The following is a 52,912-nucleotide window of genomic DNA, read 5'->3' on the forward strand; positions in this document are numbered from 1 at the left end:
TACACGATCCACGACGACGTGCTCCTCATCGTGGTCGTCACCCTCGGGCACCGCCGAGACGTGTACCGCTAGCGCAGAACATCGAGCCGCTCTTCACAAGCTCGCCGATCAGACACCCACTTGACAGATGCCGAATCGGCGACCTGGGCCGTCTCCATGCGTCTCCCGAAGTTACCTTCGACGCCTCCACGACTGGAAGTACGCGTAGCCGGAGGCGAGCACCACTGCGACGACCCAGACTGGCCACGGCGGGAAGGGTCCGACCGCAGCGGTCGAGGGGGCGATCACGAGCACGAAGGCTAGGCCCGAATGTTCCATCGCGCGCTTCCCAGGTCCCGATGGGGAGATTCCGCCTTCGGCGCGTAGTCGGCAGGGAGGCTCGGCCTCCCCCGTCGCCAGGCGCGACCCGGTGGGGACGCATATCGCCCCCCAGCCATCGGTCGGTGACAACGCGCCGTCCTCGAGGTCCTGCGTGTTTTAGGACAGGGTTCGGCATCGTCGACGGGGCGATGAGCAAGGCCGAGTTAGTCCGTCTACACGGTGGAAGGATCCGACAGACAAAGAGGGTTGCACAATGACAGGACCGACGCCTCCAACGCCTTACCTACACTTTCGCGGCAACGCTCGGGAGGTACTGACCTTCTACGGTGACGTGTTCGGCTGCTCCGTACAACTGCACACGTTCGAGGAGTTCAACCGAACCGATGGGCCAGCTGAGGCCATCGCACACGGTGGTCTCACGCAGGGCCCAGTCGCCCTCTTTGCCTCCGACGTGGCCAGCAGCGAAGCCCCGTTCCGGTGCGAGGGAATGATGTTCTCCCTACTAGGCGCCGCTGACGCCCCGACTCTGCGGGACTGGTTCTCCAAGCTCTCCGAAGAAGGCCGGGTTGTGGATGACTTGCAGACGCGACCCTGGGGAGCATCTGACGGCCAGGTAATCGACCGGTACGGTCTCCACTGGCTCATCGGGTTCGAGGATGGCGACACCGACTGAAGGCGTGGCCCTTCATTCAGCCGACCTTCGAGCCAGCGCTGAATACAAAGCGGAGGTCCCCGACCGCGCGTCCCGCTACCGCGGTTTCACGCGTGGGCGAAGTGCAACACCGGGCGTGGCAACTCCTCCAAGCACCAAAGGGCTGGCGTCGTCGTCCGGCGCACATAACCGCCCCCGGAAGCCACCAGAGAGAGAGACTCGCCGCGCCGCGGCCGGCCGAACGTATTCGGCATCGCTCGGCTCGAGCGATCGGGCATGCTGGATCAGTGTCCGGCTCAGAAGGGGCGTTCAGGCGCCCGGCCGCGAATGGAGCGGGTTGAAATCACCCTCAGGATGTTCCTCCACAACCTCCAGGACTACGTTGTCAGGCGGATTCGCCGACCGTGGCCCGGCGATTCTGATACGCGGCTGCCAGCGGTGAAGGTTGAAATCCTTGACAGCGTCGCCCAGGGGTGGTTCGAGCCAGTTCAAGGGGAAAGCCCCGTGCTGTACTTCGACATACCACCCGAGCCGGGACGCTGACGACCGGGGCCGACGCGCCCAGAACTTCAGCACATCTAGTTCGGTTGTCGCGTCAACCATCGCGCCCGACTCGGCGATCTCGTCGGCTCGCCGGAGGGCGCCGTCGGTTCTGACGGCGCCCAGAACGCCACTGTTCTATCGGCTGGCACCTGCGATGAACGTTGAGACGATGTAAGTGGCGTGACGGTCCAGCGAGACTCTGGCTCGGTCGTAGCGCATTGTCGTCCTGGGATCCGCATGAGATGCGGCCTCTTGGACATCCCGAAGCGGCACGCCGGCGTCAAGCGCGGCGGTGATGAACGCATGTCGTAGGGTATGCGGCCCGATCGGCTTCGTGATCCCGGCCCTGCGGGCAACTCGCCGGACGATCCGGGCTGCGCCGTGGCGGTCCAATCGAGCCCCAGTCGCGGCAGTGAAGATCGGCCCTTCGCTGCGCTCACCTATAGCCAGGTCGACCGCCCTGGCAGTCCGCGGTGCGAGCGGAATCGTGACGATCTTGCCTCCCTTGCGCAGGATCGTGAGCGTCCGGTGCCCTCGTTCGAGGCCCAGGGTCTCGATGTTCGCCCCAGTGGCCTCGGAGACGCGCAGACCGTTGAGCGCCAACAGGGAGATCAAGGCGTGCTCCGCGGCGGGACCCAACCCTGCTGCTACTAGCAGGGCGCCGACTTCGTTGCGGTCCAATCCGATCGCATGAGACTCGTAATCCAGCCGGGGTCGACGCACGTGCACCGCCGGGGACAGAGGAATGAGCCCCTCCTCCTCGGCGTAGCGGTAGAAGCCGGTGACGGTACACAACCGCCTCGCGACGGTCGCCCGCGCCCGGCCCTTCTCTTCCAGGTTGCGGGCGTAGCACTCGATGTCGGCCCGGCGGATCGAAAACAACGCCAGGTTGTGCTGGTCACACCACACCACGAACTGGCGCAGATCCAGCGCGTAGGCGTCACGGGTCATACCTCGATATCCGGCCAGGAAACCAGCCAGAGCGAGCTGCTCGGCGTTGCTCAATGCTGGGTCGTAGACAACCACAGCCATGGATGATTCGTCCTGCATGGATTACCTCCCCGAGTCGGTGGGACTCGAGGGGCCCGAGCCCCACAGTTGAGACCCCGACGCTAGGACGACACCACCGTTCCAGGCCGGTCCTAACGAGATGGCGCCCACGTTCTGTGTCAGCTCGCGCTGAGCAAGGTGACCTGGTCGGGCGGGGGTGCGGGGGGGAAGTTCCCCGTGCTAACGAGCTCGGTGTAGTAGATGCCAGGCGGTAGAGGCGGTACCTGTCCGCCCTGTCCGCACGTGGGTACGTCCGATCCTGGTGTTTGCTGTGGGGAGCAGGCCAAGTACGTGGTTTGGACAGTGATCGCAATCTTGGTGTCCCCTGGATGGAACGAGATGGCGCTTCGTCTGCTGTAGGCGCAGACGGCCGGCCACACCACCATCGGGTGGTAGCTCGTGTTGGTCAGGACGACCTGGTAGCTGATAGCGCAGCCCGGAGGCGTGCCGACGTTGTGGTGCGTGGAGTTGGTGACGACGAGCGTGCCCTTGATGGGTGTGCCGGATCGCACCTGCGTCGAATCGAGATACAGCCAGGCTGAGAGCTCTGGTGCGTGTTCCGGGTACGCCTTGTGGGACGCTGCGCAGCCACCTGCGGTCAGGACCAGGGCCGCGGCGACGACCCCGATTCCGAAGCGGCGGTGGCGCTGGGCTCTGGTGAGGTTGCCACGGGTCATTCCACCTGGACGTTTCGCCACCTCTGGGTGGTTCCCTGCCGACGGGGGCCCGAGAGTGAGGAGCCTGCTGGGCAGCGCGTAACGCTGGATATACGGGTGATCCATCGTGCATCTCGTGCAAGAGCACGACGGCGATCTGCGCTCCCCGAAGGTGCACTCTCCCACGGGGCGGACACGCGAGATCGACACTCCATGCCGAATCACGGGCGGCCGGGTGTGGCTCGCCCGTAACCAAATGCGCTGCTGATCTGGCGCGCCTCCCGGTCCCGTTGTCCCGTTGTCCGCTGGACCGTTACGGGAACCTGGTTCCGGTTTCAGATGGACACAATGAGCGCCTAAGACGCCTTGGTCTGGTCTCGAACGACGGACCTGACCGAGATAGCAACCCGAATGACGGTCGTGGCTATGGAGACAAGCAGCATCGCACCAAATAGGGACGCGACTGCGACGATCAGTCTCTTCGCGATGGACCCACCCGCCAGTGAGTAGCCGAGAACGAAGGCGACCGCGAGGAAGACGACGTATCCGACGATCAACCGTCGCAGCAGTCTCCGCTGCGGGCTCTTCGGTGCATCTGCAAGCGCACTCTCAGGTATAGCGCCAACGAAATGCTGCTCCGCTCCCCGTGTTCCTTGCCAGGCGAGGTGCACGCTTCCGGTCTCGTCGAGGGTGTACACCGCGCGGGCCGAACCGAAGAGACGGTCGGAACGTCCACTCGGCGACGGCTTCCAGGTGGTCCCCAGAGCCCGAATCTGAAGTGTGACCGGACCGCCGGAGGCCCTCAACCGTTTGACGATCTGGCCCGGACGGGTCCGCCGCGAACCCCGAAGGCCCCAGTAGATGACCGCGATACTGACGACAACTCCCACCAGCGCTGAGTAGGCGACGAGGGCCACGTAACGAGAATGCCATAGCAGGGCAAAGGGGACGCCTCCACATCAAGCGGCTAGCCCGGCTCGCTTGGTCATGCAGGGGGATCGTGACCGACCGGCCAACTCTGACTGAGCGCCCTGATCGATGCCGAGTACGAGCTCACCATCGGGTACCCGCCCGACATCAGAAGCGCTGCTGTTATGCACCCCTTCGACTCCCTGGACCCCATCCTGCGAGGTCCGAGAGGTAGCTCGCATCGGCCCGGCACAGGGGTGAGAATGGATACGTGAGCCTTCCGCCGATGCCATGGCGCATCCTGGCAGTTTGCGGTCTCGCCGGCGTCGTGAGTGGTGCGATCCTCGGGCTTGTCCGGGGGCTGAGCTATCCCCCGACGGTCGCCTTCGCCATCGTGGAAGGCGCGATCATCATTGGAGCACCCGTCTCGGTCCTCGGCCTCGTGTGTGTCGGCTTCTGGTCGCTGGCCAAACGCACCCGACACCCGGGCAGAAGCTGAGCGTTCTGGCGTCGCCTGAAAGCCAGGGGCAGATACAACGGAGGTTGCCTGATCGCCGAATATCGGCGCATCGCTAGACCGGCGAGAAGCGGGCGGCGAGACGCGGGATGGGTCATTCGGGGTGCTACGTGCCGCCTCAAGCCGGGCGCTAATCGGGCCGAGGAACCCTCTATGGCGGCTCCAACCGCTCCCCTTCGACGGGGAGTCCTTTCGTCTGCCCTCGCCCTGGTGGCCGGTGTCGTGCTTGTCGCGTGTGGCGGCGCTAAGCCCGCGAATGGGGTCGTAGCATGCTCATCGGCCAGTGACTGCCAGAGGGCGATGTCCCGCGTAGTGGGCCGCACTGTCTTGATTCCGCATCTTGCGGGCATGTCGTTCTACGGCGGGTTCACGGCGCCCAAGGCCGAGAAGGACGGGTTCGTAGGCAAAATCTTCTACCGCAACGGTCCTGATCCAACCGTCGGATTCGGAGTCTACGGGCCTGGTCAAATCGTAGGTTCGGACCTGGGCGCATGTAGCGGGAGGGCGAGTGAGGTCATCACTCCCAAGGGGCGCTCAGTGTGTTGGGAGCAGGGACCAGGCGGCGACTTCTCCGCGAGGTATGTCAACGGTGGGTTGCTCTATCAGATATCGGGGTCCGATAGATCGAACCAACCGTCGGTAGCTCAGATCACAGGAGATCGCGTGTGGGCGCTCTCCGCCGTTGACGCGTACGCCTAGGCACTCGGAGACGCCAGAACGTCTCATCTGTTAGCGGTCACGCGACACGCCGATCCGTGGCGTTCCAGCGCCAGATCGACGGTTAGGAAACTTGACGATTGTCAAGTAGGTCGAGCAGGAAGTCTGTCCGTAATCGCGGGCAGTGGTGCCTAGCATCCGAGAATCGAAGTCAGCCCTCCCGATCGACGGCGGGCGAGCGCGCAGAGATGACGTCCGCCGCCGGCTTGCTCACCTCGTCGAACACGAAAGCCGGCAACCTATCGTCCTGGCCGTCACGCCCCGCAAGCCGCTGGCCGTCGCGGTTCTCAGGAACCGGCCGACCGATCTAGTCGCAAACAGCCTCGGCGCCCCACACCCCCATGGCTGCCGACGCTAGACCTGCCTGGTCACACACTCTCACCATGGTGAATCCGGGTCGGCCGCACCGCCCGAAACCCCCTCTGCGCGTCCAACTCGAACTTGAGCGGACACCGGATGTGGGAGCCCGGGGGTCACCCCCCTGACTAGCGCGCCTCCCCCCTCGAGGGGGGAGGCTTGCTACCCGGCCCGGCTGCAAGCGCTGAGTTCGTAGAGATGCAAGAAGGCGGGTGCGATCCAGTAGCTGTCGCGAGCCCACCAGAGATCCAACAGGTAGATCGGCGTCTTGGTTGAGCACCGGTCCGACCCCACCAGGGATCTTCGGCACATGGCCTGGCAGAGGGGCGCCGTCAGTAACGACCTCACCGAGACAGTCCGTCTTGCAGCTTCCGCGTAACCCGCCAAGGCGGGACCGCTCGGATCGGTTCGGTGCATCGTCGCGGGGTCCGCTTCGGCGGCGAGCGGACGCTGACCCGTACCGTTGGGCCGCTCCGCGGAGCCCACTCGAAAGCCTGAGGACCGTGGGCATGTCGCGAAAATTCCAGAGCGCGACCTTGACGGAATCCTTGACTGGGTGGATCGTTCTGCCCCCTGACCTGCGATTTCGCGTCGGAAGGGGCCGCCCAAGAAATTCTTCCGAGTCAAGGTCTCGGTCAAGGTTCCCGTCAAGGTCAGGGGTTGATCGTTGGCCCCATGTCATCCCGTCAACCATCTCCGGTCGCCATCCTGTGCGTCTGGCCCGAGACGCGCGAAGCCCGGCGAGGTAGCCCCCATGCCTGGTCGGCCGATCGGGTCCTGTCCCGGTTCGCCACACCGGCAGCGGCCGTGCTCGCGGTGCGCGAGCACGCGCTGGCCGACACCGTCCTCGCCGCTCTCGCGTCCCGCCCGACCGACCCCGTCGCCACCCTCGCCGCGCTCGCCGGCCTCGCCCCGCGGCTGTCGTCGATCACCACTCGCTGGCGTCGCGCCGGAATGCCCGCCGAGGAGGTCACCGACGCCGAGGCCGACCTGCTGACCGAAACCCTCGACACGCTCCGCCGGCTCCCCACGCTGCGAGCCGACCTCGTGGTGCGTACGGCATGGCACCGCACACACGGGCGGCGCCGAACCGATCGCTCCCGCGCCGCTAGGACCGGAGCACTCCACGAATACGCAACGGCGACAACGCAGCTCGCTACAAACCCCCTCGCGACGATCGTCAGCTGCCTCGCCGTCGCACTCTCGACGGCGACCCTCAGGCGCGACGAGGCCGCCGCCATCTGGGCCGACGTGTGTGGGTGGTCTCCCAACGAGGCGGCTCGGGAGGCCGGCTGCTCGGCTCAGACGTGGAGGGCCCGGCGTCTGCGTGCCTTTGGCGCGGCAAGGCACTCGCCCGCCTTCGATGCGATGAAGGTGATCTGAGATGTTGTCGGTCGGGATCGTCGCCTCCGGTGGGGTGGGCTACTACATGCAGACCGTCGGTTCCGGTGTCGACGACTACTACGCACGTGCCGAACCGGGGCGCTGGATCGGTGCCGGTGCCGCCGATCTGGGCCTCGCCGGCGAAGTCCGACCCGGGCAGGTGGACGCCCTCGCCGGTGGTCGACATCCGATCACCGAAGACCCGCTCGGGGTCACGGTCGGCAAGGTCGCCGCGTTCGATCTGACGTTCTCCGCCCCCAAGAGCGTGTCGCTGATGGCAGAGCTCGCCGAGCCGGGCACCCGCCACGAGTTCGCGCAGGCTCACCTTGCCGCGGTCCAGGCGACTTTGCGTTTCATCGAAGACGAAGGCGTCCTCGCCGGCAGACGCGGCCACGGCGGCACCCGCCAGATCGCCACCCAGGGAGCGGTCGCGGCGGCGTTCGAGCACCGTACGAGCCGAGCCGGGGATCCGCAGCTCCACACGCATCTCCTCGTGTTCAACCGGGCGAAGGGCGCCGACGGGCTATGGCGCGGGATCTACGGCCGGCGCCTGTTCGCCTGGGCGAAGACAGCCGGCTACGTCTACCAGGCAGCACTACGCGCCGAATTGACGGAACGACTTGGTGTCGCATGGCAAACGCCCGTCAACGGCATGGCAGAGATCCGCGGCGTCCCCGAGAGGGCGCTCGAGGCGTTCTCCACACGGCGAGCCGAGATCGAAGCCGCCCTCGCAGAGCGCGGCCAGGCCACGGCACGCTCGGCACAGATCGCGACCCTCGCCACCCGAGGCGCCAAGCCGGAAGGACTGGACCCCAGCGTCCAGCGCGTCGCCTGGTGGGAACGCGCGACCGAAGCAGGCCTGCGACCACAGCACCTCGAATGTGCCATCGACCAGGCACCTCGACAGCTCCACCCCGCTCAACCGGACGACCTTGCCAGGAGGCTCACCGCCCCTGACGGGCTCACGGCCCACCGCTCGCACTTCGACCGCCGAGAGGTGATCCAGGCTGTTGCCCAGGACTCGATCACCGGGCTGAGACCGTCAGACGTCGCCACCGCTACTAACGCGGTCCTTACCACCGAGCAGATCATCAACCTCGGCACGGAGCACCGCTTCGCCGGTCCGATCTACAGCACCGTCGAGGTCGTCGAACTCGAGGCGAGGCTCCTCGACGCGGCGGAACGCGCCCAAGCAAACAGCCGGGCCATCTGCGAGCCCGCGAAGGTCGAGCGCGCCATCACCGCTCGGCCCACGCTCTCCGCTGAACAGCAGCGCATGGTCCGCCACCTTTGCTCCGCCGGCGACGGCGTCCTCGTCGTGGTCGGACGGGCCGGGACGGGCAAGACGTTCGCTCTCGACGCGTGCCGCCAGGCGTGGACCGCCTCCGGTATCACCGTCGTCGGCGCCGCTCTCGCCGCGAGAACCGCGGCCGGACTGCAAGCAGGCACCGGCATCCCATCCACGACTGTGGACCAGCTGCTCTCCGACCTTGGACGCCCCGGTTCCCAAGCGGCGCTGCCGCGCGACGGCGTACTTGTGGTTGATGAGGCCGGCATGGTGGGCACACGCAAGCTCGCTGCGCTCGCCGTCGCCGCGGAGCGCTATCACTGCACGCTGGTTCTCGTCGGCGACCCGAGGCAGCTACCGGAAATAGAAGCCGGCGGCGCGTTCGCCGCTCTGGCAGTACGCAGCGGCGTGGAGCTAACCGAGAACCGCCGGCAGGTGAACACCTGGGAACGCGAGGCCCTCGCCCAGCTTCGCCACGGCGATGTCGGCAAAGCCGTCTCGGTCTACCGCGAGCACGGACGTATCACACTGGCCGCCACCGCCGAAGAAGCACGGACGCGGCTCGTCGACGACTGGTGGGCGACCCGCAACCCCGGTCAGCGCGACCGCACCGCGATGATCGCCCTGCACCAGGTCGACGTCGACGAGCTCAACGCGCGTGCCCGTTCGAAACTCGAAGCTGTCGGGCAGCTCCGCGGCCCAGAGCTCGAGGCGGCGAACACCAAACGCTTCGCGGCAGGCGACGAGATCCTGACCCTCCGCAACGACCGGCGCCTCGGTGTCACCAACGGCACCCGTGCCCAGGTGACCGGTGTCGACGTCGGGAACCGGAGCATCACGGCCAGAACCACGGACGGGCGCGAGGTCACCATCACCGGCGAGTACATCGACGCCGGCCATCTGACCCACGGTTACGCGCTCACCGCCCACAAGGCGCAAGGCGTGACTGTCGGGCGGGCCTTCGTGCTCGGCTCGGACCGCCTCTACCGCGAGGCCGGCTACACCAGCCTCTCGCGCGCCACCGATCAGACCGACCTGTACCACGTCGCGCCACCACAGGTCGGATGGCACCCCAGGGTCGACCCTCACGCCCAACTGACCGCGAGCCTGTCGCGCTCCGCCGCGCAGACGCTCGCCATAGACCAAATCGGCCAGCTCCCCCCAGACCGGGAAACCCTCACCGCGATCCGCGACGCAGCGCTCGCCGACCCAGGGCAGCACCTCGTCGACCGACTCGGCCCGCCGCCGCCCGCAGGAAGAGAACGGGAGATGTGGGCCGCGGCGGCCACCGCCATCGACGCCTACCGCGACCGCTACGGGATCACCGGTCCGGACTGCCTCGGCCCCCGACCCGAAACCAACCGACTCGACGGGGCCACCCAGTTCGGCCGCGAGACCCAACTCGAGCAGACCCGCGCCTACGAGCACGCCGAAGCGCTCGTACGCCAGACCGAGCGGCACCTCGAGCAAACGCTCGAAACAGACCTCGGCCTCAGCCGTTGACCGAAACAAGCAAGGAGGAAACCGTGAACTCAATCACCCGTCTCATCGAAGACGTCAAGGACCGCTGGTCCACCCAACCCGTGTGGCCCCACGGGTTCGCCGGCATCTACCTCGGGTTCGGAGCCCGCGACCCGGTGTTCTCCGGCTACGAGCACGCCGCTCTGGTCATCGGGCCTCCACGATCGGGCAAGACCACGGCCGTCGTCGTCCCGGCCGTCGCGCTGTGGCCCGGGCCTGCCGTGGTCACCTCCACCAAGGCGGACATCCTCCGGGTGACCACACGGCACCGATCCAGGACAGGGAAGGTTTGGCTCTGGGATCCTACCGGGACCACTCCGTTGCCAGACGGCGTCGAGCGGCTGCGCTGGTCGCCGCTGCAGGGGTGCGCCGACTGGGACACGGCGATCGACCGTGCATGGATGCTCACCGCGTCTGCGCGACCGAACGCGACCGGCGACTCCGAGCACTGGACCGAACGGGCATCCGCGCTGCTCGCCCCGCTGCTGCACGCCGCGGCGATCAATGGCCGCAAGCTCGACCAAGTGATGGAGTGGGTCCACAGGCGCGAGGCGTGGGACGCGACCGACCTGCTGTCGGTCAACTCGGCCTCGGCGGTCGCGCACGACCTTCTCGCAGGCATCGCCAACACGGACAGCCGTGAGTTGTCTGGCATCTGGTCCACCGCGGACGGGATCCTCGCCGCCTACCGGTCCACCGCGACCCTCGACGCGGCGTGCCACCCGAACTTCGACCCGGAGGCCTTCGTGCGCTCCGGCGACACAGTCCATCTCGTCGCGCCCGCGACCCGGGCCCACCAGCACGCCCCCGTGGTGTGCGCGCTGCTCGACCAGATACGCCATCACACCCTCGGTCGGCCCAACCGTTGGCCGCCGATGCTGTGGGCGCTCGACGAAGTCGCCACCATCGCCCCGCTGCCGAACCTGCCGGGCATCGTCGCCGACGCCGGGGCCCAGGGTCTGCTCGTACTCGCCTGCCTGCAGGACCTCTCCCAGGCCCGCCACCGCTGGGGCTCCCGGGCAGACGGGTTCCTCACCCTGTTCGCGACCACTCTGATGCTGCCTGGTGTCGCGGACCCGGTCACACTCGACACAGTCACCACCCTCGCCGGGAAGGTCGACCGGCCGCAGTACTCGACCAGCCGCGGCCGGCTCGGCACCCAGCAGACGATGAGCACCCGGCCGCTGCCGCTGCTTCCCGAGAACGTGATCGCCCAAGGGCGCGCCGGGCAGGCCCTGCTGCTGCGCGCCGCCTACCCGTCCTGGCTTCCGCTCACCCCGTGGCACTCGACGCCCTGGGCGCTCCAACTCCTGCAGGCCGAAAGGAGCCCGATATGACAGCCGCACCTATTGAGAAGCTCCTGTACAAACCGGAGGAGGCCGCCAAGGCGCTGGGGATCGGGAGGTCGAAGATCTACGCCCTGATGGCATCCGGACAGCTCGAGTCGGTTCTCCTCGGTGGCAGCCGACGGATACCCCTCGACGCCATGCACGCCTTCATCGAGCAGCTGCGCGGATCGCCGTCGGAGGAGGCCGGTACCATCGTGGCCTCGCCGAACGCGGCCTTCACCACCTAGAGCAAAGGACAGCGTCCATGGCTCACATCACGAAGCGCAGCACGGTCTCCGGCGAGCCCCGCTACGACGTGCGCTGGCGCGTAGCCGGTAAGGACCGTCAGCGGACCTTCCGGCGCTCCGCCGACGCGGTGACCTTCAAGCGGGAGATCGAACGTCAGGAGCTCACCGGCGTCGCGTTCGACCCCAAGCGAGCCGAGATCACCGTCGCTGAGTATGCCCACGGCTGGCTCCCGTCACGACGCCGAATGGACGGAAGCCCGCTCGCACCACGCACCCAGGAGTTGTACAGGTACATGCTTGATCGGTTGATACTCCCAACACTGGGAGATCGCCCCATCGGAGAGCTCCGCGTGACTGAGATCAGAGCTTGGCACGGCGACACCGCCGACAACGTCACGCCATCCCAGGCTGCCAAGGCATACCGGCTGCTCCGAACCATCCTCAACACAGCGGTTGAAGACGAGCGGATCATCTCCAACCCTTGCAAGATCCGTGGTGCCGGCCAGGAACGGTCGGCGGAGCGCCCGTTCGTTGACGCGGAGATCGTGCTCCAGATCGCCTCAGCGATCGACGAGCGGTATCGCGCCCTGATCCTTCTGGCAGGTTTTGGGGGACTGCGCCTTGGCGAGCTGCTCGGCTTGCGCCGCTACGACATAGACCTTGCCAAGTCCACCGTCCGAGTGCAGGAGCAGGTCGTCGAACTCAAGAACGGCGACCGACTCGTGACACCGCCCAAGACAGCCGCTGGGATACGCAGAGTCGCACTCCCCAGAGCTGTCGCCGACGCCTTGGGGGTTCATCTCGACAGATACACGGGGCCCGATCCGCGTTCGCCCGTGTTCACCGGTCCGCTCTCCGAAGGTCTTCGCCGGGCGACCTTCTACACGGAATGGGCTAAGGCGATGAAGGTCACCAAGCAGAAGGGACTGCACCTTCACGACCTCCGACATGCCGCTGGAACCTTGGCCGCCCAGCAGGGAGCAACGATGCGCGAGGTCATGGCACGCCTCGGTCACGCCTCACCCGCGGCGGCACAGCGGTACCAACATGCGGCGGAGCGCAGGGACAGCGTCATCGCCGACGCTCTGCAGACGGTGATCGAGGCGGCGCAACGCATGGACGAGGCTCCTGGACGCATCGACGAGCCAGCGGTCTCTCAGGGTGATGCGGGATGGATGCGGGATGATGGCGCCGAAGCCCACTCTGACAGGGCTCGATCGGACGCCGAAAATCCAGTACCACCAGCCGATCTACCGAGAGCGAGCGACGGGAATCGAACCCGCGTTCTCAGCTTGGGAAGCTGATGTTCTGCCTCTGAACTACGCTCGCAGCGCCGGCCAGACTACCCGACCGCCCTAAGCCGTCGCCCGGCCTGCGACAGGCGGGAATGTGCGAACGTGACGCTGTGACGTACCGAGTCGCAGCCTTCGTGAAGGGCATCAATGTCGGCGGCAACCAGATGGTCGAGATGGCGACCCTACGCGGCCTGCTCGAAGATCTTGGCCTCACGGACGTACGGACACACCTGCAGAGCGGCAACGCCGTCTTCGGGTGCAAGGCCGCGGAACGGGCCTCGCTGGCTTCCCGCATCGAGGGTGCGATCGAGTCGAAGTTCGGGTTCCGGCCGGTGGTCGTTCTCCGGTCTGTCGAGGAGATCGAACGGGCGATGGCGGACGATCCTCTCGCCGCCCTGGCTAGTGATCCCGCCAGGCACCTGGTCGGGTTCCTGCGGGACGCGCCGGCGGCCGCCGCTTCCAAGGCCGCGGAGGTGCTGTCGGTGGGAGACGACCTTGTGCGGGTGGTCGGATCACACCTCTATATGTGGTGCCCTTCAGGGATCAGCCGTTCGCCGCTGTTCAAGGTCAACTTCGACAAGGTGCTCGGCACTCCGGTGACCACGCGCAACTGGAACACCGTCACCAAGGTGGCCGGGCTGCTCCGGTCCTGAGCTACCGGGTTGAGCCCATCCCCAGGAGGTCCCACGCGCCAGACCCCGCCCGGCACCTCGGCTACCGTGCCCGTCGTGATCTTGTCCGACCGGACCATCCGCGAGTTGCTCGAGTCCCGCCGGATCGTGATCGACCCCCTCGATCCTGCCTGCATCCAACCGTCGTCGGTAGATCTTCGGCTCGACCGCTTCTTTCGGGTCTTCCGCAATCACACGATGCGTGTGATCGATGTCAGGGAGGACCAGGAGGAGCTCACCGAGCTGGTCGAGATCGAAGAGGACGACGCCTTCATCCTCCATCCCGGTGAGTTCGTTCTTGGTTCGACGGCAGAGCGTGTCGCGCTGCCAGATGACTTGGTGGCCCGCCTGGAGGGCAAGAGCAGCCTCGGCCGGCTGGGGCTGCTGATCCACTCGACAGCGGGGTTCGTCGACGCCGGCTGGGATGGATACCTCACGCTCGAGCTTTCCAACGTGGCCAACCTGCCGATCACCCTCTACCCCGGGATGAAGATCGGTCAGATCAGCTTCCTGCAGATGACCACCCCAGCGGAGCATCCCTACGGGTCGAGCCAGGTCGGCTCGAAGTACAAGGGCCAGCGCGGCCCGACTCCGAGCCGCTACTTCGAGAACTTCCAGCGCCGGCGCTGACCCCGCCCCGAGTGCCTAACGAGGTTCGCGCGATTGGGGGCGCCAACCTCTTCAGGCCGCCCCGTCCCTCTGGAACATCGACAGCAACTCGACCGGAATCGGGAAGACCAGGGTGGAGTTCTTCTCCGCGGCGACCTCGGCGAGGGTCTGAAGAGTCCGAAGCTGAAGTGCTCCCGGGCTGGCGGTCAGCTTGTCCGCGGCCTCGGCGAGCTCGGTGCTGGCCTGAAGCTCACCGGTCGCGGCGATGACCTTGGCGCGCCGCTCTCGCTCAGCCTCTGCCTGCTTGGCCATGGCCCGCAGGAGTTCCGCCGGCAGGTTGATGTCCCGAACCTCGACCTGGCGCACCTCCACCCCCCACTCGGTGGTGCTGCGCGCGATGGTGGCGCGCAGCTCGCTGTTCACGTCCTCCCGGTGGGCGAGAAGGCTGTCGAGCTCGTAGCGGCCGATGATCGAGCGCAGGCTCGTCATCGCGATCCGCTGGCTGGCGAACCGGAAGTTGTCGACGCCGATCACCGCCCGTACCGGTTCGATCACTTGGAAGTACACCACGGCGTCGACCTGGATCGTCACGTTGTCCTGGGTTATGACCGCTTGGGAGGGAATGTCCACTACCTCCACACGGAGGTTCACCTTGACGACGCGATCCATCAAGGGGATCCGGATGACCAGACCCGGGCCGCGAGGCCTGCCCAGAACCCGCCCAAACCGGAAGAGAACTGCCCGCTGGTACTCGGGTACGACGATGAACACCGAGCGGGCAAGGATCAGGCCCGCGACTATCACCACAGCGATGACGATTCCGGCGATGGTTCCCGCGCCGGGGCCGCTGGCCAATCCGAGAGTGCTGGACATGCAACGAGTATCGCCTACTCCACCCCTGCATGCACAGGACCTTTGGGTCCGCTCCGCCCTCCTCAACGTTGGAACAAATCTGGCCGATCGGTCCCGCACAGTTACCGTGCCTGACGGTGTTCATGTAGAGTTCGCCGGCTAAGTCAAGAGGCTCGATTGGGTGTGAAAGCCATAGACCTGCACGCTCGGGTTTCAGGACCCAGGGATATGGTGAGGCACCTGGAGTGGGAACCCGCCACCTGCTCCAGGAGAGCGGTACCGAGATCCGCCGCTCGGGCCGCTCCGCTGATGGCGCCCGCGAGGGCGCCATCAGTGTTTCTTCGCCCGGTGAACCATCAGCTAGTGGTGCGTCGCGGTGGTAGCTGAAGCATTGAGAGTGGCTCGTGCCCGTCGTGCTTTGGCGAGGATGGCTTCGGCAGTTTTGGTCCAGACGAAGGGTTTGGGGTCGTGGTTCCAGTGCTCGGCCCAGGTCTCGATGGCTTCGATTAGAGAGTCAACGGAGTTGAACACGCCGCGCTCGAGGCGCCGCTTGGTGAGGATTGAGAACCAGCCCTCTACGAGGTTGAGCCAGCTCGAGCTTGTCGGTGTGAAATGAAGATGCCAACGGGCTCGGCGGGGATGGGCGAGCCACTCGGCGACCGGTGGTGCTTTGTGAGCCGACAGGTTGTCCAACACGACGTGGATCTCCAAGTCCTTGGGGACATGCAGGTCGATCAACTTGAAGAAGGCCAGGACGTCCTTGGCTGTATGGCGTTTGCGGGTGTCGTAGAGGACCTCTCCGGTGGCCACGTTCATCGCTGCGAACAAGTCCGTGGTGCCATTGCGCTTGTAGTCGTGGGTCATCGTGCCCGCCCGGCCTCGCTTCATCGGCAGCGACGGTTGGGTTCGATCCAGTGCCTGCACCTGGGTTTTCTCGTCGAAGCTGAACACTGCCGCGCGCGCCGGGGGGTCCAGGTACAACCCGACGACATCGACCAGTTTGGTCTCGAAGTCAGGGTCATTGGAGACCTTGAAGCTGTCGACCCTCCACGGCTTGAGGTCATGCTTTTGCCAGATACGAGCGACCGTGTCCTTGCCGATCCCGTGACGATCAGCCATCAAGCGAGTGGTCCAATGCGTGGACTCGTCATCGGGACGCACGTGCAAGGTGTCATGCACCACCGCGTCTTCCACCTCCGCTGCCACCCACGAACGCCGACCGCGGCCTTCGGCGATCCTGCCAACACCTGCAACGCCCTCGGTCTCGAAACGACGCCTCCAAGACCGCACCGAGTTCGAGGCCACCTTGACCCGCCGGGCCGTCTCATAGACCGATACGCCATCAGCGGCCAACAGCAACGCCTTCGCCTGAGTCACAGTCCTATACGGAAGCGACGACGAGCGGGCCATTCGCTGTAACTCCTCCCGCTGCTCGGAGGAAACCACGAGAGGACGCGCTGCCAGCACCGATACCATGCTGACAGCCTAGACACCTCAGCTATATCAGCGACGGACCACTAGGGACCCGAATTGCTGGAAATGTTGGCGCAGCTATGCGCCTGCGGAGGTCGCTATCGCGACGACGGGCTGGTTCAGCGGGTGATTGCCTTCGTCGCCGTAGAAGGGCGCGTCCCCGAAGTTGAAGACGCTGCCATTCGACGCGGTCAACCAGTAGCCGCCAGTTGCGGGGTCTACCGCCATTCCGACTATGGGAGCGAATGTCTCCCCCGCCGCGGAACCCTGAAAGATCGCTCCGGGTCCGAAGTTGAATATGCCCCCGTCCCGAGCGACCATGTAGTAGCCACCCTCGGGAGTCTCAGCCATACCGACGACAGGCTGGTTGAGTTGCGTTCCTCCTTCGGACCCGTAGAACGTTGCGCCTGGGCCGAAGTTGAAGATGCCGCCGTCGGAAGCAACGAGGTAGTAGCCACCTTGGGGTGTGGCCGCCATCCCCACGATTGGCTTGTTGAGGTGGGTGCCGCCTTCGGAGCCCCAGAACGGAGCCCCGAAGTTGAAAATGCCGCCGTCGGAGGCGACCAGCCAGTAGCCACCGGTCACGGGATCGACGGCCATTCCAACCACCGGGGCGTTGAGTCGCATGCTACCCGTCGACCCGTAGAAGGGGGCGCCGCCGAAGGTGAACACGCCGCCGTCCGAGGCGACCATGTAGTAGCCGCCGTTAGCCGCGTCCGACATGCCGACAATCGGCTTGTTCAGGTGTGCCCCGCCTTCGGAACCTTCATAGGGCGCGCCGCCGTGGGTGAATAGCCCGCCGTCGGAGGCGACCAGCCAGTAGCCGCTCTGCACGACCTCCACGTCGAACACTGTTCCGGGGAGTCCGGTTGCGGACACCGAGATTTGGAACCCGCCGCCGGTCGAGCCCGCAACCAACTCGGATGCGACCGCGTAACCGGACGAGTCGGTGGTGGAGACGCACTGGGTCTGGGTGGAGCCGGCCCCGCTGCATCCCGAGAAGGCTGCCCCACCCATAGTGTCGGGCGCCGCGAAGGTCACGGGGATTCCGGCGACCCCGTTGCCGTACGCATCAGTGACCTGCGCGATGAGCGGGCTCGCGAAGGGGTTGTAGACAAGGGCGCTCTGGCCGTCGCCCAGCACCGCCTGCATAGCCACGGCCGGGCCTGGCGTGATGGCGAAGGTATTGCTCGATACCGGAGCCGTATCCACGCTCGTCGACTCGGCGAATGTGTAGCTGCCGTTCGCCAGTGTGGGATTGGTGACGCCGGTTGTGTTGACCGTGACCGTGTCGACACCCGCGATCGTCGATCCTGCGAGCCCGATCGTCACCGAGTTGCCGGACGGGGAAACGGATACGGTGTTCACGGTTGCTTTGTGCCCGTTCGTGACGCTGATCGCGTAGGCCCCTGTCCCCGTCGGGAAGCCGGTGCCTGAAGGGCCGGCGAGGTTGACCGAGCAGGTCGGCTGGCAGGCCCCGTTCGAACTGGTCGAGAACGAAATCGAATAGCTCGCCGTCGCTCCCGCCAGCGAGGTGGACGGGACGACCGCGCCACCGGTCAGGGAGACCACGTTCTGCAGGTGGAAGCTTGTCGAGACGCCGGAGACCGAGGCGGACACGAGATAGCTCCCGGGTGTCGAGTTGGCGGTGAGAGGCACGGATGCAGCTGTTCCGTCAGTACCGGTCGTCTCGGTATCAGACGTCTGGCCCGATGAGAAGGTGGCCGATGCGCCGCTCGCAGGCGCTGTGAACGTGACCGAGGCGTTGGGGATGGCGTTGCCGCCCTGGTCTGTTAGCCGGATGTCGAGGGTCTGCGGGAAGGTCTGGTTGATCGCCGCTGTCTGGGGAGTGCCCGAGACGACCGTGAGTAGCGCCACTGCGCCCACGACGATTGGGTAGGCGGGGCTCGCCGCCACCCCGTCCTCGCTCGTCGACTCGTAGATCGAATATGAGCTGGAGACGACCGTCGGATTGGTCACTCCCTGGACAGTCACCGTGACGAGAGTCGATGCGGGGACCGCGGACCCGAGTGTCAGCACAGCCTCTGAAGGTGCCGGCAGGTCCACGGCCGAGGGCGAGACCGACGTGGCACCGGACCCGACACTGTAGCTGGACGCCCCGGTCGGAAGGATGGTCCCGGTTGGCATGTCCAAGGTGATGGTCTGGCCCGACACCAGTGCGCCCGTCGACGACGTGGTGAACGGAACTGAGTAGATGACATTCTGCGCGCCCTCGACCGAAGAAGGATCGAGGGTCACGGTGCCCGGTTGGACCGTATTGGACGTATTCAGTAGTGGGAATGTCGCGCTGTACGTGATATTGGACGTCGTCACCGACGCCGTGACGTCGTACCCGCCCGCGGTGGCATTGGCCGTCGGCGGATCACCTGCGGCGATGCCGTCCGACCCAGTCGGGACCGTCTCGGAACTACTGCCGCCGCTGAACGTCGCCGTGGCACACGAGCTTCCGCCGGAGCAGGTCGGGGCCGAGAACACCACATCGATGCCCGCGCCTTCGGCATTGCCGTACCCGTCGCGGAGGATCACCACGAGAGGGTCGTGGAAGGTGGTCCCTACCTGCGCTGTCTGGTTGGCTCCTGATACCACCGAGACACTGGCCACGGCCGCCGGGGTGATCGAGTAGACGTTGGTGGTCGGCACGGCAGAGGTGTCAGCCGAGGTGCTCTCGAGAACGGAATTGCCCGTGGAAGTCGCGGTCGGGTTCTTGACCCCGGCGATCTGCGCCGTGACCGACGCTCCAGCGCCCACGGTTGAGACGCCAAGGGTGACCTTGACGGAGGATCCGCTCGGCGTCGCGCTGGTTACTACCACGGGGCCACTGCTCGCGCTCACTGTGTAGTTGCCGCAGGACACGCTGCAACTCGGAAACACCGTCCCCGCCGGGGCCGAGAATGTGATGGTGGACCCGAGTGAGAGACCGCCCGTAGCCGACGTGTGGAACGTAAGCGTGTAGTCCGTGGTGTTGCCGGCGGTAGTGTCGCCGGGCTTCACGGTTCCCGGCGTCACAGAGGTGGCCGCGCCGGCCGCCGGAGCGGCCATGACCGCACTCGGGAGCCCGATGAGGACAAGGCCGGTTGCAGCCGACCTCGCGATTCGCATGAACCGAGCCACCCTTGGGATACCGCCCCTGATCATGCGAGCGCTATTCGCCGCGGGCACGGACGTCACCTTCTGACCTGATCCGTTGACGCAGCCTCCGATAGCCTACGGATCAGACGAACCCGGGCAATTGCGAAGTGACGGCTGATGGAGACATCCGACCGCGATCAGGTCACGCCGGCGTCGGAGAGCTCGCTGATCTGCTCCCAGGTGTAGCCGACCTCGAGGAGCACTTCCTCGGTGTGCTGGCCGAGCTCGGGCGTCTCGGCAACCGCCCGCGCTGGTGTCTCGCTGAAGCGAACCGGCGACCCTGGAACGATCGACTCGCCCTGGCTGCCTTCCGCTCTCACGAGATAGCCGTTCTCCCACACGCCGGGGTCGGCCACCACCTGCGAGTGATCGCGCACCGGTGCGTGACGCATACCCGCGGCAGCGAGGCGTTGGCACCACTCTGAGGTCGTCCGCTCGCAGAAAGCTTCGTCGAGGAGAGGGAACAGCCTCGCCTTGTCCTGCTCGGAGTAGAGCGGCTGAGGGAACTGCTCGGCCAGGTCCGGCCGGCCGACCAACCGGTAGAACTCCTCTCGGACGGACCCGACGATCCCGACTACCGCGATCCAGCCGTCCGCCGTCTTGAAGATGCCGTAGAGCCCCGGTATCAGGGGATGGCCGCCGTTGGACGGCCCGGCAACAGACCCGGTCATCAGGAAGGCCGTGTACTCGCTCGCCTGCGCCCATATCTGCCCACCGAGGAGCGAGACGTCGACCCGCTGACCCCTGCCGGTACGGGTGCGGGCGAGAAGCGCGGCGAGTATGCCCCCAACCATGTTCTGGCACGCGATGTGGTCGGCGATAGTGGCCCCGATCGGCGAGGGGTCGCCGTCGGCGCGCCCGATCGTGCTGATGATCCCGCCGGCTGCCTGACCGCTGAGATCCGCTCCTTCCCGCGTGGCGTCGGGTCCTACAGGGCCAAAGGACGACCCCGTGGCGTAGACCACGCTGGGATTCCTGGCGGACACGTCCTCGTAGCCGAGCCCCCAGGCCTCCATCGTTCCCGGCTTGAAGTTGGTGATGACCACATCGGCCGTGTCTGCAATCCGGAGGAAGGCGTCCCTACCCGCGGGGGATCGCATGTCGAGCGTTACGCTGCGCTTCCCGCGGTTGCAGGCGGTGAAGTACGCCGAGCGCGTGTCTCCTTGTGCCACTGGCAGCCAGCGACTCTGGTCTCCGAAACCGGGCAGCTCGACCTTGATCACCTCGGCACCCCAGTCGTGCAGCATCGCGGCGGCCTGCGGACCCTGCACCAGGAGTCCCGCTTCCACGACGCGAAGCCCGTCGAGCGCGCCCATCGGACCGCGCAGCTCAGAACAGCAGCCGCTCGTGCGCGGCGCGCTCCTTAAGCAACTCGTCACGGTGGTTCATCCGGTTCCTCCCTTCCGCGTCGATGCCGCGGCCTCGTTGCGGATCATAGGCCGAGCCTGGCGCTGTCCCTCGGGCGGAGGTTAGTGACCGTCGCCCTGCTGCTGGTCCTTGCAGTTGGCGTCTGACCACTGTTGCAGCTGTCGGAAGACGTAACCCATGTCGTCGAGGGACTTCCTGACCGACGACGGGACCCTGTCCGCGTCGAGCTCGTCCTGGGTCGCCCCGGTGCTCGCCCACGTCGCCATGGTCTTGAGGTCGGCGGCCAGGCGCACAACCAACTGACGAACGCCTGGCCCTTGCGGAGCTCCTTCTCGCAGCAGCGCAGCCGCCTTGGCAGCCGACCGGGCGAGATCCGTCCGGACGGCTCCGAGGGTCTTGTCGAGGCCCACCGCCTGCGCGGTGGAGTTGAGGTCGGCCAGGTTGGTGCAGAAGTCGTTCGCGGTGACCGTTGGCAAGTCTTCGGCTGCCACCGAATGCGCGCCGCTGGGCGGCAGCGACGTGGAGCCGCGCCCGCACCCTCCACCTAGCAGGGGTATCACGACCATCGCCAGCGCGGCAGTACGGCGCAACGACACGACGCTTTGGTTCGACGCCCCCCGGCCGAGTCCTGTCGCAGCGCCGGCTCGCCTACGCTGGTTACCCGGTCCTCGGGGACGTAGCTCAGTTGGCTAGAGCACCTGCTTTGCAAGCAGGGGGTCGTCGGTTCGAATCCGATCGTCTCCACTCCGAAAACATTTAGCTCTAGCTGGGGTTTCCCCTGCCTAGGGGGCTGTGGATAAATGTCGGTGCTCTCCTGGCGTGCGCGATTCGTGCGCGAACGAAAACGCTCAGGGCTCGTCGCGGTGGCCCTTATGGTTGGATTCCGTGTGGGCGTTCACCGACGAAAGCGAGCGGTCGGGCGTCATGCTGCTCGCCGTGGTGATCCTCGATCCGGGGGAGGTCGAAGGTGCCCGCAAGGTGTTACGGAGACTCTTGCTCCCAGGCCAGCGTCGGGTTCATACGGCCAAGGAGTCGCCGCGGCGACGCCGGGCGGTCCTGGGCACTGTCGCACGGATCGACGGACTTTCCGCAGCCGTCCTGCGCTACCGGCGGCCCGCGGGAGTCGGCCGCGTATCGGCGCGCCGGCTGCTCTTGCAAGCGGCGTGCGGCCTCGCGGTGGGTTCTGGCGTCACTTCTTGGGTACTCGACGACCAGGACGAATCACAACGGTTACGCGATCGTGCGGCCAGCGCTCAGGCGCTCGCTGGCGTCGACAGACATCTACACCCGGTTTACGACCATCACAGCGCGCCGGCGGAGCCCTTGTTGTGGGCCGCGGACGCGGTGTGCTGGGCGGTCGGCGCCGGCGCGGAATGGCAGGCACGCATCGCCGGGATCCTTACTGTCCGTGATCTTCGGCCCTGACGCGCAACACCCGGCTACTCACCGTCCGGAGAGCACGCCGGGTGCACTTCCCGCCGCTACTGCAGCGAGCACTACCAGGTTACCTGCCAGTGCCGGACCTGCGCTCGTCGATATGGATGACCTCCGCCTGCATGTGGAGCTCCGAGAGCGCTGCGGCGAGAACCCTGTCACGATCCTCCGTGGCGTGCTGGTAGATGAGGGCAGCTCGCGGACTGGCATGACCGGCCCGGCGCATGAGTTCTGCCAGCGTGGCGCCGGTGGCAGCCGTCCAGGTCAGACCGGAGTGCCGGAGGTCGTGGAAATGAAGTGCGATACCCACCGCCTTCGTAGCCGGCTTCCAGACCCGTCTGGTGAAGTTGCTTCGGCGGAGGTACCCCTTTCCATCCGGTGCAGGGAAGACGAGCGCGTCCGAACCCGGACCGACGTACTTGGCGAGGTGCTCCGTCACCTCAGGGAGAACGTGCGGCGGGACTGTCACTGTCCGCTGGCCAGCCTTCGTCTTCGGGGGTCCGAGTTGGCGCAGGCCGTTAGCTGTCTCGGTGAGCGTCTCGTTCACCTCGACAACGCCATGGATCGGGTCGATCCGCCGACGCGTCAGCGCCGCCAGCTCCCCAAATCTCAGCGAGCACCAAGCGGCCAGCAGCACCATCGTCCGGTACTGAGGGGTAACGGCGTCGGCAAGAGCCTCGACCTCGGCGATGGTAGCGACAGGTCGCTCTGCCGCGTGTTCAGCAGCTGCGCCCTTGATCTGACACGGGTTGGCGAGAATCCTGCGGTCTTCGACTGCCGAGCCGAAGATCGTCTTGAGCAGCCGGTAGGCCTTCGGGGCGATGGCGTTGTGCTCGTGATCCAGCTCGTCGTGCCACGCACGGATCCGGGCGACGGTCATGTCAGCCAGGTTCACATCACGAAACGTCGGCACCACATGATGATCCAGTAGGTACGAGTAGAGCTCGCGCGTGCGAGGTCGAAGGTTCGGGCGATGCTCTAGCCACGCTGTTGCGTAAACGCCGACGGTCTCTTTGCCCGCCGATGGCGCGATCCAGCCACCCTTGAGGATGTTGGCTTCCACGGTGCTCAGCCAGGCATACGCCTCCCCCTTGGTAGCGAACGTCTGGTCGGCGAGGTGGCGGTCCGCGAGGTGCCAGTAGCTGGCTTGGTAGCGGCCGGAGGGGAGTCGGCGTACTGAGCCGAAGTGGCGGCGGGCGGGCATGTGAGCACCTCCAGGGCGTGTGGCGACACCGCGTTGGAGGAGGCTCTTTGGGCGTCCGCCGGCCGGGCAGAGCCTCGAGCCGGGCCGGGATCGGCCGCTAGTGCTGATCGTAGCCGGCGCGTGTGTCGGTGGGGGAACGTCGGCGCGTCCCGACCTGGGTGATCCGGCCCGGAAATGACACTCGTCTGGATCTAGGTGAGGGAGGTCTTCTCACTGTGATCGCTCGCCCGATGGACAGCTGTGCTCCAGATGGCCCTTTACGAACACAGGCGGTCGGTATGTGACGTCTCGATGCCCATGGGGGTGGAGGTGTAGATGGCGCTTGAGGATCTGCCGGAGTTTCTGACTGTCGAGGAGGCGGCGGAGGTGTTGCGGATCAGTCGCACCTCGGCGTATTTGCTCACCCAGCGCTGGCGCTACACGCGTGGCCAGAGCGGGCTGCCGGTGCAACGACTTGGCCGGCTGTTGAGGGTGCCGCGTCCCCAGGCGATCGAGCGGATGGCTGTCTCTCCTGGGGACGCGGCGTGAACGGCGAGCCGTTGTACCGGTGGGCGGCTACCGATGTGCTCGAGGCGGTGGTCGACGTCGAGATGGCTGTGTTCTTGGGCCATCCATTCACCAAGGACCAGGCGCTGCTGGCGTTGGCCGCGCGGCGCGAGTTGGAGGACCGGATGCGCCGGCACCGTTGGCTTGCGATGGAGACCGCCCGCAAGGTCGGCGCCTCCTGGGCGGAGATCGGCGTGGCTGCCGGCATGGCTCCTCACGACGCCCGCCGGCTGTACGAGGCGACGTTGGCCGGCCAGAAGGCTTTCGGTTACGCGGAGGCGCACCGGGCCGATCCCGGCGTCCCGGAGCTGTAGCCGATGTCCGACGGCGCACACGAGCGGGTGATGGCCAACACCCGACTCACCCACCGAACGCTTTCAATGTCAGGCACCTGCATCACTTCCTCTATCACTTGCCCATCGACCACACCGCGCTTCTCCTCTTCATCCCATCTGCCTTTCAGCCGACGGCAGACACCTCTGCACCGGGGGTGCCCGGGCTGGGCCTCGCCGGTGATGGTGAGCGCCCGATGATGGGCTTGGCGAAGATCGCCCCCGACGGCTGGGCGTATTACGCCAAGGAGATCGCCGCGGGTGTGGAGGACTATTTCGTCGGCCACGGCGAGGAGACAGGCCGTTGGATCGGCCGGGGCACGATGGCGATGGGCCTGTCAGGCGAGGTCGATGGCGAGGGGCTGTCCCGGTTGTTCGGCCAGGGCTTGCACCCTCTCACGGGGGCCGCGTTGGGCCGCCCTTTCGGTATCGACAAGAACACCGTCGCCGGGTACGCGCTGTCGTTCTCACCGCCGAAATCGGTGTCTGTGCTGTGGGCCCTGGCGGCTTCGGAGGTGTCATCGCAGGTCCGCGAGGCGCACGACGCGGCGGTGGATTCGGCGTTGGAGTTCCTCCAGGATCACGCTGCGTTCTGCCGGCGCGGGCACGGCGGGGCAACCCAAGAGGCCACCGCCGGCTATGTCGGGGCGGTGTTCGTGCACCGCACGTCTCGTGCCGGGGACCCGCAGTTGCACAGTCATGTCCTGGTCGCGAACAAGGTTCAAGCGGTCTCGGATGGGCGGTGGCTTTCGGTCGACGGGCGTGAGCTTTACGAGGTGCAGAAGGCTGCCGGGATGCTGTACAAAGCCGCTCTTCGAGCCGAGCTCACGACGCGTCTTGGGGTCGCCTGGGGCGAGATCGACGACAACGGCGGCGCCGAGATCACCGGTGTCCCCGAGGATCTGATCCGGGAGTTCTCGAAGCGCCGGGCCCAGGTCGAAGCGGCCGCGGGCCGCCTGGCCGGGGAGAAAGAAGCGACCCTGGGAAGGTCACTGACCGGCGACGAACGAGCGGCGGTGTTCCAGTTGGCCGCGTACCAATCCAGGGCCGCCAAGCGCAGAGACGGTGGGGAGACGACGGCTCAGTTGCGGGAGCGTTGGCGGACCGAAGCGACCGCCGCCGGGCACGCCCCGGAGGGTTGGTTGGGACAGGGTTTCGGTCGGCGTACGGTCACCGGACGCGAGGCCGCCCTGTCCCGCCTCGGCCTGCGACCCTCGATGGAACTCGTGTTGGTGGAGGCGATCGACCACCTCGAGCGGTCCCATTCGACGTGGGGGCGAGCCCAGGCCGTCGAGGTTTTGTCCGTCATACTCCCGGTGCACAAGGCCGGCAGTGCGGAGGAGGTCCGCGAGGTGGTCGAGGCGGCCGCGGAGCGGCTGTTGGCCCACCCTGACGTGGTGCGGTTGACTTGCCCGGACCGCCCTGATGCCCGCCACGGCGGGACCCGTTACAGCACCTGGTGGACCCTGCAAACCGAACAGGCCGTCCTCGATGTCGTAGAGGCCGGACGCACCGCCGGTGTCGCGGTCGCACCCACCTACCGGGCGCTGTCCCGAACCAGCCTGGGCGATGACCAAGCGGATGCGGTGCGGCGGGTCTGCGCCGGCGGGGAACGGGTCGCCGTGCTCGTCGGGCCGGCCGGGTCAGGCAAGTCGCGCACCCTCGATGTTGCCCGCCGAGCCTGGGAGCAGACCGGTGTCGCGGTCCGGGGCGTGGCCCCCTCCGCGGTCGCCGCGGGGGTGCTCAAAGAGCAGGCCGGGATCGCCTCCGACACTCTGGCCAAGTTCCTCTCGGACGTCGGCAGCGGGCGCACCAGGTTGCAGGCGGGTGAGGTCGTCGTGTGCGATGAGGCGTCGATGGTCTCCACCCGAGACCTCGCCCGCCTCGTGCTGCTCGCGGATGCCTCCGACGCCAAGATCGTCCTGGTTGGAGACCACTACCAGCTCGGCTCGGTCGAAGCCGGCGGCCTGTTCCGCCTGCTCGCCACCGATGCCAAGACAGCCGAGCTGACAGGGGTGCGCCGCTTCAGTGACCCCTGGGAAGCCCAAGCAACCCGGCGGCTGCGGGCCGGCGATACCGCTGTCATCGGCGAGTACACCCAGCGTGACCGGGTCCGCTCCGGTGACCGTGACCAAGCGGTCGATGCCGCACACCAGGCGTGGCGGGACGCTCGCGACCGGGGCCGGTCGGTCGTAGTGATGGCCGCCGATCATGACAGCGTCGACCAGCTCGCCATGCGAGCCAGAGCCCAACGCGTCGCCGCCGGAGAGGTCGAACCCGAAGGGATCAACGTCGGCAACCACACCGTCGGGGTCGGCGATGAGATCGTCACCACCAGAAACGACCGCCGCCTGGTCACGACAACTGGGGCGTGGGTCCGAAACGGTGACCGCTGGCAAATCACCAACAGAACCCGGGAGGGGTCTTTGCAGCTTTCCTCTCTAGAAGGGCGCGGCAAGGTCACCCTCCCGGGCAACTACGTCCAGGACCACGTCGCCCTCGCCTATGCCGTCACCGTCCACCAAGGGCAAGGAATCACCGTCGACCAAGGCGTGCTCGTCATCGACCGGGCCACCAGCGCGGAGCACCTCTACGTCGGCATGACCAGAGGCCGCCACCACAACCTCGCCTGCGTCATCACTGAACCCCCCGGCGACGAACACACCCGCCGAAACCCGCCCGTCCCCAACGAGATCCTCGCCGCCGCCCTACGGCGCACCAGCGCCGAGAAATCGGCCACCGAAACCGTCAGAGAAGAACTCGACCAGCCACCACGCCGGCCCCCGGACGACCCTCGGGAGGCGATCATCGAGGGCCTGCGACAAGCCCAACAACACAGCTACCACCAGACCATCCGCCGCCAGGCCCGACCCCAGGCGAACCCGTTCCCGAACCACAACTCGGCTCCCACCATCACCATCGACGGGCCCTTGCTATGACCGACTGGGTAATGGCACTTACCTGGCGGCCCGGTCCAGGAGCCGTCTGGTGCCTCATTGGATGCCAACGCGACCATCGCCGGCCCACGATGTGATCGGGCGTGAACCCGAAAGCCTGTCCTAGCCAAATGACACAAAAGGTGTGAATTCACATGGCTCCAATAAACAGATATCTCCTTCTAGAGTCACCGATCAAGAGCTAAATCCTTGACATTCGAAACGACCAAGCTTACGGTCATCATATGAGACGTGGGGCGGTCTTGGGTGTTCTCGCATGCCTAGGCCTATCCACCCTCGTTCAAGGTCTTGCCGCCTTAAATCCACCAGCCGCCGGTGCGACTACGTGCCCTCAGGGTCTGTGTATCAATGGCAATATCGCCACTCAAGTCCAACATCGGGCGACTGTATACCTAATATTTTGGGGATCCTATTGGTCTAATGACAATGGAGACGTAGCTGCAGTCACCAACCTCTATGGCGCCGTTCACGGGTCGGCCTGGCAGGGAATACTTGGTCAGTATCAGGTATATGGAAACCCATCGGTCGGAGGAACCGTGATCGATGGTTCGAAGCTGCCACACGATGTTTCGGCTAGCGCGCTTTACAACGAGGTCACTTATTGGGCGCAGGCATTTGGGTGGGCCCCTGGTCAGGACGTTCAGTACATCGTCTTCAATCCCCCAGGCCAAGGAAGTAGTTTCCTAAACAACGGAGGGCTTTGTGGTAGGCACTCAGACCAGAGCGGCTACATCTTTTCTGACATTGCCGATTACTCTTCCACTCCGGAAAACTGTGGTGGAGCTAACGCTACCCAAGCGATCACCTTAGTCTCGTCACACGAATATGCGGAGGCGGCGACGGACCCTTATCTCGGCACAGGCTGGACAGGCGCGTGCGGTGGCTCCTGCGAGGTAGGTGATGGGCCCGCGAACAATGTCTGTAACCTCGTTGCAGGGCCAACGATAGGTGGATCCTTGGTGCAAGAAATATGGGATAACGCTTCCCAAGCTTGTCAAGGAGCCAGCACCCAAGGTGGTATGGCGTCGCGCATCGTTGGTTGGGCTGTGAGCTCCTCGCACGGGGGATATTGGAACGTAGGGAGTGATGGCAGCATTTTCTACTATGACGGTGCACCCTTCGAAGGCACCCTTCGAGGCACCCACCTGAACGCACCGATTGTTGGGATGGCTGGAACTCCTGACGGAAATGGCTACTGGCTCGTGGGGGCTGATGGCGGCGTGTTTAACTTTGGGGACGCGGCCTTCTACGGATCAAAAGCTGGCCAGCCTCTAAACAAGCCCATCGTCGGCATAGCTTCGTCGATCGACGGCCGCGGATACTGGCTTGTAGGCGCCGACGGTGGCCTCTTCAATTTTGGAGATGCTGGGTATTATGGATCTTTGCCGGGCGAGGGTATTACTCCGAACGGTGCAATCGTCGGTATCGATCGAACACTCAACTCGGCCGGATATTGGATGGTTGGTACGGATGGCGGAGTCTTCAACTTTGGGAGCGCGGTCTACTATGGTTCGCTTCCCGGCTCGGGGATTCACCCCAATGCTCCGATCTCTGGAATGTTTCCCACATCCGATAGTGCAGGATATTGGATAGGCGGCCAGGACGGCGGAGTATTCAACTACGGCGACGCCGCCTTCGAAGGAGCCGCTGGGTCCTATCCAGCTCAGCGCACCATTGTGGGCATATTCAATACTGGTGGTGATGCTGCCTATGCCTTTGTGGCGAACGACCAGACTGCATACGACTATGGGACAGCGAGCCTTATCCCCAACTAAATGTGGGGAGATCGGCTAGGAGGGGATCCTAGTGACTGACCGAGGAGTTCCGCTACGGCCAACACCGAGGGCGAGGCTAATGATCGCAAGTATCGCGGGGGTGCTGTGTGCCCTTGCGGTCGCGGCTTACCTAATATTCGTGTCTGCTTTCAGTACGCAGGGAAGCCACGCTCAGTTGGTGGTCGGCGATTCTCCGACATCGTCGGTTGTCGCCACTTCCGTACCTGCCACGTCGGAGTCCACGAGCACGCTGCCGACGACTTCAACGACTACTACGCTGCCTACTTCCACGACCACTCCGACGACGACTACAACGACCCCTCCGGTACCAACAGGGCCACCGGCAATCGCGGTGGGACCTGGAGATAGCGGTAGAACGATCACCGTAGAACCTGGGCAGATGGTTCGGGTAAGCCTTCCCGTTCCGGCATCTGCGAGCGCGACCGGCTGGAAAGATCCCGCCTTTTCACATGACGGAATAGTGACCCTTGTCAGTAACGCTGCGGATGCGAATGGGGACCGTAACTTCGTTCTCCAGGGCGCTGGGCCTGGGAACACCGAGGTCGTTGTCAGCGAAAATTGTCAGGTCCCCGGTGGTATGTGTACCGGCTGGTTCATGAACATATCTGTAGTGTCTGCGTCTGGGCAGTAGTAACTACTAGTAGTAGTAGTAACTATTTCCGCCTACTGCTTGATTACTACGATGATTCGGGCGAGGGCCGCTGCGCACCCGCCGGCCGAGCAAGGATACTCCTGTCCAATTGTCGCTCTTCCTGGACGCAGCGCGCGAAAGGCAACCCAACCATTTTGGGCCTTCTGATTGGGCGGCCAAGGGATCACCTTCACGACAGAGGGATCAGACGAGCGGGGTTGGTCACGCGATCCCGGAATGGCTTCGACTCCGATGTTTGTTCCGACGCGGACGGAAAGAAGCCTGGGATTAGCTGAAGGAGCAGGAAAGGTGACTCGGTCTAGGACTGACAGCTTTGTCGACGAGGAAGAACATGAGCAAGCGACCAGAGTAAGTAGAGTCGCAACCGCGGTAACAGCACCTCGGGGTAGGGGCCTTCGATTCATTCCGGCACTTACTCGCTCTCAGATCTCTCCAAAGGTAACACGAGACGCCCCAGACCTACTGACGTCAGTCAGACAACCAGATGAAGCGACAATCGTCTCATGAATGATCGCTCGCTAGGGACTCGTCTTATACTCAGAGCGGGACCACTCACCTCGCCGCTGACAAGCCTGGGACGCTGTCGGCGTATCACAATGGGCCAGCCACAAGCGGGGTGGATCCGACGACTGCCCGACCCGCGCCATGACGACGGTGATGCGTTAACCGGAGCGGGAGGTCCGGGCGCCGAAGCATCGCTCAGAACGTCTTTCCGGCCGCTCGGAATTGGGCGCCGGCTGGCCCCCGGAAGCGACCCCAAGCTGGGGGCCAGAAACAGGGTCGTGCGTGCGCGATTCGTGCGCGATCGTGCGCGAATCAGTCGTCAAACGGCGTAACTGGCCGGGACGGCTCAGCACCTAAAAGTCCTGTTCAAGGGCATAATTTCCACTGCGCCGTAGGCTGTGGATAAGTGCCGAACCTGCTTTGCAAGCAGGGGGTCGTCGGTTCGAATCCGATCGTCTCCACCACCCGCTCGGCGGAAGCACCGCTCAGATCCGTCCGCTCCCCAGGCGAAGCGCTCTTCGAAGATCCCAGCCATGGCGCCTGCTGAGCACGAGAACGGAAACGCCGGCGGCGACCAGCGCCAGGCCCGCCAGGCCCGCCAGCAGCGCGTCGAACCCAGTGAAGCTGAGAGGTCCGGATCCGCCCTGAGCCGCGGCGGAGCCCGACGCCTGCGCAATCCGCGCCCCGCTGGACCCTGATCCGTCGGCAAGCGACCCGGTACCGGACCCGCCGCCACTGCCGGCCGGATCCAACCTCGCGGTGGTCGAGGTGCCGTGCTGAGCGGCCTTCACGGAAGAGCCGAGGATGTAGTCGAACGGGCTGGACGCGTCGACCTGGTTGAACAGTTCGACGGGAGGTGTCGCCTGGCCCTGGCCCCCGAGGCTGCCGGCGGTCGTAGCGGTGAAGGCCGTCGCGCTGTAGAACTCCGTGCCCGGCTTCGAGTGGTTACCGATCACCGAGAACGGGATGTGGATCGTGATCGTCCCGCTTCCCCCGTCGTAGGAGCCGGGCACGGCGGTCGTCGAGTTGAACGCGGTCAGGTCCTTCACCCTGGTCGGTTCGCCGGCGAAGAAGCGGGGAGCGCCACCGGCCACCGATTCCATTCCCGCGTAGTAGATGTGTCCGTTCCCGGCTCGACCGGGGTCGTACGTCGTGAAGCGCATGATCCATTCGCCGGTCGTGCCGCCGGCCGCGGGGGTGACCATCAGGTTCGAAAGGTCCTTGACGTTCATGGTCGCTACGAGCCCGTTGGCGTCGCTCGACAGGGATGCGCCCGTCAGGTCGAGGTTGTCCCCTGCCGGCGTGAGACTTCCGTTGGCCGAGTAGAAGTCGTCGCCGGCCGGGTCGGTGACCGAGCCCATCGCGAGACCGGGGCCGTTGCCCGGCCCGGTGATATCCGGGCCGCCGAGCAGATTGGGGCCTGAAGCCTCGCGTACGACGACGTTCGGTCCGTTGTCACCGACCGCCCCTGTCGGACCGGTCGTGTAGTAGCCGGATGTGTCGTCCACGTAGGACAGGATCAAGGCACCGCGCGCGTCGTGGTTGACCTCCATGAAGTCCCCGAGACTGCGGTCGCCCTGGGTCACCTCGCACAAGGTGCCCTGCGTGCAGATGGGGCCGAACTTGACGGGGTGCTCGCTCGCGGTTGTCACGGTGTAACCGGGCGACGAGCCGAGCGCGTTGGTAGTAACCGCAACGTCGATGTTGAACTCGGCGTGGTACAGCTCGTCGAACAGGTAGCCCTTCGGGTCGGGGCTGCCCAGCTGCTGATTGATGAAGTCCTGCGCAAAACCTTGCGATGCCGGGGTCTCGTGGGTTTCGTTAGCCGAGTACCAGGCGACCGCGACCCGACCCCGTGCGCCGGCGGTGATCCAAGCGAACGCGTTGGACCCGGTCTTGCTCACCTGTACCGGGTCGCTCCAGTCGATGCCGTCCTTGGACGACGCCACGTACACCTCGTACGGACCGCTGGGTACGAGGGTGGGGTTGCCCTGGTAGTTCTCGATGGTCTGCTGTTGCGACGCGAAGGCGGCGTAGTAGTCCCCCACGTTGTCCGCGGTGATCGTCACGAAGTTGGTCGCGCCGCAGATCTCCGATTTGCCGACGTGCGCCGAGTCCACCGGATAGTCGGGGCAGAGCTTTCCGTTGAGCGTCGCCGTCGTATAGCTGCCCTGCAACGACTGCACCGACGACCCGGTGATCGTCCCCCGTGTCACCTGCGCCAGGTTGCCGTCACCGGACGAATGAGCGATCAGCGGGTGGCCGTCCGGGGTCACGACGATGTTGCCGGAGATACCCTCCGATCCCGCGACGCAGTTCAGGCTCCCCCCGCCGACACACCCTCCCTGCACGGCGGTCGGATTGACAACGGGATAGAACGCGATCCCGTTGTCGCTTGCCTCGAGAACGAGCTGGTTGCCGATGTTGGCGCTGGAGTCGACGGCGTCGTACTCCTCATAGAGACGGAAGTCCGGGTCGCCGAGGTTGCCATGTGCGGCGTACCACATGCGGTCGACGGGAGTGTTGTCGGCGCCGGCGCACGTGCTCAGGAACGTCTTGCCACCGTCGGTGCTGACGCTGTTGGTGAGGTTGGTGAGGTTCTGCAGGTCCGAGAAGAACAGGTCGCCTTTGGGGTCGACCAGCTCTTCGGTGTCGCCGCCGCCCTGGGGGCAGTTGATCAGGCGCCCGGTCGCGGCGAGGTTCCCCGGTACCAGGTGGAACGAGTTGCCGTGGTCGGTCGATGTCCAAAGCCAGCTGATGGTGGTCGACGACCCGTTGGGCACGGAGGTGTAGAGAGTGTCGCCGGGGGCGACCTGGATGTCCGGTTCGAAGCCGTCGCGCTGCTCGTCGGTGACGACCTCGTGCGAGAACTTCAGTGGAGGCGTATCCGCGGCTGCGTGCGAGGCGTGGTCGGGCAGTGACAGACCCACCAGCCCGGCCCCGGCGATCCCCGCCGCGGCCACAAGACGTATCCATCGACGCACCTGCCTTGCCTCCTCCGGCCGCGGGCCGACTTCGGACGTTTCGCGGCTTTTATGGGTTCGCCGCCGGGGCGCCGCACACCTGCCCTACCATCTCGCTGCGATGGCCACGACATGGGATCCCGAGCAGTACCTGCGCTACGGGGACGAGCGGGGCCGCCCCTTCAGCGACCTCCTCGCCCGGGTCGGCCACCCGCACCCGAAGCGCGTCGTCGACCTCGGCTGCGGCCCTGGCACCACCACCGAGCAGCTGCTCGCGCGCTGGCCGGACGCGCACATCCTCGGTGTCGACAACTCGGAGGAGATGATCTCGCACGCCCGGGCGCTGGAGGTACCAGGCCGGCTCGATTTCCAGCCCGGCGACCTGCGCGACTGGGAGCCCTCGGGGCCGGTCGACGTGCTCCTGTGCTGCGCGACCCTCCAGTGGGTGCCCGATCACGTCGAGTTGTTCCCGCGCCTGATCGGCGCCTTGTCGCCCACGGGCGTGTTCGCGTTCCAGGTGCCCGCGAATTTCGATCAACCGAGCCACACGCTGCTCCACGAACTGGCCGCGTCGCAGCGGTGGTCGGCCTTGCTCGGCGGCCTGGTTCGTCCCGATCCGGTCCTCGAGCCGGCCGGGTACCTCGCCGCGCTCATGGACGCCGGCGCGGCCGCCGACGTGTGGTCGACCACATACCTGCACGTTCTGCACGGGCCCGACGCGGTGCTCGAATGGGTGCGCGGGACAGCGCTGAGGCCCTATCTAAGTGCCCTGGACGCTGCCGGCGGCGGCGCGACCGAGGAGTTCCTCGCCGCGTACTCGGCCTCGCTGCGGGCGGCGTACCCCCAGGACGGTCACGGGCGGACGACATTCCCGTTCCGCCGGATTTTCGCCGTCGCCGCGCCCCTGCGCGAGGAGACCGCCGGCGCGCCCTGAAGCTTGAAGCGAAGCTCGGCATCTGCCAGCATCATCCACCGAAGGGTCATCAGGGCTAGGCAAGAGAGGCACGCAGTGCACGACGGAGAACGCCTCATCGCGGAACAGGATGTAGTCATCCGCGACCATCACGTGTTGAACGTGCGGATATCAGAGCACATGTCGGAGAGCTTCTGGCGGCTCGACGTATCCAACCCGGCGGCGCTGCGCGCGTCGATGACGACCACGGTCAGTGAGACCGACAGCTTCTTGATGCACCTCATCAACGACGCCGTCAGCGGCCAGTCAGCCGCCTGGCGCCAGCTCGCCGAGTGGGGCCACGAGAACCTGAGCCGCCCCGCGCCCGGTTTCCGGCTCGCGCCCGCTGGCTAGCATCACCGCCCATGTCAGTCTCAGGTCCGGAGGAGCTCGCGCTGCAAGCCGCTGAGGTAGCCCGGTCGGGAGGCGAGACCGAGGCAATCATCGAGGCGGCGGGCGGTGACCGCGCCGCTCTCGAGTCGGCCCGGGACCGGGTGGCCGCCATGGTTCGCCGGCGCGTCGACGACTTCGAGTCCACCGCCGCGCTGCGCCTGCTCAACCGGGCGCTGTCGGAGTCGCCGCCAGCGGACCCGTTCGACTGGCAAGTCCGGTGGGAGAGGCACCGCAAGCCCTGACTATGCGAGCGAAGGGTGTCCTTCGAACGAGCTCACCCGCACACCCATCGACGCGAGGTCTTTGAGAAAAAGACCCGGCGTGGTGATCATCTCGCTTAAGCCTCCGGCACCGGTCCGCGCGAGCAGCCCCCGGCCGGCCCACATGGCTGCAAGCGTGCAAGCGGCCGATGCGGCCACCGCTGGAGGCGCCGCCGCACCGAGTATCGACGTCTGCGCCTGCCCCGATGCCCACCCGCGAACCTCCGCCCGGACCGCGCCCACCAGGCCCTCTGGGTGGGGCGGGCGCATCATCGGCAGCCAAGAGGTCATCCGGTCCCGCCGGGTCGCTTCCAGCCGCGCGGTGACCCGCCGCGCCTGCGGGAACGCCGGCACGAGCAGCAGCGGGTCCGCCAGGCCGGCGCGATAACAATCGGCGCCGCCGACGGGCTCGGGAAACCACACGAGCTCGCGACCGGAACCGCCAGGCCGGCGCCGCCACTCACCGTCCTCCCAGTCCAGCGCCACCGATGTAAGCGCGGCGTGGTGGCGCCGCGCGCAGGCCGGGCCACCAGTCCCGACGCTCGCGACGTGCACCTCGTCGACCCGGTCGAACGACCCGCGCAGGTGGGCTGCGAGTACGCACCCCACGCCGGGCGCCATCGCGACACCGATGGCAACCGACCGCTCGAGCGTCCGCGCGAGCCGGTCACACGCCATGAGCTGGCGCACCTCTGACGGGTCGTCGGCGCACGACACCACGTGGCTTCCGTGCGCGAGTGCCACCTCCGCTGCACGCCGGTTCCCCACCGGTACCGCGACAACCGTCACGTCCGCTGGCGGAACCTCGTCCACGCCACCCCGGCGGAGGGTTGCCCGCGAACCGAGCTCACGCAGAAGGCCCGCGACCCTTCCCGGGTCGCGGGCCACGATCGTCAACGACTCGACCTCCGCCTCTCCAGCCAGGTTCTGAGCCACCCGCCGGCCGACCGCGCCGGCGCCGACGAGTGCTACACGCACCGCGCTGACCCCTACCCGAGCTCGTCCGGTGGCAGCTCCCGCCACCCGCCGCGCTTGGGTGGTGTGCCACCTGTACCCCTGAGCCTCACGACGCCGGCGATTATCACCGTCGTGCCGACGGCAAGGAGCATGCGCCGCAGGGTCTTCACTGGCTGGGCATCCTACCGATGAGAGCCGGCCGTACCTTCACCGCGACCGCCGCCAGGACAGCGACCGCCACGGCTGCCGCAGGGACGGCTCCGATGATCATGACGGCAGCGAGGCCGGCGCCCGACTGGATCACGATGGTCGACCAGCGGACCGACTCGCGGATCGTGTCCATCCACCGGTGTAGTCGGCGGAGCTTGTCCGGTGTCGAAGCCCGCGAGGTGAGCAGGACTGCGAGCCCCCTCAGGGTGCCGAAAGTCGTGCACACGACGATCGACACGGCCGGACTCCCGCTGATCAAAGCGAGGAACGCCATCGTGAACACCGCCGACGTCATGATGTAGGTGGTTACGCCGGAACCCATCTGCCAACCGAACCCGCCGGCGTAGACCCAACGGCGGTAGCGGGAGAGCCACCGGTCGTTGACCTGGCGCCGGTGCAACGGCAGCAGCGGCCCGAGCAATTCCCCGTCTACCGCGGCTCCGGCAAGCGAAACCAACGCGGCTAGCACTGCTGTTATGACTGTGTGCCCGGCCACACCGGCTCCATATGCGGCGGCGAGCAATGCGCCCGGCACACCCAAGGATGCGCCTCCGACGGCGGCACCGGCCACGAACCACGCGGCTGTGACGCCGAAGCGGTACCCGCGGACCCGTTCACCGAAGGGAGTGATCGTGGACAGCATGGACAAGCCACACGGTGACCACGTCGAACGGGCCGCCGCTGCTGCAGCAACAGCGAGCGCGATCGGGGTGATGACATCGGCGGGTTGTGTCATGCGGCCGACCCGAAGAACCTGGCATCACCGAAGGTGAAGATCCCGCCATCGGCCGCGACCAACCAGTAACCCCTCCCCGACGGGCTCGACGCCATCCCCACGATGGGCGCGTTCAGGTGCTGGCCACCCATGGACCCGAAGAACCCTGCGTCGCCGAACGTGAAGATCCCACCGTCGGCGGCCACCAGCCAGTAGCCGCCTCCCGTAGACGTCGAGGCCATCCCGACAACCGGCTGGTTCAGGTGCTGGCCACCCATCGACCCGAAGAACCCTGCGTCGCCGAACGTGAAGATCCCACCGTCGGCGGCCACCAGCCAGTAGCCGCCTCCCGTCGGCGTCACCGCCATCCCGACAACCGGCTGGTTCAGGTGCTGGCCACCCATCGACCCTTCGTAGGGCGTGTCGAAGGTGAACACGCCGCCGTCGGCGGCAGCGAAGTAATAACCGGCTGTGGCGTGGTCGGCGGCCATCCCGGTCACGGGCTGGTTCAGGTGCTGGCTGCCCATGGAGCCGTAGAAAGTGGCCCCTCCGAAACTGAACAGGCCTCCGTCCGCGGCGACCATCCAGTAGCCGTCGCCCTTCGGGTCGCTCGCCATCCCCACCACCGACTGATTCAGGTGCTGGCCTTTCATCGACCCATAGTCGGTAGCCGACCCGAAAGTCCTGATCCCCCCGTCTGCGTACACGATCCAGTAACCGTCACCCAGGAGCGTCGCAGCCATGCCGACGGCGTCGTTGTTGCTGGTCGGCCCGTTCTGGCAGGGCGCGTAGTGGTTGGCCGTCGTGTCGTCGGTCTGTGCCACCGTCGTGCAGGTCGGGTCGAAGACCCACGGCGGCGTGCACGAGACCATCCTGCAGGCGATCCGGCCGCTGCACGCGATCTCCTGGTGGCATTGCCCGTAACGGAACTCCGTGCAGCCGACTTGCCGGTTGCCGCAACTCCCGAGCGCGCATTCGCAAGTGAGGTTGTCGCAGGACGGGCAGAAGTTTCCGCCCCCGCAACCGCAGCCCTGGCACTCCCCCATGCAGTCGATGTAGTACCTGGGCCCCGAGCAGTACATGGAGCCGTCCGCCTTCCACCACCCGCCTGCGAAGGTGCCGGGCGGGCAGGCGTTGATGCCGTTGTTGATCGTGCAGCAGAACTGCGTGTACCCGTCGCAGCACAGCTGCGAGCAATCGCAAGCCTGCCCCCCGCCGCACCGGCAGATGTACGCGTATGCCGAGCCGGGTCTGAGCAAGAAGTCGACAGGCGCAACCGTCAACGCCGTGGCTGTCAGCGTTGCCTTGGTCAAGAAGCTTCGGCGTGACGTTCGGCCGAGCAGGTAATCGCCGATCCGCTCGGTCATCGTCATTGCCGTCGCGCCTCCGCCAGTGGGTTGGTCCAGACGATGTAGGCCATCAGAGCGACCAGCGCGCTGATGATCAGGAGCGCCCAGCCTGTCCACGGTTGCCCGGACAGTGCGCTGGACAGGCCACGCGGCCGCCCACAAACCCAGATCGCTGCGCTGAGCACCGCACCGATGTCGAGTGCCAGATGGGAACGGCTCGGGACCGAGTCTCGGCGGCCGAAGCATCCGCACGTCGACAGCGGCCACCCCTTGCGCAGGGCGATCCCGACAAAGATCGCGAAAGCCAGGTAGGAGGCTCCGACGAGGGCGCCGGTGATCGGATTCGGTACGGCGAGCGCCGCGACCGCAACCGCGATCTCTGCGGCGGCACCCGCCCGCACCGCCCATCGCCCGGCCTTGATTCCCGCCACATGCAGCGCCCTCGCTGTGTAGTCAGGATTCATCGCCTTCGCGGCGCCGGCCAGCCCGAGCAGGACGGTTGACGCAAGAAATGGCGCGGTGACCGCGGGAACGCTCAAAGCGGGTCGACCACCAGCGTCGAGATGAGCTCGTTTGCCTTACGAGCCAGCGCGAGCCGGTTCGCCATCGAGCCGATCACGGTGTACAGGCATAGCGCGCGACCGGCGATGGCGACGAAACGCTGGACTCCCGCTTGCCTGCGGATCACGCGCTGCAACTGACGGGAGCGAAACGACTCCGGGGTCACGCGCGGGACGACGGCCACCGGTTGGAAGAGCGTGGCTTCCTTCTGCCATGGACCGAAGTCGAGAAGGCTGATGAATACATCGTCGGGTCCGAGGGTCTCGACGACGCCGGCTCCGTAGTCCCCGCGCCCCGACGAAAGCGGGCGGGTCGCGGCGTGAAGGATCGGATAGGTGCGCTCACCGGGTCCCGGTGGGCGCCGGTAGATGGCCGCTTCCCATCCGGAGGGCGGCGTGACGGAAAAGCCGTGGGCCGTGATCTTCCTCGACGAGCTCACGCCGGCGGCTCGCGGAGCGACTCCGGATAAAGGCGCGGGTCGCCGGGATGTATCCCCGCGCGTGCCAGGGCTCGGTCGACTTCTGCGTCGCGTTCCCTGTCTGCACCCGACCTCGGCCGGGTGGTCCCGTCGGCGACGGCATTGGCCACGAGAGTCCGGACCTGATCCCATCCAGCAGCAACGCCCTCGCCCATCACCTTGCTCGCAGGGCCAGAGACGTACACGAAGTACGGCGCGTACGGAACGTCGTAGTGCTCCCAGGCCTCGCCCGACATCACGACCGGCACCTGGCCTGCGAGCGCTGTGAGAGCTGCCGGTGATTCTGCTTCGGCGCCACGGGTCACGACCACGAGGCGCGCTCCTCCGGGCACGTCGGGCACCTCGGTCCTGAAGGCGTCCCAGAAGGTCCGGCACGTGGTGCAACCGGAGGTCAGGAATGCGAGGAGGGTGTCGTGATCCACGCCGGTTACGGCGATGCTCAGGGAATCTCCCGTCGGCGTCGAGCCGGTCAGGTCGATCAGGTCGCTGACCTGCGGTCTGGCAGGGGTCGGCCTGAGACCGACCGGAACTGCGCGCCCTCTCCCCGCGGACTGCGGGTCCATGTCGGCGCCCATGTGGTGGAGGACTCTCAGCACTTCCGCATGGGCGCGCAGGAGCCCCGCGACGAGCAGTGCAAGCAGCGCTACCGCGACCGCAAGGCCGACCACGAGGGCGGTCACAGCACCGCGGGTGCGCCGGCCGGACCCCCCACGGGGTCGTCGCACGCCATGCCCTATTGATAGCGCGCTTCGGCGTCGCTCTCCACAACAGTCCGGCGCGGGATCAACCCGTCTAGGGTTGGCCCATGATCAAGCTGATCGTCCTGTACGGGACGCCCACGGACCCCGCAGCCTTCGACGAGTACTACAAGAGCACCCACATTCCCCTCGCCGAGAAGATCCCGGGGGTCCGCCGCATCGAGGTCGCGAAGATGGCCTCGCTCGACGGCTCCACGCCCCAATTCCACCTTCAGGCCGAGCTGTACTTCGACGATCAGGCTGCGCTCATGTCCGCCCTCGGTACCCCGGAGGGGGCGGCCGCCGGCGCCGACGTCGCCAACTTCGCCACGGGTGGTGCGACCATGCTCGTCGGCGATGTCATGGAAGAGGCCGGTCTCTAAGGCAGCCGGATGCAGCCGCTCGGCGTCCACCACGTGTCGATCAACGTCGAGGATGTGGACAAAGCGCTCATGTTCTACACGGAGGTGCTGGGCCTGACGGTGCGGGACGACCGCCCGGACTTCGGCTTCCCCGGCGCCTGGCTGGACGCCGGTGGGCAGCAGGTCCACTTGATCGGTGCACCGGCGCCGCCCGCGAAGGGGCAGCATTTCGCGGTCCGCGTCGACGACCTGCCTGCGGTTGTCGAGGAGCTGCGCGGTCGGGGCGTGCAGATCAGCGACGCCATGGCGGTCGGCCGGAGCCTCCAGGCGTTTCTGAGCGATCCGTCGGGCAACCAGGTGGAGCTGCACCAGATCGGCGGCGCGGGCCCCGCCGGCGTCTAGCGTTCGGATCCGGCAGGACGATGGCTCGCGTTAGGAGTCATTCCAGCACGGGTTAACGTTCGTGGCACCATGCCAGCCAAGAAGATCAGGGGTGCCCTGCTCCTGGGCGCCGCGGCGGCCGCCGGCGCCGCGGCCGTTGGCCTAGCTGTGCACCGCACGGTGGAGACGATGAAGTCGAGAACCGACCCGGAGATCGACCCGCTCCTGGATCTCCCGGCCGACGTGAGCCATCGCTACATCCCGGCTCAGGACGGTGGCTCGCTCCACGTCATTGAGAGAGGGAGCGGCAGGCCTCTCCTTCTCATCCACGGCGTGACCCTCCAGGCGGGAGTGTGGAGTCCCCAGTTCCACTTGATGGCAGACCGGTACCGGGTGCTCGCCATGGATGTGCGCGGGCACGGGAAGTCCGTCGCCGGGAGCGATGGGTTCGGCCGCACGGTGGCCGCTCGGGACGTGGCCACGGTGCTCGACCACCTAGACCTGCGGGACGTGATCATCGTCGGTCATTCAATGGGCGGGATGATCACGATGGAGTTCGCCGGCGATTTCCCCGACGAGCTCGGAGATCGCGTCGCGGGTCTGGTGTTCATGGACACCGCCGCGCATCAGATCCTCCCCAGGGCGGTGCTCCCAGTCGCCAAGCTCCTCGGCAGGCAGGTGCACACCCGTTTCAGCGCGGGCAAGGCTGTTCCCGAACGCAGCTTCGGAGACGACGACGTGTCCTGGCTGATGACCCGGGTGGCGTTCGGCCGTAATCCCTCTGCGAAGGCAATCGCGCAGGTCCGCGGGTATCTGGAGGACGTTCCGCAGTCCACATCGCTCCCCTCGTGGGTCGACCTCCTCGACCACGACGCCCGGGACGCCTTGAGGGCGACGAAGACCCCGTCGTTGGTCCTGGTGGGGTCGCGCGATCTGCTGACACCGGTGTATGCAGCCAAGCGGATCGCATCTTTCCTTCCTGACGCCCGCTTCGAGGTTCTCGAAGGTGCCGGTCACCAGCTCATGCAGGAGCGACCATACGAAGTGGCTCGGCTTCTCGACGAGTTCGCGTCACAGACATCCGCCGGCTGACGGAGGTCGCTGAGCCAGCTGATCAGTACGCAGTCTCCTCGTCGTCTCAGCCGTTGTCTCCGGTCGGGTGTCGCCTCCAGGTGCCCGGGCTGTGGCCGTGTCGGGGGGAGTCAGTGTCTGCGCAGCCATCGAAGCGTTTCGCGGTCTCCGAGCAGTTCGAGGCGGTGCCACAGCACCGGGTTGTCGCTGCTCTGGCTGGTATGGCAGGCGATAGCGCGGCTCTGCGCGTCACGATCAACTGTCAGGGTCAGGTCGACCTCGTGTGTGTCTCTGCCGGCGAAGGTGGTGCCGTGCTCGGCATTGAGGGTCTCGGCGACCTGGCGGGCCAGGCTCCACGCCAGGACCGGCAGGTCGGGGGCACCGACGAGAGCGGCCTGGGTGGCCCGGCGGTGATCAGGGTGGCCGGTCACGCCGTCGTCGTCGAAGACCAGCAACAGCTCGGCCGCGACTTCTCGGGCCATCTGGTGGACCTCGCTGGCGAGTTGATCGAGGGGTGTTTCCGCCAGAGCTCCGTCGGGGTGATCGAGGAGTCTCACGCGCCGGATACCCAGGGCCGCCGCGGCTTCGGTGAGCTCTTGGCGGCGGATCTCGCCCAACGCCTCCGCGGAGAGGCCGAGGGTGGATGCTTCTCCGTGGGTGAAGCACAACAGAGAGAGCTCGGTTCCCCGGGTGGCGAAGTGATCCATGACGGCACCCAAGCCGAAGGTCTCGTCGTCGGGATGTGCGCAAACCGCCAGTACCGCCGACGCGGCGGGCAGGACTTCGCGGCTTGGCCCGGCTGGCATTGGTCAGGCTCGCAGCTGGGTGACGGCCTTTTCCAAGGCGGTGGCGGCCTCTTCGGCGATGGCCTGCAGCTCGCCTTGTCTGGCGCTCTCTGCTTCGTCCATCGCAAGCCCGACCGTGCTCTCGATGGCATCCATGGCTCCTCCTTCGCGTCCGTTCCTGGTCTCAGGCCAGGCGCATGAACATCTTTTGCACCGAGTCAACGCCGTAGCCCTCGGCCTCGGCTTGTTCGGGTTTCTCCAGGCAGTAGAGCATCCCGGCGGCCACCAGTCGGAAGCCGGCCTGTTCGAGGGCTTTGGTAGCAGCCGAGATCTGGGCGACAACCTCTTTACAGTCGCGGCCTTCTTCGAGCATCCGCTCAACGCCTTGGACCTGGCCGGCTACTCGCCGCAGACGCTTTCGGACTTCTTCGGTTACCTCGTCAGGAAGCTGCACGGGCGTGTTCCTCCACGTCGTGGCGAACCTCGTCCATGTCGAGATCTTTGATCTTGGTGATCAACTCCTCCAACGCGGACGCCGGCAGCGCCCCGGGCTGGGAGTAGATCAGGATCTGGTCTCTGAAAGCCATCAGGGTCGGGATGGACATGATCTGGAACCCAGCGGCCAACTCGAACTCGGCCTCGGTGTCCACCTTGGCGAACACCACATCACTATGGCGCTCAGAGGCCGCCTCGAAGATCGGGGAGAATACCCGGCATGGGCCGCACCAGCTGGCCCAGAAGTCCACCAATACCACCTCGTTCGAGTTGATCGTGTCCTCGAAGTTGTCCTTGGTCAGCGCCACTGTGGCCACAGCTATCTCCTCGTTTCCGCCGGCGGTCGCCGGCAGTACGTATAACCCCATACCCCGGGGGGTATTCCTGGTGAACGGTGTGTGGCTATCGACGAGCGACACACCGGGATTGGCGGCGTCAGGTTGACGGTATCTGGGTGCGGGCAACGGGATGGGCGCTGCCGGCAACGTTCACCTCGACGGGTATTCCGCCCCTCACGCTGGCCGTCACGACACAGAAGTCTTCGAACAGCTCGAGGCAGCGGCCCATGCGCGGCCGGTCGGCCTCAGCGACGTCGAGATCGATGGTCACCGCCAACCCTGCGACCCGCAGCCGGCCCCGCTCGTTGCGCTCGGTGCGGCCGGTAACGGTGGTATGCACTCCCGACACCGGGATCCGGGCCCGGTTCAAGCAGTAAAGGGCGCTGGCGCTCAGGCAGTGGCCGACGGCGGCAGCAAGCAGGCGGGAGGCGTTCGGTCCCGCCGCTTCGCCCAGGGGCGGTGGCTCGTCGACGACCAACGGCTCGGTGTCGGCCAGACCAAAGTCCACACCGAAACGGTAGAGGTCCTGCTGATCAAGACGAACTTCGAAGGTCGAGGCGGTGGGATCTTCCACGGCGGACACGGCAGACCTCCTCGATGGCATCGGCGTCATCCCTCGACAACGACCTCTACCCCGGGGGGTATTCCATGCGCTGGCTTCGTGGTCCGCGACGGCGAGCGGCAGAGGGGTGCATCGCGGCCAATATGTGACCAATGGCCCTAGTGACTTAACGCTGTTAGCAGAAGGCTCTTCCGTACACAGCAAGTGACGTATCCACCGCCAGCGGCGTATAGCCGCAAGGGAGGAGGGGGCGATGCGGGAGGAAACCTTCGACATCGTGATCGTGGGAGGCGGGCACAACGGATCCACCATTGCCGCCTATCTGGCCAAGTCCGGGCTGTCGGTGGCGGTGTGCGAGGCCCGGCCGGAGTGCGGCGGGGGCCAGGAGAACACCGAGCCGAGGCCCGGCTTCCGCATCGACCCCCACGCCACCTACCTGTATGGCGGCGCGGCCCCCGGTTTCGACCAGCTGGAGCTGTGGAAGTACGGGATGCGGATGGTCTACTACCCCTCGATGTCGGGGGTGGTGACCCTGGACGGGGTGGCCGCCAACATGGGCAGCCGCTGGCGCCCCGACATCCTGGAGGAGACGGCGCGCCGCTACTTCCCCGGGCAGGCCGGCGGCGGCTTACTCGAGGCACTGCCGGGGCCGGCCATGCGGGAGTTGCTGCGGGCCATGTTCTGGACCCCGCCGCATCCGCGCCAGCAGGAGATGGACGAGGCCGACCTGCCGTGGTGGCAGGTGTTCCGGAAGTACCTACCGGATCTGTGGAGCCCCCAACTCCTCGACATGAGCTACACCGAGTTCCTGGAGGAGTTCGTCCCGTGGGAGCCGGCCCGCGTGGTCAGCGCGATGGGTGCCTGGTACTGCGGGGCGCATCCCAACTGGGACGGCATGATGCTGCCCTCCCTCGGGGGGACGATGCTGTTCGCCTACTCGGGGGGCTCGCCGCGCGGCGGGATGCACACCTACGCCCACGCCATCATCCGCTGCGCCATTGCCAACGGCGCCCGGATCCTGACCAACTCCCCGGTGGAGGAGATAATCGTCAGTGACGGGCGGGCGGTCGGCGTCCGGCTGGCCGCCGACGCTTCGTTCCCGGAGAAGACGATCAGGGCCCGCAAGGCGGTGATCTCCGGGGCCGACGTGAAGCAGACCTTCTTGCGGCTCGTGGGCACGAGGCACATGGATGCCGGTTTCGCCCAGCGCATCTCCGACGTGTCGCTCAAGGGCGGGAGCCTCTTCGTGATGTCGGTCATCTGCCGGGAGCTGCCGAAGTACCACGGCCGGGATGACGCCTTCCCAGAGGAGATATACCCGTCGTGCGTGGTCGGCCCGGCCGACTCGATGGAGTACTTCCAGGCGCAGACCCGTGACGCCTACTCGTACAAGCGGCTGCCGGCCAAGCTGACGCCGGAGCACCTCACGATGATGATCTGCTCGCACGACCAGTACGACCCCACCCGCACGGTAGAGGGATACCACGTGCTGTCGCCGATCTACCTCGAATGCCCGCCCCCCCAGTACGACGTGGACGGACCCGAGGGATACAACCGGCGCAAGCAGGAGATCGTCGACGCAGCGCTGGCCCTCCTCGAACGCATGGCCCCCAACATGCATTCGGACAACATCGTCGACGTCTTCGTCAACACGCCCTACGACTCGGAGTTCCGCAACGCCGGCATGTCGGGCGGCAACTGGTACGGGGCTCGGCACTCCGCCGACCAGTGGTTCGGCACCCGCCCCATTCCGGAGCTGGCCCGCTACCGCACCCCGATAGACGGCCTCTACATGTGCAGCCAGAGCATGCACCCGGGGGGCCTCTGCCTGATGGCAGTGCCGTACAACCTGATGCACATCCTCATCGAGGACGGTGTGGTCGAGCCGGCCAGCTGGTGGTACCCGTCGGAGTGGTACGTGCCCGAGACCGGGCGCCGAGCGGCGGGAGCGGCGTGATGGTGCGCGCCGGATACGGAACCGAACCGACCGAGTCGATCCTCGAGGAGTTCCCCGAGCGGGCGAGCTTCGACGTCGCCGTCGTGGGAGGCGGCCCTAACGGCCTCATCGCGGCTGCCTATCTCGCACGCGCCGGGCTGCGGACCATAGTCGTCGAACGCCGTCACGAGATCGGGGGCGGGCTGGCCACGGAGGAGACTCTTTTCCCCGGCTACTACACGAACCCGCACGCCGTGTACCACATGATGACCGACTACATGCCGCTGTTCCGGGACTTCGGCCTGGACGCCCACGGCCTGACCTTCATAAAGCCGAACGCGCAGACGGCGGCGGTCTTCTCCGACGGTGCCAGCCTGGTGCTGTGCAACCAGGTGGAGGACTCCAAGGACTCGATCGCCAAGTTCAGCCCGCGTGACGCCGCGAACTTCGGCAAGGTCATGCGGGTGTGGCACCGGCTGGTCGAGGACGTGATCGCCCCGGGCACCTACGTCCCCCCGATGCCGCCCATGGACATGGTCGAGGCCTTCGAGCGGACCGGCGCCGGGCGTGAGGTGCTCCGTCTCACCGAGATGTCACCGGTCGAGATCGTCAACGAGATCGTCGAGGACGACCGGGTCCGGATGCTCCTCCTCTACGCGGCGTGCATGTGGGGTCTCGACCCGCACGAGAGCGGCCTCGGGTTCCTCGTCCCGCTGTACATAGACCGGGCGGTCAACAAGGCCCAGTGCTACGGAGGATCGCACAAGCTCGCCGGTGCCCTGTCGCGCGAGATTCTCCGCCACGGCGGGGTCGTCCTCGACAACGCCGAGGTCACATCGTTCATCGTCGAGGGTGGCCGGGTCACCGGCTTCGAGGTGTTCGACGGCCGGGTGATCGAGGCCAAGGCCGTTCTGTCGAGCCTCCCGCCGCCCCTGACCTTCGGGAGGCTGCTGCCACCGGACCACGTACCGGCGGAGCTGAAGCGGGTGGCGTCCGAATGGGAGTGGGACGACTGGTCCTTCTTCACGCTGGCAGTGGCGACCAGGGAGGCTCCCCGCTACGAGACCGACGACCCGTGGGTCAACGACGCATTCATGGTCGTGACGGGCTTCGACTCCACCGCGCAGCTGCTCGAGCACTGGGACGGCGTCCTGGCCGGCCGTCTCGATGTCGATCGGCTCGGAGGGCACGCGACCGTCGAGACCCGTTACGACCCGACCCTCGTGCGCATCCCGGGGCACCACGTGAGCTTCCTGCAGGTCCATGTCCCGGGGGAGATCGACGGCGGTTGGAAGGCCCGCCGCGACGAGGTGGCCGAAACGCTCCTCGCCCGCTGGGGCCGCTACGCCGGCAACCTGACCGCGGACAACATCCTGCTGACGACGGCTGAGAGTCCCCTCGACATCGAAGCCCGCCTGCCCAACATGGTCCGGGGCTCCATCAAGCACGGCGCCTACAACCCGCTCCAGATGGGTGTGTTCCGGCCTCACGACTCCTGCGTGGCCGGCCGGACGCCGATGGAGGGACTGTACCTGTGCGGGGCGTCGTCCTATCCGGGCGGGCTGGTCATCGGGGGCCCCGGCTACATCGCCGCCGACTCAGTCGCCGAGGACCTCGGCGTGCGCAAATGGTGGACCCCGCCGCCGTACGTGCAGCGCTACCGGGAGGTGTACCTGCCATGAAGCTGCGATCGCGAGGCCTGGGCCGGAGAGAGCTACTGATGGACTTCCGTGAGTACGACATCGCGCGTGACGGCGACGAAGTCGTCGTCTCCGGCACCATTCGCGAGCCGGTCAACTGGGACTTCACCATCCGCTTCTCCGGCGACGACATCCCCGGGATGCTCCGGGTCGGGCTGCACCGCCATACGCTCTCGCTGGCCGCCCGATGGATCCTGCACATGCGGTCGAAGCCACCGGCTGTCCCCGTTGTCCCCGCCGCTGTTGCTCCTGCTGCTGCGCCGGTCCCCATCGCCCGGGCGCCACGCTCCCCACGGCCGGTTCCCGTCGAGCGAGAGAAGCCCGCGTCTCCCAAGCCGGCTTCGATCACCCACCTACGCCCTCCGGCCGCGGACAGCCCGACGGTCTCCACCGCGGCCCGGACCCCGGACTTCGGCATCCCCCGCCGGCGGGGCGTTGTACCGGTGGAGCCAGCCGAGATGGAAATGGAGAGAGTCGTCGCGCAAGGGGGAGGACGGTGACGCGGACCTACGACGCCATTGTGATCGGCGCCGGGCACAACGGCCTGTGCCTGGCCGCCTACCTTCAGCGCGCTGGTCTGTCCACCGTGGTGGTGGAGCGACGGCACGAGGAGGGCGGGGGTACCAACACCGAGGAACCGGTCCTGCCCGGCTTCCGCCACAACATGCACGCCCAGTACATGGAGTTCTTCGACATCATGCCGATGATCGCCGACTTCGGTCTCGAAGAGCTCGGCCTCCGGACCGTCATGCCGGAGGCCCAGGCCGGAATCGCCTTCGCGGACGGGCGGCCACCGGTGATCCTGCACCGGCCGGATCTGCTGGAGCGCACCCACGAAAGCATCGCCCATTACTCGAAGAGCGACGCGGACATGTACGTGGAGCTCAAGCAACGAGCCATGGCGCTGGAGCCTTTGCTGGCGGCCGGCCTGTACAGCATCCCCCAGCCGGCAGCCCTGGATGAGCAGGCGGCCATGGTCGTGGCCGGCTTCGGTGATCTGGGCGCCGGCCCGCATCTGTTGATGAAGTCGCCAAAACACGTCATCGACGAGTTCTTCGAGGCGCCCGAGCTGCGGGCCCTGCTGTACCGGACCTGCGTCGAGTGGGGCTACCCCATAGACGCCACCGGCTTCGGGGCCGGCTTCCTGCTCTTCGTGATGTGGACGCTCGGCAACTGGAAGCTTGTGCGCGGCGGCACCCACTCCGTGGCCAAGGCCATGACCCAGGCGTGCTACCGCGAGGGGGTCGACATTCTCGAGAACGTCATGGTCGACCGGGTGATCGTCGAGGACGGCAGGGCGGTCGGGGTCGAGACCCGGGTCGGTGAGATCCGGGCCGAAAGGGCGGTCGCATCCAACGCCGACCTGCGCCAGACACTCCTCGATCTGGTGGGCGAGGACCACCTCAGCCCACTGTGGGTGAAGCGCGCCCGGGCCTACAGGTACGGCCCCAGCCACGTCCTCGGCACGCCGTGCTTCTGCCTGTACGAGGCGCCGCACTACAGGTCCGCCCGGTGGGACGAGGCGATCGACCGCTGCTTCTACACCATGGTCGGCTTCGATGGACCGGATGACACGGTTCGCTACATCCGGGACGCCTACTCCGGCCGGGTGCCCAAACCGGCCGCCGGCACCTGGGTCAACAGCCTGTGGGATCCGTCGCAGGCACCGGCGGGACGACACTCCGCGACGGGCTGGTACTTCCTGCCGATTGCCAGCGCCCTCACGCCGTCGGAGTGGTCGGACGTGCGGGCCACGTTCAACGACTCGTTCCTCGACGTGTGGCGCCAATTCGCCCCGAACATGACCAGGGACAACGTGATCGCCCACAAGCTCTACACCCCGGACCAGATGGAGCGGAAGAACCTGATGCGCGAGGGCGACTTCTCCAACGGCGAGTTCGCCCCCGACCAGACCGGGGCCAACCGACCGTTCCCGGAGGCTTCCAACTACCGCACCGAGATCGGCGGCCTGTACCTGTGCGGCCCCTCGGCCTACCCCGGAGGAGGGGTCCACGCGGCCTGCGGCTACAACGCGTACAAGGCGATCGCCGAGGACCTGGGCCTGCCCAGCCCCGTCGTCGCCGCCCGAGGATATTGAAAAAGAGGGGCCGTTCAATGGCAGACATCTACACCGAGGGGTGGTACCTGGAGGTCCGCGACGCCATGAACGCCAAGGTCGGGACCATGAAGGAACTGCCCCCGGGCGACATCCAGGTCAAGGTCGAGATCTTCGGCGACGGTGTCTCTCCTTACATCCCCGACGGAACGGAACGCCATTTCCTCGTCAAGATCGAGGACGGCCGCTGCGCCTGGTACCGCGAGGTGGACGGGGACGACCCATCCATAAAGCTGGACTACCGCTTCCGGGGGCCCGCTCGCGTATTCGACGAGATCGCCGCGGGACTGGAGGACCCTGTGAACGCGGCGTTGCACGGGACGGTGAAGGTGCGCGGTGATATGCGCTTCCTGATGCGCCAGGCCCCGCAGGTCAAGGTCCTGCTGGAGGCCTACGCAACCGGCGTGCGGACGTCCTGGCCGCTCGGACGCCCCCCCTACGCATCCCGTACCGAGGAGGCGGTCCATGCGTGACGCCTACGACGCCATCGTCATCGGGGCGGGGCACAACGGGCTGACCCTCGGCGCCTACCTGGCCCGCAGCGGCCTGGAGGTCCTGGTGCTGGAGCGCCGGCACGAGGAAGGCGGCGGGCTGTGCACCGAGGAGCTCACGCTGCCCGGCTTCCTCCACAACGTCCACGCCAACTACCACACCTTTGTGGACCTGGCCCCGCCGGTGCACGATCTCGACGTGCGCGGCCACGGCGTCGAGTACGTGCGGCCGGAGGTGCAAATGGCGTCGATATACGACGACGGGACGGCCCTCACCGTGCACACCGACCTCGACAAGACGTGCGAGTCCATCGCCAGGTTCTCCGAGGAGGACGCCGAGACATTCCGCCGCCTGTACGGCGAGGCCCACGGCTATGTCGACCTGCTCCTCGCCACGCTTATGTACCAGCCCCCCATGTCGGTCAAGGAGCTGACCAGGGCGCTGGCCACCTTCGGCGTCGAGGACCGATCCGAATTCCTCTCCGTGAAGCTGCGGCGGGAGACCATCAACCAGTTCCTCGACCAGCACTTCACCCACCCGAAGGTCAAGGCCCACCTGGCCTTTCACGGGGCCGTCTGCGCCTACACCAACGACGTGCCCGGCCTCGCCATCGGCTTCCCGCTGCTCGTCGGGAAGATCGACAACTGGCACCTCTGCATCGGGGGGTCTCATCGCCTGGCGCACGCCCTGTGGCGGGATCTGGCCCAGCACGGAGGGGTGATGGTCAGCGACGCCGACGTCAGGGCGATACTCGTCGAGGGTGGTCGTGCCGTTGGAGTCCGCCTCGCGGACGGGACCGAGGTGGCAGCTCGCAAGCTCGTCGCCTCGACGGTGTCGGTCGAGCAGACCTTCCTGGAGTTCCTCGAGCCGGCGGCGATACCGGAGGAGCTGCAGACCCGGGTAAAGAACGACGTCAAGCACAAGGACTGGAGCCTGTTCTCGGTCCACCTGGCCCTCTCCGCGCTTCCCGAATATTCGGCCGCCGAGTTCGACCCCGACGTGAACCGGGCCTGGGTGGTTAACCTGGGTTACGGGTCGCTGGAAGAGCTGAGCGCCCACTTTGCCGGCGTGCGGGCCGGGCAGCTGCCCGAACCGAAGCCAAACGCGGCGGTCAATTCCTTGTACGACCCGACCGACGCGCCGGCCGGGTACGCGACCGGTCTGCTCCGCCAGTTCGCCCCCTTCTCGATCGCCGGTGGCGGGGAAGGCCAGTGGGAGAGCATGGGGCACTGGTATGGGCGCCGGTGCATCGAGGCATGGCGGAGGTACGCGCCCAACCTCACCGACGACGTCATCCTCGACTGGGTCCCCTACACCCCGCTCGAGATCGCCCAGAAACTCCCGAACATGGTGAGGGGCGATTGGATGATGGGCGAGGTGAGCCTGGCCAACATGCTCGACCAGCGCCCGCTGCCGGAGCTGGGTCAGTACAGGACGCCGGTCGAGGCCCTCTACATGGCCGGGTCGACGCAGCACCCACACGGCTTCATTACGTTCGCGCCCGCCTACAACGCCCTGCAGGTCATCGCAGACGACCTCGGCATCGAAGCGTGGTGGCGCCGGGTATGAGACGCCCGGAGGTCAGGCTGGGGGCGGGTGACGAGGACGCGTCCGGGCTGGCCTGCATGGTGGCGAGCCTGCTGGAGGACAACGTGCGCGACTTCCGCAGCCGTGCCGCCGCGGCCCGCTACGCACGCGGCGATGTGGTTCTGCGGACGTCCGACAATGACATGGCCGTCACCCTCTCCTTCCGGCCGGGACAGGTCGTCGTCGAAGAGGGGCCGAGAGCCGGGGTCACCGCGGTCGAGGGGGAGTGGATCCACATGGCCGCGCTGTGCAGCGGGCAGCGGTCTGCACTGGCCGCGCTGGCATCAGGCGAGTTGCGGCTCCGGCGCGGGCGCGGGCTGCGGGCCGCGGCCGGTGCCGGCCTGGCGCTCTCCATCCCCCCGTCGTTCTACGGCTCGGAAGACCGGTGGTGGCGTCGGCACCGTGCCGGACTCGCGGTGGCGCTGCTGGCTGCCGCGGTCCTCGCCATGGTATGGCGGCTCGACGGTCCCGGGTCGCGATGATGTCGCGATCGCGATGGGCTGACCGCGAGACTGACCGCCCGTCGGAAGGCGACGACTCGCAGACGACGCCTTCTCCCTGCGATGACCCCGCGCTGACTTCGACTATCACGCCCGCCACCGCGGCTGAAAAGTCCAGGGCCTATCAGTCCGTCTGGGACTTTCGCCTCTGGAGACAAGATCTACGGGCTGCCCATCGTGGGAGGTGAGGTTCGGGCCAGGTGCGGAGCAAGCGCTAGGCCCGAAAGTTGCCGGAGGAGAGAATGCCGAAAGTATCGAAGGGAACCGCGTCATCCCACCTGGTCTTTCCAGGCTACGTGGATGAATACGAGCAGGAAATCGGGGACTGGAGCGTCAGCATCGAAAGCTGCTTGACCGACCTGGATTATGCGCCGTTCTTCAAGGGCGCTCCGGACGATCTGTGCCAGGCTCATCATGTGGGCTATGTACTCAAAGGAAAGTTCGGTATCCGCAGAGCCGACGGGGTCGAGGAGATTTTCGAGGCCGGTGACGCGTTCACCATCGATCCCGGACACATCCCGGTCGCGTTCGCCGGATCCGAGTATGTGGCCTTCACCCCCACCGAGGAAGCGAGGCAGCAAGCCGCAGTGATGATGCCGAACGTGATGAAGTTCGCAGAAGCGCACGGCGTCGAGGTCCCGCCAGAGTTCCAGGCTTCTACGCAGTAGAGCGACGGGGG

51 protein-coding genes and 3 tRNA genes are annotated in these 52,912 nt (G+C 66.5%); 29 read left to right on the plus strand and 25 right to left on the minus strand.

Going from position 1 to position 52,912, the window contains the following annotated elements; genetic code table 11:
- Positions 1-574: 574 nt before the first annotated feature.
- Positions 575-994, plus strand: coding sequence for a VOC family protein (locus VNF71_12500; GenBank protein ID HVA75373.1), 420 nt, complete (start codon positions 575-577; stop codon positions 992-994).
- 657 nt (positions 995-1,651) lie between these two features.
- Here the strand turns inward: VNF71_12500 and VNF71_12505 are convergent.
- The 3 genes from VNF71_12505 to VNF71_12515 form a co-directional block, all read right to left on the minus strand.
- Positions 1,652-2,548 carry a tyrosine-type recombinase/integrase gene (locus VNF71_12505; GenBank protein HVA75374.1) on the minus strand — a complete coding sequence of 299 codons (897 nt, stop codon included), beginning with the start codon at positions 2,546-2,548 and terminating at the stop codon, positions 1,652-1,654.
- Between the two features lie 137 nt (positions 2,549-2,685).
- The gene (locus tag VNF71_12510) at positions 2,686-3,243 is read right to left on the minus strand and encodes a hypothetical protein (protein HVA75375.1); all 558 of its coding nucleotides are present in this window, start codon (positions 3,241-3,243) and stop codon (positions 2,686-2,688) included.
- Positions 3,244-3,578: 335 nt separating this feature from the next.
- Positions 3,579-4,139, minus strand: a complete 561-nt coding sequence (locus VNF71_12515) for a hypothetical protein (GenBank protein ID HVA75376.1) — start codon at positions 4,137-4,139, stop codon at positions 3,579-3,581.
- 278 nt (positions 4,140-4,417) lie between these two features.
- On the opposite strand from VNF71_12515, the gene VNF71_12520 reads away from it, so the two are divergent.
- The 5 genes from VNF71_12520 (at position 4,418) to VNF71_12540 (ending at position 11,490) form a co-directional block, all read left to right on the plus strand.
- The gene (locus VNF71_12520) at positions 4,418-4,630 is read left to right on the plus strand and encodes a hypothetical protein (GenBank protein HVA75377.1); all 213 of its coding nucleotides are present in this window, start codon (positions 4,418-4,420) and stop codon (positions 4,628-4,630) included.
- Between the two features lie 1,767 nt (positions 4,631-6,397).
- On the plus strand, positions 6,398-7,105 hold the full coding sequence (locus VNF71_12525) for a hypothetical protein (GenBank protein ID HVA75378.1): 708 nt from the start codon (positions 6,398-6,400) through the stop codon (positions 7,103-7,105).
- 1 nt (position 7,106) lies between these two features.
- Positions 7,107-9,896, plus strand: a complete 2,790-nt coding sequence (gene mobF, locus VNF71_12530; GenBank protein HVA75379.1) for a MobF family relaxase — start codon at positions 7,107-7,109, stop codon at positions 9,894-9,896.
- 23 nt (positions 9,897-9,919) lie between these two features.
- Positions 9,920-11,251, plus strand: a complete 1,332-nt coding sequence (locus VNF71_12535) for a type IV secretory system conjugative DNA transfer family protein (protein ID HVA75380.1) — start codon at positions 9,920-9,922, stop codon at positions 11,249-11,251.
- Positions 11,248-11,490, plus strand: coding sequence for a helix-turn-helix domain-containing protein (locus VNF71_12540; protein HVA75381.1), 243 nt, complete (start codon positions 11,248-11,250; stop codon positions 11,488-11,490). The genes VNF71_12535 and VNF71_12540 overlap by 4 nt, the downstream gene beginning before the upstream one ends.
- Here the strand turns inward: VNF71_12540 and VNF71_12545 are convergent.
- The 3 genes from VNF71_12545 to VNF71_12555 form a co-directional block, all read right to left on the minus strand.
- The gene (locus VNF71_12545) at positions 11,487-11,711 is read right to left on the minus strand and encodes a hypothetical protein (protein ID HVA75382.1); all 225 of its coding nucleotides are present in this window, start codon (positions 11,709-11,711) and stop codon (positions 11,487-11,489) included. The genes VNF71_12540 and VNF71_12545 overlap by 4 nt on opposite strands.
- Positions 11,712-12,050: 339 nt before the next feature.
- Positions 12,051-12,440 (minus strand): hypothetical protein, encoded by a 390-nt coding sequence (locus tag VNF71_12550; GenBank protein ID HVA75383.1) that lies wholly within the window; start codon positions 12,438-12,440, stop codon positions 12,051-12,053.
- A gap of 308 nt (positions 12,441-12,748) precedes the next feature.
- Positions 12,749-12,819, minus strand: a tRNA-Gly gene (locus tag VNF71_12555).
- Between the two features lie 76 nt (positions 12,820-12,895).
- Between VNF71_12555 and VNF71_12560 the strand changes: the two genes are divergently transcribed.
- Both VNF71_12560 and dcd read left to right on the plus strand, forming a co-directional pair.
- Positions 12,896-13,438: a DUF1697 domain-containing protein gene (locus VNF71_12560; GenBank protein HVA75384.1), complete on the plus strand. Its 543-nt coding sequence runs from the start codon at positions 12,896-12,898 to the stop codon at positions 13,436-13,438.
- 75 nt (positions 13,439-13,513) lie between these two features.
- The gene (gene dcd / locus VNF71_12565; GenBank protein ID HVA75385.1) at positions 13,514-14,086 is read left to right on the plus strand and encodes a dCTP deaminase; all 573 of its coding nucleotides are present in this window, start codon (positions 13,514-13,516) and stop codon (positions 14,084-14,086) included.
- A 51-nt stretch (positions 14,087-14,137) separates the two neighbouring features.
- On the opposite strand, the gene VNF71_12570 is transcribed toward dcd, so the two are convergent.
- The 5 genes from VNF71_12570 to VNF71_12590 form a co-directional block, all read right to left on the minus strand.
- Positions 14,138-14,938 carry a slipin family protein gene (locus tag VNF71_12570; protein ID HVA75386.1) on the minus strand — a complete coding sequence of 267 codons (801 nt, stop codon included), beginning with the start codon at positions 14,936-14,938 and terminating at the stop codon, positions 14,138-14,140.
- A 339-nt stretch (positions 14,939-15,277) separates the two neighbouring features.
- Positions 15,278-16,393 carry an IS630 family transposase gene (locus tag VNF71_12575; protein HVA75387.1) on the minus strand — a complete coding sequence of 372 codons (1,116 nt, stop codon included), beginning with the start codon at positions 16,391-16,393 and terminating at the stop codon, positions 15,278-15,280.
- 75 nt (positions 16,394-16,468) lie between these two features.
- Positions 16,469-19,510, minus strand: coding sequence for a hypothetical protein (locus tag VNF71_12580; protein ID HVA75388.1), 3,042 nt, complete (start codon positions 19,508-19,510; stop codon positions 16,469-16,471).
- A gap of 167 nt (positions 19,511-19,677) precedes the next feature.
- Positions 19,678-20,856 carry a CaiB/BaiF CoA-transferase family protein gene (locus VNF71_12585; protein HVA75389.1) on the minus strand — a complete coding sequence of 393 codons (1,179 nt, stop codon included), beginning with the start codon at positions 20,854-20,856 and terminating at the stop codon, positions 19,678-19,680.
- Positions 20,857-21,009: 153 nt separating this feature from the next.
- Entirely contained in the window at positions 21,010-21,504 is a 495-nt protein-coding gene (locus VNF71_12590) for a hypothetical protein (protein ID HVA75390.1), read from the minus strand.
- 74 nt (positions 21,505-21,578) lie between these two features.
- On the opposite strand from VNF71_12590, the gene VNF71_12595 reads away from it, so the two are divergent.
- Positions 21,579-21,652: transfer RNA gene (locus VNF71_12595), tRNA-Ala, on the plus strand.
- Between the two features lie 141 nt (positions 21,653-21,793).
- A complete protein-coding gene (locus tag VNF71_12600; GenBank protein ID HVA75391.1) occupies positions 21,794-22,333 on the plus strand; it encodes a hypothetical protein in 540 nt (179 codons plus the stop codon).
- A 79-nt stretch (positions 22,334-22,412) separates the two neighbouring features.
- On the opposite strand, the gene VNF71_12605 is transcribed toward VNF71_12600, so the two are convergent.
- On the minus strand, positions 22,413-23,546 hold the full coding sequence (locus VNF71_12605; GenBank protein ID HVA75392.1) for a site-specific integrase: 1,134 nt from the start codon (positions 23,544-23,546) through the stop codon (positions 22,413-22,415).
- A 315-nt stretch (positions 23,547-23,861) separates the two neighbouring features.
- Here VNF71_12605 and VNF71_12610 point away from each other — a divergent pair, with 315 nt between their 5' ends.
- The 5 genes from VNF71_12610 to VNF71_12630 all read left to right on the plus strand — a co-directional run bounded on the left by VNF71_12610 (position 23,862) and on the right by VNF71_12630 (position 30,797).
- Entirely contained in the window at positions 23,862-24,074 is a 213-nt protein-coding gene (locus VNF71_12610; protein ID HVA75393.1) for a helix-turn-helix domain-containing protein, read from the plus strand.
- On the plus strand, positions 24,071-24,406 hold the full coding sequence (locus VNF71_12615) for a hypothetical protein (GenBank protein ID HVA75394.1): 336 nt from the start codon (positions 24,071-24,073) through the stop codon (positions 24,404-24,406). Before VNF71_12610 ends, VNF71_12615 begins: the two co-directional genes overlap by 4 nt.
- 98 nt (positions 24,407-24,504) lie before the next feature.
- A complete protein-coding gene (mobF, locus tag VNF71_12620; GenBank protein ID HVA75395.1) occupies positions 24,505-27,363 on the plus strand; it encodes a MobF family relaxase in 2,859 nt (952 codons plus the stop codon).
- A gap of 977 nt (positions 27,364-28,340) precedes the next feature.
- Complete coding sequence (locus VNF71_12625) at positions 28,341-29,156, plus strand: hypothetical protein (GenBank protein ID HVA75396.1); 816 nt, start codon at positions 28,341-28,343, stop codon at positions 29,154-29,156.
- A 1,568-nt stretch (positions 29,157-30,724) separates the two neighbouring features.
- Positions 30,725-30,797: transfer RNA gene (locus VNF71_12630), tRNA-Ser, on the plus strand.
- Between the two features lie 21 nt (positions 30,798-30,818).
- Here the strand turns inward: VNF71_12630 and VNF71_12635 are convergent.
- Positions 30,819-33,317: a hypothetical protein gene (locus VNF71_12635; protein ID HVA75397.1), complete on the minus strand. Its 2,499-nt coding sequence runs from the start codon at positions 33,315-33,317 to the stop codon at positions 30,819-30,821.
- Between the two features lie 100 nt (positions 33,318-33,417).
- Between VNF71_12635 and VNF71_12640 the strand changes: the two genes are divergently transcribed.
- From VNF71_12640 to VNF71_12650, 3 genes are all read left to right on the plus strand, one after another.
- Positions 33,418-34,230, plus strand: a complete 813-nt coding sequence (locus VNF71_12640; protein HVA75398.1) for a trans-aconitate 2-methyltransferase — start codon at positions 33,418-33,420, stop codon at positions 34,228-34,230.
- Between the two features lie 75 nt (positions 34,231-34,305).
- Positions 34,306-34,602 carry a hypothetical protein gene (locus tag VNF71_12645; protein HVA75399.1) on the plus strand — a complete coding sequence of 99 codons (297 nt, stop codon included), beginning with the start codon at positions 34,306-34,308 and terminating at the stop codon, positions 34,600-34,602.
- Positions 34,603-34,613: 11 nt separating this feature from the next.
- The gene (locus VNF71_12650) at positions 34,614-34,883 is read left to right on the plus strand and encodes a hypothetical protein (protein HVA75400.1); all 270 of its coding nucleotides are present in this window, start codon (positions 34,614-34,616) and stop codon (positions 34,881-34,883) included.
- On the opposite strand, the gene VNF71_12655 is transcribed toward VNF71_12650, so the two are convergent.
- The 7 genes from VNF71_12655 to VNF71_12685 are packed head-to-tail and all read right to left on the minus strand — an operon-like array spanning position 34,884 to position 39,896.
- Positions 34,884-35,879: a hypothetical protein gene (locus VNF71_12655; protein HVA75401.1), complete on the minus strand. Its 996-nt coding sequence runs from the start codon at positions 35,877-35,879 to the stop codon at positions 34,884-34,886.
- An 11-nt stretch (positions 35,880-35,890) separates the two neighbouring features.
- Positions 35,891-36,028 carry a hypothetical protein gene (locus tag VNF71_12660; protein ID HVA75402.1) on the minus strand — a complete coding sequence of 46 codons (138 nt, stop codon included), beginning with the start codon at positions 36,026-36,028 and terminating at the stop codon, positions 35,891-35,893.
- Positions 36,025-36,804 carry a hypothetical protein gene (locus VNF71_12665; protein HVA75403.1) on the minus strand — a complete coding sequence of 260 codons (780 nt, stop codon included), beginning with the start codon at positions 36,802-36,804 and terminating at the stop codon, positions 36,025-36,027. The genes VNF71_12660 and VNF71_12665 overlap by 4 nt, the downstream gene beginning before the upstream one ends.
- On the minus strand, positions 36,801-38,156 hold the full coding sequence (locus VNF71_12670; protein HVA75404.1) for a hypothetical protein: 1,356 nt from the start codon (positions 38,154-38,156) through the stop codon (positions 36,801-36,803). Before VNF71_12670 ends, VNF71_12665 begins: the two co-directional genes overlap by 4 nt.
- Positions 38,153-38,671: a MauE/DoxX family redox-associated membrane protein gene (locus VNF71_12675; GenBank protein HVA75405.1), complete on the minus strand. Its 519-nt coding sequence runs from the start codon at positions 38,669-38,671 to the stop codon at positions 38,153-38,155. The genes VNF71_12670 and VNF71_12675 overlap by 4 nt, the downstream gene beginning before the upstream one ends.
- Positions 38,668-39,132 carry a hypothetical protein gene (locus VNF71_12680; protein HVA75406.1) on the minus strand — a complete coding sequence of 155 codons (465 nt, stop codon included), beginning with the start codon at positions 39,130-39,132 and terminating at the stop codon, positions 38,668-38,670. The genes VNF71_12675 and VNF71_12680 overlap by 4 nt, the downstream gene beginning before the upstream one ends.
- A complete protein-coding gene (locus VNF71_12685; protein HVA75407.1) occupies positions 39,129-39,896 on the minus strand; it encodes a hypothetical protein in 768 nt (255 codons plus the stop codon). Before VNF71_12685 ends, VNF71_12680 begins: the two co-directional genes overlap by 4 nt.
- 80 nt (positions 39,897-39,976) lie before the next feature.
- On the opposite strand from VNF71_12685, the gene VNF71_12690 reads away from it, so the two are divergent.
- From VNF71_12690 to VNF71_12700, 3 genes are all read left to right on the plus strand, one after another.
- Positions 39,977-40,291 carry an EthD family reductase gene (locus VNF71_12690; protein ID HVA75408.1) on the plus strand — a complete coding sequence of 105 codons (315 nt, stop codon included), beginning with the start codon at positions 39,977-39,979 and terminating at the stop codon, positions 40,289-40,291.
- A 9-nt stretch (positions 40,292-40,300) separates the two neighbouring features.
- Positions 40,301-40,672, plus strand: a complete 372-nt coding sequence (locus tag VNF71_12695; protein ID HVA75409.1) for a VOC family protein — start codon at positions 40,301-40,303, stop codon at positions 40,670-40,672.
- Between the two features lie 69 nt (positions 40,673-40,741).
- Complete coding sequence (locus VNF71_12700) at positions 40,742-41,743, plus strand: alpha/beta hydrolase (GenBank protein ID HVA75410.1); 1,002 nt, start codon at positions 40,742-40,744, stop codon at positions 41,741-41,743.
- A gap of 110 nt (positions 41,744-41,853) precedes the next feature.
- On the opposite strand, the gene VNF71_12705 is transcribed toward VNF71_12700, so the two are convergent.
- From VNF71_12705 to VNF71_12725, 5 genes are all read right to left on the minus strand, one after another.
- Positions 41,854-42,528, minus strand: a complete 675-nt coding sequence (locus tag VNF71_12705; protein ID HVA75411.1) for a PIG-L deacetylase family protein — start codon at positions 42,526-42,528, stop codon at positions 41,854-41,856.
- Between the two features lie 3 nt (positions 42,529-42,531).
- Positions 42,532-42,663, minus strand: coding sequence for a hypothetical protein (locus tag VNF71_12710; protein HVA75412.1), 132 nt, complete (start codon positions 42,661-42,663; stop codon positions 42,532-42,534).
- A gap of 28 nt (positions 42,664-42,691) precedes the next feature.
- A complete protein-coding gene (locus tag VNF71_12715) occupies positions 42,692-42,961 on the minus strand; it encodes a metal-sensitive transcriptional regulator (GenBank protein ID HVA75413.1) in 270 nt (89 codons plus the stop codon).
- Positions 42,948-43,370: a thioredoxin gene (gene trxA, locus VNF71_12720; protein ID HVA75414.1), complete on the minus strand. Its 423-nt coding sequence runs from the start codon at positions 43,368-43,370 to the stop codon at positions 42,948-42,950. Before trxA ends, VNF71_12715 begins: the two co-directional genes overlap by 14 nt.
- A gap of 67 nt (positions 43,371-43,437) precedes the next feature.
- A complete protein-coding gene (locus VNF71_12725) occupies positions 43,438-43,923 on the minus strand; it encodes an OsmC family protein (protein HVA75415.1) in 486 nt (161 codons plus the stop codon).
- Between the two features lie 232 nt (positions 43,924-44,155).
- Here VNF71_12725 and VNF71_12730 point away from each other — a divergent pair, with 232 nt between their 5' ends.
- The 8 genes from VNF71_12730 (at position 44,156) to VNF71_12765 (ending at position 52,901) form a co-directional block, all read left to right on the plus strand.
- Complete coding sequence (locus tag VNF71_12730; protein HVA75416.1) at positions 44,156-45,859, plus strand: NAD(P)/FAD-dependent oxidoreductase; 1,704 nt, start codon at positions 44,156-44,158, stop codon at positions 45,857-45,859.
- Positions 45,799-47,520, plus strand: a complete 1,722-nt coding sequence (locus VNF71_12735) for an NAD(P)/FAD-dependent oxidoreductase (protein ID HVA75417.1) — start codon at positions 45,799-45,801, stop codon at positions 47,518-47,520. Before VNF71_12730 ends, VNF71_12735 begins: the two co-directional genes overlap by 61 nt.
- The gene (locus tag VNF71_12740; protein ID HVA75418.1) at positions 47,517-48,038 is read left to right on the plus strand and encodes a hypothetical protein; all 522 of its coding nucleotides are present in this window, start codon (positions 47,517-47,519) and stop codon (positions 48,036-48,038) included. The genes VNF71_12735 and VNF71_12740 overlap by 4 nt, the downstream gene beginning before the upstream one ends.
- Positions 48,035-49,636 carry an NAD(P)/FAD-dependent oxidoreductase gene (locus tag VNF71_12745; GenBank protein ID HVA75419.1) on the plus strand — a complete coding sequence of 534 codons (1,602 nt, stop codon included), beginning with the start codon at positions 48,035-48,037 and terminating at the stop codon, positions 49,634-49,636. The genes VNF71_12740 and VNF71_12745 overlap by 4 nt, the downstream gene beginning before the upstream one ends.
- Before the next feature lie 17 nt (positions 49,637-49,653).
- Positions 49,654-50,127: an SCP2 sterol-binding domain-containing protein gene (locus tag VNF71_12750; protein HVA75420.1), complete on the plus strand. Its 474-nt coding sequence runs from the start codon at positions 49,654-49,656 to the stop codon at positions 50,125-50,127.
- Positions 50,120-51,715 carry an NAD(P)/FAD-dependent oxidoreductase gene (locus tag VNF71_12755; GenBank protein ID HVA75421.1) on the plus strand — a complete coding sequence of 532 codons (1,596 nt, stop codon included), beginning with the start codon at positions 50,120-50,122 and terminating at the stop codon, positions 51,713-51,715. Before VNF71_12750 ends, VNF71_12755 begins: the two co-directional genes overlap by 8 nt.
- Positions 51,712-52,215: a hypothetical protein gene (locus VNF71_12760; GenBank protein HVA75422.1), complete on the plus strand. Its 504-nt coding sequence runs from the start codon at positions 51,712-51,714 to the stop codon at positions 52,213-52,215. The genes VNF71_12755 and VNF71_12760 overlap by 4 nt, the downstream gene beginning before the upstream one ends.
- A gap of 314 nt (positions 52,216-52,529) precedes the next feature.
- On the plus strand, positions 52,530-52,901 hold the full coding sequence (locus tag VNF71_12765; GenBank protein HVA75423.1) for a hypothetical protein: 372 nt from the start codon (positions 52,530-52,532) through the stop codon (positions 52,899-52,901).
- Positions 52,902-52,912: the final 11 nt, after the last annotated feature.

The sequence above is a fragment of the Acidimicrobiales bacterium genome, assembly GCA_035533095.1.
Taxonomy (GTDB): domain Bacteria; phylum Actinomycetota; class Acidimicrobiia; order Acidimicrobiales; family Palsa-688; genus DATLUM01.

Bases quoted from the DNA above. Each gene is read 5' to 3' on its own strand.
- VNF71_12550 (HVA75383.1), bottom strand. From the start codon at position 12,440: ATGTCGGAGGTCGTGAAGGTGCAGTCCCTTCTGCTTGGTGACCTTCAT.
- VNF71_12510 (HVA75375.1), bottom strand. From the start codon at position 3,243: ATGACCCGTGGCAACCTCACCAGAGCCCAGCGCCACCGCCGCTTCGGA.
- VNF71_12755 (HVA75421.1), top strand. From the start codon at position 50,120: ATGCGTGACGCCTACGACGCCATCGTCATCGGGGCGGGGCACAACGGG.
- VNF71_12605 (HVA75392.1), bottom strand. From the start codon at position 23,546: ATGCCCGCCCGCCGCCACTTCGGCTCAGTACGCCGACTCCCCTCCGGC.
- VNF71_12570 (HVA75386.1), bottom strand. From the start codon at position 14,938: ATGTCCAGCACTCTCGGATTGGCCAGCGGCCCCGGCGCGGGAACCATC.
- VNF71_12540 (HVA75381.1), top strand. From the start codon at position 11,248: ATGACAGCCGCACCTATTGAGAAGCTCCTGTACAAACCGGAGGAGGCC.
- VNF71_12730 (HVA75416.1), top strand. From the start codon at position 44,156: ATGCGGGAGGAAACCTTCGACATCGTGATCGTGGGAGGCGGGCACAAC.
- VNF71_12740 (HVA75418.1), top strand. From the start codon at position 47,517: ATGAAGCTGCGATCGCGAGGCCTGGGCCGGAGAGAGCTACTGATGGAC.
- VNF71_12580 (HVA75388.1), bottom strand. From the start codon at position 19,510: ATGCGAATCGCGAGGTCGGCTGCAACCGGCCTTGTCCTCATCGGGCTC.
- VNF71_12585 (HVA75389.1), bottom strand. From the start codon at position 20,856: ATGGGCGCGCTCGACGGGCTTCGCGTCGTGGAAGCGGGACTCCTGGTG.
- VNF71_12650 (HVA75400.1), top strand. From the start codon at position 34,614: ATGTCAGTCTCAGGTCCGGAGGAGCTCGCGCTGCAAGCCGCTGAGGTA.
- VNF71_12690 (HVA75408.1), top strand. From the start codon at position 39,977: ATGATCAAGCTGATCGTCCTGTACGGGACGCCCACGGACCCCGCAGCC.
- VNF71_12640 (HVA75398.1), top strand. From the start codon at position 33,418: ATGGCCACGACATGGGATCCCGAGCAGTACCTGCGCTACGGGGACGAG.
- VNF71_12525 (HVA75378.1), top strand. From the start codon at position 6,398: ATGTCATCCCGTCAACCATCTCCGGTCGCCATCCTGTGCGTCTGGCCC.
- VNF71_12750 (HVA75420.1), top strand. From the start codon at position 49,654: ATGGCAGACATCTACACCGAGGGGTGGTACCTGGAGGTCCGCGACGCC.
- VNF71_12760 (HVA75422.1), top strand. From the start codon at position 51,712: ATGAGACGCCCGGAGGTCAGGCTGGGGGCGGGTGACGAGGACGCGTCC.
- VNF71_12670 (HVA75404.1), bottom strand. From the start codon at position 38,156: ATGACGATGACCGAGCGGATCGGCGATTACCTGCTCGGCCGAACGTCA.
- VNF71_12575 (HVA75387.1), bottom strand. From the start codon at position 16,393: ATGGTATCGGTGCTGGCAGCGCGTCCTCTCGTGGTTTCCTCCGAGCAG.
- VNF71_12610 (HVA75393.1), top strand. From the start codon at position 23,862: ATGGCGCTTGAGGATCTGCCGGAGTTTCTGACTGTCGAGGAGGCGGCG.
- mobF (HVA75379.1), top strand. From the start codon at position 7,107: ATGTTGTCGGTCGGGATCGTCGCCTCCGGTGGGGTGGGCTACTACATG.
- VNF71_12500 (HVA75373.1), top strand. From the start codon at position 575: ATGACAGGACCGACGCCTCCAACGCCTTACCTACACTTTCGCGGCAAC.
- VNF71_12665 (HVA75403.1), bottom strand. From the start codon at position 36,804: ATGACACAACCCGCCGATGTCATCACCCCGATCGCGCTCGCTGTTGCT.
- VNF71_12710 (HVA75412.1), bottom strand. From the start codon at position 42,663: ATGGATGCCATCGAGAGCACGGTCGGGCTTGCGATGGACGAAGCAGAG.
- trxA (HVA75414.1), bottom strand. From the start codon at position 43,370: ATGGGGTTATACGTACTGCCGGCGACCGCCGGCGGAAACGAGGAGATA.
- VNF71_12700 (HVA75410.1), top strand. From the start codon at position 40,742: ATGCCAGCCAAGAAGATCAGGGGTGCCCTGCTCCTGGGCGCCGCGGCG.
- VNF71_12505 (HVA75374.1), bottom strand. From the start codon at position 2,548: ATGGCTGTGGTTGTCTACGACCCAGCATTGAGCAACGCCGAGCAGCTC.
- VNF71_12520 (HVA75377.1), top strand. From the start codon at position 4,418: ATGCCATGGCGCATCCTGGCAGTTTGCGGTCTCGCCGGCGTCGTGAGT.
- VNF71_12705 (HVA75411.1), bottom strand. From the start codon at position 42,528: ATGCCAGCCGGGCCAAGCCGCGAAGTCCTGCCCGCCGCGTCGGCGGTA.
- VNF71_12695 (HVA75409.1), top strand. From the start codon at position 40,301: ATGCAGCCGCTCGGCGTCCACCACGTGTCGATCAACGTCGAGGATGTG.